Here is a 57,671-nt window from a genome sequence, read left to right as displayed (position 1 = left end):
ACCACCCAAAGAGATTACTAATTGAGCATCTAAACTCTCACATGCTTGGGCAATACAGCGAAAAATCTTCTCTACTTGATTTACTAAAGTTCCCATAGAAGCATAAATTAAAGGTTTTTCAGTCAGCTTTTCAAAAGGGAAATCAACAGCAGGCTCTGTTGTCAAGTCACGGAACGATCCAGTGAAATGGAACCAAGGTGGTAAATTTTGTCTGGGAAACTCTAACTCCATTGGTAGTTGATAGATGATAGCCAATTTGGAGTCAAGTTCATTGATACTAGAAAGTGGGGTCAACTTCCACTGTTTGCGATACTCGGATATAACTCTTCGGATTGGTTGGTTTATTTGCTCTATTAAATAATAAAAAGCTCGATTTCGCAGACGTGCCCACCATGCTGGATTGTAATTCCAAGCTGTGAAACACGGAGGAACACTGTCATCTGGATTTAGTATTAAGGCACAGCAGGCAGTTACAAAAGGGATGCCTAAGTATTCTGCCACTGTTCCTCCACCAAAGATAACTTGATTTATTATCAATGCATCTATACCAGCTTCACTGATTGCTGTTGGAGCATTTTGAAGAAATAAAGTCGTTAGCTCTTGCAGCATCCTGATGGTACTTTGTAGTGCAGCAATTCTGTTTAGTTCCGCAGATTGAACATTTGATTGCATCATCACTTCTGAAAAACGCTTAGATTCTGCAAGTGCCTTGAATTCCAACCCTGCTGATACAGCCATAGGTTGAGTATCTAAAGTTCCTAAAAGAGTCACACGATGACCACGTCGCTGTAGTTCACGTCCTATAGAAAACAACCCATTAAGATGACTAAATATAGGTGGACAAATGATGCCAAAATGAATCATATTATCTCCTTCAAATAATGAAATTATCAAAAGCACCCAGCAACCTGTAACTTTTCACTTGTATTAATTCCCTGAGTTCAACTAATGCGCCACTGTCCTAAATCCGCCGCCTCAAGGTCTACAACTTCTGTGAAAGCGATCGCTTTCCGAATCAAGTGTGCCAGACAGTGTTGGCGTTTCTGATAACTGCTCACAGTCATCGTCAATAAATTTTATAGTAGAGGCAGGCTCTCTTGGCTCAAACATAGTCCAGCAAAGAGTTTGCGGCACTTTACTTTATTATTGTCTCATGAGAGTAATTGGACTTTATTATTCTTTCATGAGAGTAATCGAAGAGCGCTAAATACGCACGCGCAAGTGTCCAATGCTGTAGCCGCTAGCAGCCCCGAAGAGCATGACTTCCTGTCCAGATCCCCAAGTTAACAACCCTTGCTCCATAGCTTTGTGTAAAGCTAAAGGAATTGCAGTGCTAGCTGTATTTCCAAAATATTCGACTGTAAGCATTGACTTAGATGGAGGAATTTCCAAAGCCTGACGGACTTCTTCAATAAAACCTTTAGAAATTTGGTGTCCCACCACTAAAGCCAAATGTTTGTAAAAGGGATCTTCTTGAAATTCTTGCTGACGGTAGGAGTTATATTCCTGGAAATAAGGAATGGTGTACTTGCGTATCAATTTACCTAACTCAGGTAAATCCAGATAAAATCGATAACAAAACGTTCCTTCAGGACTATGACGCCAATCTGTGTCTTCGGGAATGTGACATAAATGCCAGTATTCACCCATACTCATGAGGTTGAACTCCAGGAATCCCAACTTCCCATCTGATGGCTCAACAACGATAGCAACCCCAGCGTCCCCCAAAGTTAACCCGCCAAGCTTGGTGCGGAGTTCCTCCTTACTGGCAATTTTACGATTAACGGTATAACTCCCAACTTCACCACTGACAATCAAAATTCGGTGTGCGGCACCAGTGGCAATTAGGCTATTGGCAATATTCAGAGCTTGCAAAACACTATTACAAGCATTCTTAACATCAAAAGCGTTAATTCTTGAAATTCCCATCTTCGCTTGCACGATGTTGGCGGTAGCGGGTTCTATGATATCCGTATCCGTAGCTGCAAATATGAGGGTATCAATATCATTGACGCTTAAGTTAGCTGTCGAGAGAGCTCGCCAAGCCGCTTCTATTGCTAATTCAGATGGGGATGTGCCTTCTTTGACATAGTGCCGAGTTTTGATACCAGTGAGTCGTTCTATTAGTTTGGGTAAATTGTTTTTGAGCACGCTAGGTGCATCAATCATCGCAGCTAGTTCTTCATTGTCAACAATGCGTTCGGGGAGATAGACTCCCAATGACTTGATTTGAGAGACAGGGGTTTTGTAAACCTGCATTCTTTCTAGAAAAGAATAAGTGCTTAAATTCGTACTTAGGGAATGAACTAATAGCTGCATGTTTGTTCTGTGTCTAATTTTATTTACTAACTTTCTTTTATGACTTTGGATTCTGACAACACCTAACGCCTTGTTAACAACATTTTCATCCCATGTTTAGGACGTAGTGTTAAGGACGGGAGAATCTCAACGGGATGTCCTGGCACTAGCCTTAACTGGAAATTCTGGAAGATTGTGGCTATGAGAAGAACAAGTTCCATCATGCCGAAATCCTTGCCAAGACAAGTCCGCGCTCCCAGACTAAAGGGGAAATAAGCTCCCAAAGGTAGCCGTTTTGCTAAGCCATTCTCCCAGCGGCTAGGATTGAATTTTTCCGGCTCAGGAAAAAAGTCAGGGTTGCGGTGTGCAGCCCATGTGCTAGCAAAAACCAAAGTACCTTTTGACACTGGATACCCAGCAATTTCCGTATCCTCTAAAGCCATGCGCTCTAATAACCAGACTGGAGGATAGAGCCGTAAAGTTTCTAGGGCAATTGCTTCGGTATAGCGTAACTGAGGTAAGTCTGCCACAGTGGGGGTTCTTCGGCTCAGAACTGTCTGTAATTCCTCGATTAATTTTGCCTCCACTAATGGATGCTGTGAGAGGACAAAGGATATCCAAGTTAAGGCGATCGCTGTGGTTTCATGACCTGCAAGAAAGATATTGATCACCTCATCCCGCAATTGTTGTAATGTTATTTGGCTGCCTTCTTTTTGAGCGTATAGTACCAGGTCGAGGAAAGTGCCCTGGTTTTCTTCACTGGTACTGTGTTGATTAATAATGTTATAAACAATTTGATCTAACTGCTTAACTGCTCTGCGAAAGCGCAGATGACTAGGAGTGGGCAGCCAATTTGGCACCAAAAACAGAGCATTTCTGCGGTTTACCAAACGATTCGCAGTCGCATCTAGAGCAATAGTTACATTATTGGCAGCCACAGCGTCTAATTCAGTACCCAGCATAGTTTTGGCTATTATCGACATGGTTATGCTGACAAACTCCTGATAAACATCGCACTCTTGCCCATCCTGCCAATTAGCAATAACGTGGTTGGTCTCCTCAACCATCACTTCCCCATAAGAAGCAATCATCTGTTTATGGAAAGCAGGTTGAGCTAATTTGCGCTGTTGATGATAAAACTTTCCTTCACTAAGAAACAAGCCGTTACCTAGTAGTAATTTGGAGTTATTGCGAAAGATAGGACCTTTCCTCATAAACACCCTGTTTTGTTGAGAGAAAACCTCTTCAATGTAGTTTGGGTTATTAAGTAGCAATACTGGTGTCCACCATAAGCGTGAGGGAACGATATCACCGTATTCCCTAGCGTAGTTGAAGAAGCTCAGGGGATCTCGCACAACTTGCAACAGGTGATTAAAAAGCCAATGCCCTTTAGGAGGAGATGTGTCAGCTATCAGTAAATTTTCAGTAATGTTTTGGAAATTTCTAAACATTTAAGTCTCAAATTCAAGTAAAGTAAGCATTGTTCCTAAAAATAAAAATCAAACGCTTGCAAAGCGTATTCTGTCAAAACTTTAGTGGCGTGTAGCTTATGCAAGGGGGGAGTGGACTGTTACTAAAGTTTGGATATTGGGTATTAACTTGATGGGCTTTTTTAACAATCCAGTTAAATAAGAGATTGGCGAGCTTGAATTGCCTAAAAGTCTCCTGCGGATCGACAAGATGGGTTTCCCGCATCTGTTGTCCCATTTCTTTGAGGACCAAACCAATAGGCACATTGATTTCATCTTGGAGTTTGAGGAAACGGGTGAAGACAGGACCATAAGCTGAAATAAATGATCCAACCCCGCCTCGTATCTGTACCCAACCGATATAATAGATCCCTTTGTAATCTTCTATACACGAATCTCCATAACATTTGACCACTGCTCCTTCGACGCGCTGAAGTTCTGGGGGAAGGAAGGGATACGCGACAGAGTAACCAGTTGCACAAACGATTAAGTCAAATGCTTTTCGAGTGCCATCAATAAATTCAACTTCCCAACCATCCAAGCGAAGTACGGCGGGTTTGGGAATGATTCGTCCATGTTTTATGTAGTAGGGTACCTCATTGTTCAAGGTAGGATGCTTGTCGAAAACCCGATGATTGGGTTTGGGTAGACCATAATTGTCGTGCGTGCCGAACGTCAGGCGAATGATCGCGTAAGCTAAGATCTGCTGCAACCATTGGGGCATCCACCATTTCAATAGATCGGCAGCTGGGAATCCAGCAAATGACTTCGGGATAAACCACACTGATTCGCGCATGCTCAGAACGGACTTAGCTCCCACGCGAGCTGCTTCTGCTGCAATATCACAAGCTGAGTTTCCTCCACCAACAACCAGAACTTGTTTGCCACGAAGTTGATCAGGGTGCTTGTAATCTTTGGAATGGATAATCTCTGCGTTAAATTCTCCCTTAAATTTGGGAAAACGTTTGCACCAGTGATGACCGTTGCACATCAACACCCCTTTGTAGATTCGCTGTTCCCCGTTGGCAAAGGTTACTTCCCAGAAATTGTTCTCGACTGGGCGCACATAACTAACTGCATAATTAAGTTCGATATGCCGGCGCAAGTCAAAATGATTAGCAAAAGCGTTCAAATAATCCCACATGTTTTGAGCGCTGGGGAAGTCGGGGTAATTATCTGGCATTGGGAAATGGGTAAATTGAGTCGTCTTTCGTGACGAGATGATGTGTGCGCTTTCGTAAACGCCGTGATACCAATTTCCACCAATATCGTCACTAGCATCGACCTGATCGTAGGGAATATCAGCAGCCTTGAGTGCCTCAGCCATACCCAATCCGACAAAACCAGCCCCGATAATCAGATGTTTGTGAGTTGTATCGACCATAGACTTCTTGCATGAATCAACAAAAGAGGGAGAGTTCGCGCGTTGAGCAATCCAGCAATGAGATGAAATCGTAAACCAAATCCTTAATGACAAATTTCAAATACCCTACCTAAAGGATCTAAATAGCCCGATAGGGACTGATGGCAGTTGTCAATCGCAATGACTCCATTGCAACATTGCAACTGAGTAGATTTGCTACAAATCCAATGCTAAGAACATTTGTGTCCCGGTCTTGCTTGCCATAACCTAGTTCTTTAGAAAGATGGGTTTTTACCACATCGCCATCTAAGAGTTCAACCAGGCAGTTACGTGTTTTCAGCTCGCGCTCCACTCCGATGGAAATGGTCGTCTTACCAGAACCAATGAGTCCTGTGAGCCATAGAATACAACCTTTACCTTGTACGAGTCGCATCAGAACGAAGAATGTATGCTTGTATTTTGGAAGAGTTTGGTAGATGCGATGTAAGGTGCTTTTCAAAAAACCGATCTCATGCTCTAGCCTATGCACCCTAATTCTGAACTAGAACATTTTACTAAGTATTTTTACATTTATTATATAATCAATGTAACATATCAATGTATGTTTAATTACTATTTTTTTGCCTTAAATATTACAATATCTCATGAGTGTCTTGTGATTCAACTTGTTTGATGATTTATTTTTAGCAATTTTTATAAACATACGTACTTTGAGTTGAGTATATTAATGTTATTATTTTTTAGTAAAATTAATAACATAATAAAAAAAATAATAAAATCTATGCTAGAGTATCATTTTTTCTATTGCAGTAGCTCAAGGATAGCCACAGTACAGCTGTAGAACCAGAAGATAAAGTGTAAAAAATAAAACTAGTAGACAGAGGTGCGCTGCGACTGCGATCTTGGCATGGACGAAGCTGGATCTGGGAGGCGATTGCCCCAAGGGGCAGTGCCGTTCGGCGCAGCCGTGCCGCAGGCTCAGGCAATCGCGAATAACGAAGCTTGATTGTGAGAAGCTGAAAATAGAAGTTTTTGCACAACATGTTCGCAATTATGAAGCTAGGGGAAAGCATCAAGATTGAAAACATCGATCATCTTGGATTAGTCGCAGGAATAACTGGTGCCAGTCTGCTTCACCCAATGAATAACCGTATTATGAGAAACTCCAGTTCTTCTTTCAATCTCCCGAAAACCAACACCATCGCGATACAATTCCAAGCATTGCTGCTTCACTTCATCACCGTATCCTTGCAATGAGTACGCCTCAGGGAATTGCTTACCACAGTCTTTGCAAAGATAACGCTGCTTACCATGACGATGCCCATTTTTAGAAATGCGCTCTCCACCACAGTGCGGGCATTTCATTACTATCATTACTTTATTGTGCAAAACTTCATCCCCTATATGAGGCTGTAAGTATGCAATCAGCAGCACCTCGATTTGCTCAAAAATTTGCTGGCGATCAGTTTCATCGCTGCGTAGTGCCAGTAGTAGCAAAGTATTATAGGCATGGGTGCAGACTTGAGCCAGTAAATGGCAATGTTCGGGACTCAATGCTGGATTGCGCCCTCGCAGCAGTTTTGCCATAAAATTGATGGCTTCCTCGGTAAAGGTATCATCAATGTTTTGAAAGATGGTTCGGGATGTGAAGTACTGCACAAAGACCATCCGACAAGTGGGCTGCTCAAAAAGTTGCTGGAATGCTCCTCCCAAAGTTCGGATAAATCTCTCAAAAGGCAGTTGAATGATTTCTGGCTGACTCAGCTTTGCCCATACGGTGTGTACTCGCTCGACGTGACGCAATTCCAAAGCGTGGAAAATTGCCAATTTATCTGGAAAAAACTGGTAAAGCGAACCTATAGCTGTGTCAGCACGAGCGGCGATCGCATGAGTTGTCGCCGCCTCAAAACCCACTTCATCAAAGACCTCAGCTGCTGCATCTAGAATGCGTTCGATACGCTCTTGACTGCGCTTTTGCTTGGGCTGACGGCGCATGGATGCCTTTTTGTTTGAATTCACCCTTGCACCCCTTCGCTCGTCACCAATCCTCTTGACAAACATGAATTTTTACTCATAAATTATAATAAAAGCGAATAATTAGTCACATTTTCTTTTGCGAATCGCACCTGAGCCTAGTTGAGTTGCCCTAGCAGGCATTTCAACACAACTCAGATATATGCCACATCCATCGCAAGCATATTTTGCTTGCGTCAAATTTCGACCAGAAAGGCGTGGTTTGCAACTACGAACTTCTCAAATCAAAATTGACAGACTACTAGTAAATCAGGAGAGTAACACCGATGTCTATGCTTGCTGGTGCGCCCTGGCTATTAGCACACAAGTCTATGTTGGAAATCAACAAGCCAAAAAAAGTATCTCTTTACGGAACTGATTATGTACTTTGGCAAGATAAAACTGGCAAGGTGAATGCTCTACCCAATGCGTGTCCCCATATGGGAGCTATGTTGTCTGAAGGGTGGTGTCAAGAACGTGAAGATAAAACGAGTGTAGTAGTCTGTCCTTTTCATGCCCTTGAGTTTGATGGTGAAGGCTGCACGATTTTGCCAGGTTCCAAGAAGAAAACTTTACCGCAACTAGAGCCGCTAGAACTAATTATTCAAGATGATTTTATTTGGTCATATGGCGGCTTTGAACCCAAAATACCGATTTCCAATATTCTTAATGAAATTGCCTCGCAATACGAGTTTATCGGTCATACAGCTGATACTAGCGTGGAGACTGATTTGCTGAGTATGCTGCTCGTTATGCACGACTACAATCACCAAAACGGCACCCATCGACCTTTATTTAGGATTGAGGAAGTGCGTTTTGAGACATTTATTGATAATGGCTATCACTCCCATGCATTTTACAGTATGCCAACAGCAGCTAGTTTGTCTGAAAAACTGAAAAATCCAAGTTTGCTGCTGCTACCAAAAGTTCTTAAAGCTCATTTGGAAAATCACTTTCCATCTTTAGTTATACTTCATGCGGAAAACGGGCTGGGTAAAATTGCTCAAATTCATTTGTTTGTCCCAGAGTCTAAAACTCGGACACGAACCTACATACTGATGTATGGGTTAGTTAAAAACCCTGCATTTAAGGTTTTTGGGCAGACATTTCTCAACTTAGCCAAAGTTGTAGTTGAGCAAGATAGTGATATCCTAGGCAAGATTTATCCGAATACGCCCCAAAAAATTAAGCTCAACAACGAAATTGGTATGGATTGGGTTAGGCGCAATTTTGAAACCTGGCCTGAAATTGTAAAACCGAACCTCAGTTTACAGAAGTCACTGAAGGTGTAAAACTGATTTGGGTTGATTATTGTAGCACATAGAGAGCCATTTTAGGAAGTCACTTTAAGAAACTTCATTAATAAATGGTGCGATCGCCCCAACAAACTCAGCAGTTGATTCATACGGTAAAACATTCCGACCAGGCATTTTAATTCCACGTCCTTGAGGTAAACAGGCGAGATAATCAGCTAAGCGTTCATCTGGTGTTTCTTGTTTACCTTCTTGGCTAATACTTGATGCTGTTTCCCCCACAACTACCAAAGTAGGTTGTTTGATAGAAGCAATAGCTTGACTATAATCTTTGCGCCAAAAACCAGCCAAGAAAGAAAACACTGCATGACGACTTTCGGGATTTTCTGCACCTTGTTCCAAGGTCTTTAACCATTCAGCATCAACAGCTTCGGCTGAGTCAAACAATTGACGTGTTGAGAAATCACGCAAAAACTTTTCTCTTCGAGCATATCGATAAAAAGCATTACCCAAAGGCGAATCCAACAGATTCCAAATGAGTTTATCTTGCCATTGGGACGTTTCTTTTGTAATGATTGCCCAAGCTGGAGGACCAGCTAATATAAGCCCAGCGATTAAATTTTGTTCTTTTTTAACTAATTCTATTGCAACCGGAAATAAAGCACCTTGTACTACCAAAATGACAGGTTTCTGGACGACGGTTTGTAAAAAGTGTTGCAACTGTTGCGCCCAATCTTTGGGAGTGTAAGCCACATGAGGCATATCGCTTTCACCGCATCCCAACAAATCGGGGTTGTAAATTGAATTGCGGTGACCTTGTTGATACCATTCGCGGCAAAACCTCTGCCAAAATTGGCGCGATAACCCAACGCCAATGGGGTGAATTAAAAGCAGGGGAATACCCTCGGGGGCTGAATGGGTTGGGTTATGAACTTCGTAGGCGCAGCGATAATTTTTCCAGGTGTAAAACTGGGTTGGAGATGTTGCTTTATCTTGAGTAATCATATGTTTAAGAGTAAGGAACCGCTGAGGCGCTCTTGGCGCAGAGCAAGAACTCTTTTAAAATATCATCTGTGGATGAATCAATTTATATCCTGCGTCTTTTATCTTTTTATTAGACACCTTGGCGTTATATGGGCGCTTACTCTCTTGGGAAGAATCCCATTTAACTTTAGGTAGATTGTGTGTTTCACACAGACGGTCAAGTAATTCTCCAGTTGTGAGATGGGCATCATCAACTAAGTTATAGATGCCTTGCAGCCGATTCCGACGGGCAAACCTAATGCCACCAATAATGTCATCAAGGTGAATCCAATTTGTTGTATCCTTGCCATTGCCCGGTCGGGTTGTACCAGCATATCGACCAAATATTTTTACCAGTTCTCGACCTGGACCATAAATTCCTCCTAATCGCAAAATACAAACACGGAGGTTTTCACTTGATGCTGAGAGTAAAACTTGCTCGGTATCGCTAAGAATTTGCCCATTTTGGTGAGCGGGTGCAATCAGTGATTCTTCATCCACCCACGCTCCGTTTCTGTCACCATAAACAGCGTAACTCCCTGTATATATCAGTTGTCCCACACTGGGAATCTGCTTTAAGACAGAGACTAAAGTTTGAGCAGTGTGTAGATAAGTTTCTTCGTAAACATCGGCACTTTTTGCACCGACACTCAAAAGCACAACATCTTGATTTCTCAAGACTGATTTGAGCAAGTCTGAGTCGTTTCCTTGTACTACTACGACTTGTTGGGCTACTGTTTGTAATTCTGGGACACGTTCAGGAGTGGTTGTGGTGGCGGTGACTACAAAAGTCATTTCTTGTTGCCAGTATCGAGCAATTGCACAACCCACATATCCGCAACCAATAATCGCAACGTTCATTGTCGTAGTTATTCGTAAATTTTCCCATCGGGCATGATTGCCCCAACCAAGTTAGCTCCAATCAGTTTAACAAGAAGTCTGTCACCAGAACGAATACGCGCTCCTGTTAAATTTGCTCCCCGTAAATCTGCTCCGCTCAAATCTGCTCCAATTAAGTTAGCACCACGTAAATTGGCTTCTCTCAAGTCGGCTAAAAGTAGGTTAGCTCTAAATAAATTTGCCTCAGACAAATTTGCACCTGTAAGATTTGCTTTGTGCATAAACGTATCACTGAGGTTGGCACCACACAAGTTCGCATAACTCAGGTTTCTACCAGATAAATCTCTGCCTTGTAAGTTTGCCCGACTAAAATCTTTTCCACTTAAGTCTGGGTTTTGCTTTGGTGGTTGATGGGTTTTTTGGGTTGGCTGTTTGTGTACAGATGGCGCATGATGATGTAACGTTTGATACTTCATTTTTGAGAGGCGCAATTTTTCACGAGCCTCATTAATGTCTTGTAGCTTTTTTTGCGCTTTCTCTTGTAAGCGCGTATTGTCTTTTGGAAGGCGATCGGGATGCCATACAAAAGCCAAATCTTTATAAGCTTGGGTCACTTCGTCAAATGTTGCCCCAGGCTCTAATTCCAACACTCTATAATACTGCTCCAACTCGCTCATAAGACTTTCAGTGGAAATTATCTTAATTATGAGTGATGCAACCGATTAGCGGCTCAATTATTTGTCAAACTTTTTTGCTATTGGGTAATTTTAGCTAAAACCCGAGACTTCTCAGTATTATTTGCAAAGCTTGAGATTACACTTGAGCAACAGTAACTTTCTGTTTTACTACGCCATACGAGTATGCTAACAGATGCACTTTTTCCAAAAAAATACAACAAGCATCCTGTACCCACGTCTCATACTCTATACTTTACATAAGTTTGAATTGAATTTGCTTTTTAAAACTGTTAAAAATGACATACTCCTTAATATTGTGTAATTTATTTTTTTGTTTTGTAAAATTTATTAAGTTGCCGCAGTTTCTCGAATCTTTAGATAGCTGCTAACATTTCTAGGATAGAAACATCACCACGGCGCTTCAGCCTGGAAAATTAAGCAACGCCCGAGATTTTCCAATATCTATTGTTAAGTCATAAGCTTTAAGCCATTGAAGTGATTATGACCTGCGGCTTAACACCAAGTCTTTCTTAATTTTCAAAGACCTAGGAAACGCTGTTGTATGGCTCGCCAATATGCCATAAGTGGAATTTGATAAATTTCAATAAAAAGCCAAATAATAATTGTGAGATGCGACAACAGAGTTAATATCGTCCAGATATATGGTAACCAAGATAGGGGAGTTGCTGGATGGGGTGGGAAATTATAAGCCACTATCCCAATTAAAGTTGTTGGCAGGAGTACAAAAGCAGCAGCACCTATCACATAACCCCAACCAAATTCTACACCTTCTATTTGCGCTTCTGTCCAATTAAAGCCATTCCAATGCCAAATGAGGGGCGGTTGTCTCGATGGCATTTTAAGAAGCTGTTGTTCTACATTGACAGTAAAAATCTGTTGACAGAAGTCACAAGACATAGCCTCCATGAGTGGCATATGACTAATCTTACCCACACGACAGACCGGGCAGGGGTAAACTCCTTGATAATTGAAAGATGTGGTTAAAATTTTGGAACTGGACATAATAATACTTGGTCGTCTTCAAGTGTTAATACAGTCAATTGTGAGTTAAGAAGAACTCAGTTGTCAGAACGCAGAACACAGAACCGGACATCCCCATGAATAAATGCGCGGGTATTTAAAGTGCGGACGCTTTGTTTCTAAGAGAAAGCGGGCACACTGCGCGTTGGCGGAGATTGCGCTTTGCGCTTACGCACTACGTGTCTTGAAACAATTCTTTTTCTTCTTTCCATAACGGAGTTGGGAGCTTGCATCCTTTTACTTATTCCTCCAAGCTGACTACTGAGTTCTGAGTTCTGAGTTCTTTCTTCGGTCAAAATGATGAATGATGGATTATGAAATGAGCAGTCCACACTAATTTCTCATTCAGGATTCATACATTCATTCTTTCTCCATGCTCTGTGAAATAAAAGATTTTTAAAGTTCTGTAAATGAGATGATAGCCAGCCAGCAATAAGTTTTGATTGCCAGAATTGTACTGAGTTTAACCCTTTTTTTTTAGTTCTGGTGGTCTTGACGCGACTCGTTTCCTATGCTAACGTCAGAAAACATAAGTGTAAATTAAATTATTCAACTAAACGCCTGACAAATGATCAGCAGCAATTCCTATTTTTATTTTTGGTTTAGGGTGGTTCACCGGGAGTGAGTCAAGTTTCCTTATGGAAGCCGCCCGGTGAACCGCAGAGCGCACTCTGCGGTTTTTGTTTTTTAAGGAGTGAAATTTCATCGTGATGACTTATTTCAGTAGCTGGTTTTATGGCTTTTACTTTTACCCCAGAATAAGTTCCGGGTAAGTCGCGTCATGTCGATGAATCGTTAAAGCCCGGAACTGACAAAGGTTCTGGGCTTTTTTAGTGTCAACCTCTCATTTTTGTTTTTTAGGAGAATCCAACCATGAATAATGCTAAACTAGCGGCAAAATCTCATCCTCACCATCAGACAATCATCAACCTCTCCGAAAAAGTCGCTTTTGGTGGTACGGAACTGGTGATTATTGGCGGACCTTGCGCTGTTGAAAGCGCCCAACAAATGGAAACAGTCGCCCAAAACTTATCCGCTGCACCCGTACAAGCTTTGCGTGGCGGTGTCTACAAACCCCGCACTTCTCCCTACGCCTTCCAGGGAATGGGAGAGGAAGGACTAGAAATTTTGGCAGGGGTGCGATCGCACTACAATATCCCAGTCATCACCGAAGTTATGTCAATTTCGCAAATTGAAGTCGTCGCCGCTCATGTTGATATGCTGCAAGTGGGTAGCCGCAATATGCAAAACTTCGATTTGCTCAAAGCTTTAGGACAAGCAGGTAAGCCGATACTCCTTAAACGCGGCTTGTCGGCAACAATTGAAGAATTCGTGATGGCAGCCGAATATATCTTAAGCCACGGAAATCCTGATGTGGTGCTGTGCGAACGGGGTATCCGCAGCTTTGATAATTACACCCGTAATGTCCTGGATTTAGGAGCTGTGGCGGCTCTTAAGCAAATCACTCACTTGCCTGTGATTGTAGACCCTTCGCATGCTGTAGGTAAACGGGAACTCGTGGCACCTGTTGCAAAGGCGGCTGTTGCTTGTGGGGCAGATGGGTTAATTATTGAGTGTCACCCAGAACCAGAAAAATCTGTTTCTGATGCACGTCAAGCGCTGTCTTTGGAAGATATGGTGAATTTAGTTGATAGCTTAAGGCTTGTAGCAGCATCTGTTGGACGGAGTATATCGCAAAACATCGGGGCGGGTTTCAAACCTGCCCCTATTTGTTGTGCGGCTTAATTGATAACCAGAGGGAAGCGATCGCTCTTTTCTCTAGTAAATCTCTTGCAGTCGTCAATCTTTATGAAAATGAAACCACAGATGGACACAGATGGACACAGATGAATAACTCGTGTTTATCGGTGTGCATCTATGGTTCTGTTTATGCAACACGTGTATTACAGAGGGCGATCGGCCTTTTATGAGGGTTTTTGTGCAAAACATAACTCTTACGACTTACGCAGTAATAACGGAAAAACGAACCGCAAAGGACACGAAGGACACGAAGGAAAGAGGTTTTCAGAGAGATTTTGCGTAAGTCCTGACTCTAATTCACTCTGGTTGCTACACGCGATCGTCCATTTTGATGCACAATCACATGGGATGCCTTGCCTGTCTCATCCACTACGAATGTACGTTGAGTATCCATCACCTTCATAAAAAACTTTGTTGAGGACTCTGGAAAAATTTCAACTCGTTCTTCTCCAGCCCATTGCGTAAAAATGCGATCAGACTCTTTTGTAACTGTCATGATCCATTCAGGATCGAGTTCATATTGCCCGACGTAGGCATCATAAATAGCCGGATCTAGTTCAATCGCTTGCCGCCCTTTAGGCAGTTCGTACGGTTCACCAAACAAAATAGCCGCTAAAGCATTCGCAATAGAGACGACTGGTGCTGGTGCTGCTGGTGCATCAATGTTCGTGAGCACAATGATAGAGACTTGTTCATCTGGATATCGAGCAATGCGAGTGCTAAAGCCATTAATCCCGCCACCGTGGTACAAAAGCTTGCGATCATAGTGGGTACAGATAATTCCTCCATAGCCGTGGTAATATCCTTTGCCATCTTCTGCTTCCCGAATCGTGACCTTGGGGGTAAACATCATCCCCTCGACGCTTGTAATTTTACGTCTTTTGGGGGATGAAATAGCCCTGCTTTTATGAGGGGATGTACTTAGGACGCGGTGCTTTGCGCTCCGGGCACGGAGTGCCCGCCAAGGAGCGATCGCGTCTCTACACCTTCACAACAAGTTTGACCAAAAAAGACCACAGAATAGGAATCATTCGTCAGAATATTAAACGCGCTTTTCTCGCCGTGAATTAAGAGTTCTGGGGAGTGAGTATTGGTAGGCGTGCCCCCGGATAAATCCTTTGGAGACCAACAAACTTTTTCGGTACTTAAATCCCCCGGATTCACTCGTGCGTGGATATTCTGATTACTGTGTTCTGTGTTCTGCGTTCTTCTTAATTGTTCTATTAATTTTGTCTGGTAACGACACGGGACGATGTCAACGGGACTCAGTCAAAATAGAACTAAACACCCCCATAGCTTGTTTTAACTGCTTAGCTGTATCTGCCTGTTCTCGATAAGTTCGTATGTAGTCCAAACTCAATCCGAGAAACGGTACTAAGTAGGTAATAATCTTGAGAAAATGGGCGACGTGGAAATGGTCGTCAAACAACTCTTTTGAACCAAAAACCATATGCAGTTGAGTGGCTACTTGGGGAATAATGCTGATGACGAGGGCATGAGAGAACAGACTTGGATATTTGTAGTAAAAGCGAGGGAAAACAACAAGACCTGCAAAGATAAATAGTAACAGCGGAACGAGATCCCAAGGACGAGTCACTATAGAGTTAGGAAATATGGTTTTGGGCAGAGTAGCGCTGTGAGCGCAGATAGATACAATCCAAAAAGCAATTATTCCACAAACTAGACTCGCAAGCACTACCAAACCGATACCCCCCTTCCACTTTTTTGGCTGAACGATCAGAAAAAAGCTTGTACCACCAAGCAGAATGAGAGCATTGAAAAGTCGGCAGATTGCCCAAGTGAAGGGGATGAGATTCTGGTTATCTGCCACACCCTGAATTAATCTATCAGCTGCTAGAGTGTGAAATGCATCCATGCACCCGGCGCTAAAAAGTGCTACGCCAATGATCAGAGTGACGACATCACCCTTAAGGTAGAAATGTATTAAAGACAAAATTACTGTGAAGATTGCTGTACAGAAGGCACTCCACTCTAAAATGGTGTGTGTAAAGCTGCCTGAGAGAGTGTAGTGCATCACATCGATGATTTCGCCCTTAGTCGTATTCGCCAGTGGGGCATTTAAGGTTTGTGAGGGCGAACCAAAATCTACTCCCAGTAGATTCAGCAAGCTAGGCAACACACATATTCCGACCACTGCCCAAACCAATTGAACAGGAATCCTAGTTTTTTTCATAGAAATTTCTGAGGTATTTCGCTTAACTTATAAGTAGCTTATCTCAGTATATTCTGGGATATGTGAAGTAGTGGCAGTATGATTGGCAATTCCTCATACATCCCACTCGCTCAACAGCCTACGATTGTTTTTTCACTTAGGGACGCATTTTACCCAAAGCCCCAAATTTGTTCCCGTACCAAAGACTACGTGCTAGCTCAGTAAATTTTTGGAAAAAGCCAAAATTTCATAACTCATCTTTGGCAATTAACCAGACTTGAAAAGATTTATGAGCTATCAATTTCATCAGGATTCACAGGCTTCTCATCAAAAATCGTGCCCAAAAGATGAGAATACCACACTGCACCAACCGAGGACTGCTTCCACTGGTCATAGAAATCGAAGATTTGGTGTTCGACTGTTGCAGCCGCTAAGGTTAAAAACTAAAGTCACACTAGCTACTGCTATTGGCACACTCTCATTACTGGCAACTGGGACAACGGCTTATCCATTGGCTCAGCAATCAACTAGTCAGGAAATTAACCAAGCTCAACAAACCAGAGCCTCTGCTCTAGCAGATTTTGACAACATTGTCGTCAAAAGCAACAATCGATACCAGTTGGTAACCGACCTGGCTTGGAAAACACCAAATGGTTTGCCTTCTTTTAATAGGGAGGTAATTTTTGCAGTCAACAAAGCAACTGCATTTGCTCCCCAAGAAGATTTACTCCTGACTCTGGTGATTCGGACTGTGCTGACAGCGTTGGTGGTGATTGCGATCGCTGCTTTCTTGTATAAGTGGGGCATCCGTCCGATTCTAAATAAGACTAAAGCGGAAGGAAAACTGGGTCAAGGAGAAGTTGATAGCGACATTGATCAAGGAGAAGACGTCGCCGCGTTAGGGTCTAAAATCAATTTGATGGCAGACCAATTGAAGCTTTTAGTTACCGAACAAGCAGAACAATCCCGTCGCCTAGAAGCTGAAGCCAAGCGAACACAGATATTTACGGACATTACCCTGCACATTCGTCAATTTTTAAACCAGAAAGATATCCTCCAAACAACAGTTGATGCGATCCGAAACTCACTTGCAACCGAGCGAGTCGTTGTATATCGCTTTCATAAAGACGGTGGTGGAACTGTCATAGCAGAATCTGTTGCTGCTGATTTCCCAAGAACTATCGATAAACAAATAGATGACCCCTGTTTTAGGGAGCGTTATGTACAACAGTATAAAAATGGTCGGGTGCGTGCGATTGATAATATCTACCAGGCAAATCTTACAGATTGTCACATCAAAACTTTGGAACAATTTGCAGTCAAGGCAAATTTGGTCGCGCCAATTCTTCAAGAAAAACAGCTCGTCGGCTTACTGATTGCTCATCAGTGTAGCCAACCTCGTACTTTTAAGGAGTGGGAAATCAATTTATTCGCACAGTTAGCAATCCAAGTTGGATTTGCTCTAGACCAAGCAGCTCTTTTGGAACAGCTTGAAGTTGTTTCGCAAGAGCAACGTCAACAAAAAGAAGCGCTCCAGCAAAAACTGGTCGAATTGGTAAGTAGTATCGAGGCGGTATCCGAGGGCGATTTAACTGTGAAGGCTGAAGTGACAGCAGGTGAAATCGGTATAATTGCTGACTTTTTCAATTCCATCATTGAAAGCTTGCGACAAATTGTCACTGTTGTCAAAAAAGCTGCCCAGCAAGTAAATGTTGCCGTTGGGGAAAACTCAGGTGCAGTCCAGCTACTGGCTTTTGAAGCGCTCAAACAGACCGAACAGATTACCCGCACTCTTGAAGACGTCAATCAAATGACCCTTTCAATTCAAGCTGTAGCCGATAGCGCCCGCCAAGCGAAAGCAGTAGCCCGCACTGCCTTTGACATAGCCAGAGCAAGCGCCGAAGCAATGGATAGCACTGTCTCTAGTATCTTGAATTTGAAACAGACAGTGACAGAAACAGCTAACAAGGTGAACCGTTTAGGTGAATCTTCCCAAGAAATTTCCATGGTTGTGTCATTGATTAACAAAATCGCCCTGCAAACCAACTTGTTATCTATCAATGCCAGTCTGGAGATGACACGGATGGGTGATGAAGGTCGGGGCTTTGTTGTAGTGGTGGAAGAAATTGGTGAATTAGCCGCGCAGTCTGCCCAAGCGACGACAGAAATACAACAAATCTTGGAGAACATTCAATTGGGAACCAGCGACGTGGTTAAAGCTATGGAAACGGGAAGCGCCCAAGTGGTGGAGGGAGCTAATCTTGTCAAAAATGCCAAGCTCAGCCTAGAGCAAATTTTAGAGTTGTCTCGCCAGATTGACCAGTTAGTGCAGTCGATTTCAAGTGCGACAGTGTCTCAAGCTCAGACTTCTGGTACTGTTGCTGTTTTGATGAAGGAGATTGCCAAAGTTTCAGAACGCACTTCAGATTCCTCTGCCATTGTGTCTGGCTCTCTACAAAAAACTTTAGAGATAGCGCAGCAATTGCAAAAGTCTGTCGGTGTATTCAAAACTGGTGACCAAAATTGACCGACTCAGTTATCAGTTATCAGTTATCAGTTATCAGACAACAGGTTTGTTTGGTACAAGCCCACGCCAGGTCTCTCAACGGGACGCCACATCCTTCAAGTCGGCGAAGCCGCTACATTTTTCCGAGACTTAACCGGACAACCTTGGCAAAAAAGGCGGGTTTTTTTGTCAACAAGTACGAGTAATTGAGAATTACCGCCTTTTTTGCCCCCACCACAAATATCTGTGGGACCTTAAGGAGTACTCGTGGGGGAAGGAAGTCCTGTTTTGTCATGGTTTCACCCAACCCACCCCAAAAAAAGTGTATTCAATACAAATGAGAAACACTATAGACTTATAGAGCGCTTAAGCGCTCACTACAAACCTATCAAAGATCGCTCTTGTTGCAAAAAAAAGCGGGCTAGGCAATTTGCCCATCCCACCAAAGTAGTTCTATAAGAGCGATCGCCCAAGGGAGAGTTCCCTCTGGGAGCATCGCTCTAAAATTCGTTTGTTGTGCTTAAGTTCCAGAAGTCCAAGAGTTTGTGTACTCAATTTGGTCTGAGGTGAGGGTATCAATCTGAATTCCCATCGCCTCCAACTTCAGCCGTGCAATTTCTTGATCGACTTCAGTTGGAATTGAGTGGATACCGGGTTCGAGCTGACCCTTATTCTTCACGAGGTATTCGCAACCCAAAGCCTGGTTGGCGAAACTCATATCCATCACCGCACTGGGATGTCCTTCGGCTGCGGCTAGGTTAATCAAGCGTCCTTCACCAAGAACGACAACGGATTTGCCACTTTGCAGGCGATATTCTTGGGTGAAGGGACGTACTGTCTTGACTTCCTTCGCTTTAGCGCCCAAGGCGACGAGATCCAATTCAATGTCAAAGTGACCGGAGTTACAGACAATCGCGCCGTCTTTCATCACATCGAAATGCTCACCACGAATGACGTGCTTGTTACCTGTGACAGTCACAAACAAGTCGCCCAAAGGTGCAGCTTCCGCCATTGGAAGTACGCGGAAACCATCCATGACGGCTTCAATTGCTTTGATGGGGTCAATTTCGGTGACAATTACGTTAGCACCGAGTCCCCGCGCCCGTAATGCTGTACCTTTACCGCACCAGCCGTAACCAACAACAACTAAGGTTTTCCCAGCAAGCAGGATATTTGTAGCGCGGATAATGCCGTCGAGGGTGGATTGTCCGGTACCGTAGCGGTTATCAAAGAAATGTTTGGTGTCAGCGTCGTTGACGTTGACTGCGGGGAAGGTGAGAACGCCATCTCTAAACATGGCGCGTAACCGCACAATTCCTGTTGTGGTTTCTTCTGTGGTACCAATGATGTCAGTAAGTTGGTGCTGGCGTTGTTGTACCAGAGTCGCGACGACATCACAACCGTCATCGATGATGATGTTGGGGCGATGGTCTAAAGCGATTTGTACGTGGCGGCTGTAGGTTTCGTTATCTTCACCTTTGATGGCAAAGACAGGAATTTCATGATCGGCGACGAGGCTAGCAGCTACGTCGTCTTGAGTTGATAGGGGATTGCTGGCAATCAGCAGAGCGTCTGCACCACCTGCTTTCAGTGCAATTGCTAGGTGTGCTGTTTCTGTGGTCACATGGCAGCAAGCCACAAGGCGAATACCCGCAAAGGGTTTTTCTTGGGCGAAGCGATCGCGGATTTGCCGTAAAACTGGCATTTCGCGTCCAGCCCATTCAATGCGCTGTCTTCCCAAGGAAGCTAGGGCGAGGTCTTTAACCTCGTGCTTTAATCGGGGAGAAGTTGCGGTCATTAAATAGTTCCTCAATTAGAAAGAAATTGGCGTAAATTCTTACGCACACTACTAGATTATTCCACAATTAGCAAAATGCCTGCTTCAAGTGTGAAATATAATGTGTGATTAATTTGTTAATTTTATACTTTTGCCTAAAAACTTTATTTTTTCTTCTGTCATCTACCTAAAGATAGGGAAAAAGCAAAAAAAACCAGAAATTATGACCTTAAGATTTGTTAAAACTTGACTGAAGACGGATACAATTACACAGTTTGAGTTTGGAGTATGGCTCTAAGAGTACTGAACTGTACATTTTGCTCAAGGAGGTGTAAAAGTGCGCTTTCAATTTTTGGCGATAGCTCTTTCTTCCACAGTGATAACAGTAGGGGCAATGCCTCGAGTCACAGCGCAGATTCCTTTTTTGCCTACGGTGCAACTTCCCACCCATCGCACTCAAGAATCAGATACCAGAGTGGTTTCTCGGTGGGTGTATTTGGATGGTCGTCGGGTGATACAGATAGCGGCACCAAGGACAAACGTTTCAGAACGTTCACAACAAGTTCAACGAAATTTGAATCAAATTACCGAAGATTTCTTGAAAAAACCTGACTCAAAGCTTGATGTGCAGGTTGAGCGTTCAGCTGGTTCACCACCAGTCATTCGCGTCAATGGTTATTACCTGATGACCGTCACTTCCCAGGACGCGAACCAGCTACAGGTAAATACCCCCTCAGCGGCGGCAGATTTAATCGCCCAAACGTTGGACGACGAATTCAATGAGGCAAGAAACGAGCGACGATCCGAATCTTTAATCCGCCAGGGTGCAATTGCTGGCGCAACTGGTCTGGGGATGATTGTATTGAGTTGGGGAGTGTATAGCTGGCAGCGCCGCTCAAGAAAGTACCCACTACAGCCGCCGCCTCCAACCTCAGCAGAAGCTAAACCTATTACAACACAGCTGACTCAACAGGAACATCAACATCTCAAAGAAGTCAAGCGGCGACTTTCTCAGCTAGGGCAAGGAACGATTTGGGGCGGTGGAACTTTCTTCATACTCGGTCTGTTTCCCTACACGCGACCGCTTCAGATCCTCATTATCTCAGCGGCGCAAATTCCTTTGAGCTTGGGTGTTGTGGTACTGGGAACTTATGTGGCAGTACGTCTCTCCTATGCCCTGATTGACCGCTTTACCACTGCTTTGATCAACAGTAGTGCATTACTAACTCCTCAAACGTCGGAACGGCTACAGTTGCGAGTTTCTACAATTTCTGGCGTTTCCAAAGGTATTGTGACCGTTGTCTGGGTAGGGGTTGGCATCCTGCTATCCCTGACGACGCTGGGTATAAATATTGGTCCGTTGCTAGCTGGTGCCGGTTTGGTTGGTGTTGCCGTATCCCTCGCGTCGCAAAACCTGATTAAAGATGCGATCAACGGCTTTCTGATCATCGTCGAAGACCAGTACGCTTTGGGCGATGTCATTAACGTGGGAGATGTGGGAGGTTTGGTAGAAAATCTAAATCTGCGGATGACTCAACTGCGCGATGCGGAAGGACGGCTGATTACGATCCCCAACAGCGAAATCAAAATAGTTGCGAATCTTTCTAGTCGCTGGTCACGCGCTGACTTAACTATCCCAGTTGCCTATCAAACCAATATTGACCAAGCTTTAAAGTTGATTGAAACTGTCGCCTTAGAGATGGACCAAGACCCAAAATGGCAAAATCCAATTTTGGAAACCCCCCAAGTTTTAGGAATAGATAATTTTGGCGACAGAGGTTTGATTATCCGCGTCTGGATTAAGACACAGCCCCTAAAGCAATGGGAAGTCGCACGGGAGTATCGCCGTCGTCTGAAAGTCGCCTTCGACCACGCCGGAATTTCCATTCCTTTGCCTCAACAATCGATTTGGGTAAACGATTTTCAACTCCAGACACCTCCACTTGATGGCAACGGCAATTCGTCAATAGTTAAACAGACAGATCATAGGGCGTCTACACATTAAGGGATTTCCAACAAATAAATTATCCATTTTATGGAAGAGCCAGCGCCCTTCTCCGGCAGGAGAAGGGCGTTGTGCCGGACTGCTCGCCCTAAGCCAGTTGCCGACAAGATGTCTGCCTCCACAAGAGGTAGCTGGATACTTTTTTATTTGGAAGTCCTTAATTACTTTTAAGAAGAACACATAGGTTAGAACGGCTGCATTTAAGGCGATCGCCACAATACGATGAGCAGCACCAGAGTTACTGACAATCATACAAGAGCGGCGATTCCAACGGTCTACCAACCCACCAGCCAACGGGGAGATGGCGATTGCCATGCGCGGGCACGCAAGAGAGCGCAATCGCACTGTACCAGTTGCGTAAGTCCTGTGAGGCTAAGTCAGTGGCTGATCCAGTGCGCTGATATACCCAGATACTCAAGGCAAAGCTAGTGAGAAAAGAGCCGATGAGAGAGATGATCTGTCCAAACCAAATGACGATGAACAGACGCATTCCTATAGTTGTTGGATGTTGCTTTATCTGCTGATTCCTCAATCATCTGCCTGTGACCGCTCAATGCAGATTGATAGTTGTTGTGCTAAAACCTGAACGTGAGGTTCACTGAGCATTGTGAAATGGTTACCTGGAACAAGGTGGATATCCAGAGGTTGAGCAGAAAACTTGTCCCAGCCCATTCCTAGTTCATCTAAAGTTTCAGAGTTTGCATGACTAACAGCATCAATCTCGCTAGCCCTGAAAAACGTAATCTGATCTGGATAGACTGCTTGTGGCATATAAACAGAAGCTGTTTGAAAGTTAGTTTTGAAAACCTGGATTAAACCGCGAGCTTGCTTAATTCCTATATGGGGAGGCAGGAAATTGACCATTTGTAACTGCGCTCTAGAGAGACTTAATTAACGGGAAAAGTCAGATGGAACAAAAGGGGCAACATGGTGTTTACATCATGTACACTGTTCTCATGGTGAAAATTAAATGGGAATGAACGGTGGGCAAGGCTTCTAGAAAATGTTTCGGTAAAGCTGAATGTGGGTAACCACATTACTTGACAGTAGCAAGACAGCCGCTCAACCGTTCTGCCAGAACTTGGACATGAGGTTTGCTGAACATTGTTAAATGATTGCCTGGAACGTCAATAATTTCTATTGGTTTGAAAGAAATTTTTTCCCAGCCCGCAGCCATATCATCCCGATCTAATTCAGTGTCTCGGAAATCTTCTGGAAGCATCTCGCTAGCGCGGAAAAAGATGATTTGGTTTGCATAGATATCTGGTGTGTAACTTTGGAAGGCCTGAATATTGTTCTTAGAAATCTCTAAAAGATCGTGAATCTGCTCAAATTCCATATTTGATAACCAGAAGTTGCTCAGTTTGATCTTTTCCACCATATAGCTGACCTGTTCTTGTGCTTTCATCTTTTGAAGCTCCTCGTAGGAAACCGATAAATTCTGATGGTGAAAAATTTCTATGTATTTTGCAAGGCGCATAAATACTTTAGCATTCAAGTTCTCATTCACAGTTTTATCTACAGGAATTGGCATTGGGGAATCTAACATAGCAAGTAAGGCTACCTCTAGACCTTGTTTTTGCATCTGCTGGGCCATCTCTAAAGCCACAATTCCTCCTAAGCACCAGCCTCCTATATAGTACGGTCCTTGCGGTTGAACAACACGCAACGCTTTGATGTAATGCGCTGCCAAATTTTCGATTCCGTAGTTAAGAGTTAGTTCTTTATCAAGTCCAAGTGGTTCTAACCCATAAAATGGTTGATTTGAACCTAAATAAGATGCCAAATCTAGGTAGGAAAGAATATTACCACTAGCCGGATATACACAGAAGAAGGGAGGATTTGAACCGAGTGGTTGAATTGGTACGAGGGGAGATTTAGGTAAAAGATTAGATTCCTGGCGTAAAATACTAGCCAAATGTTCAATAGTCGCTTTTTGGAAGATAGTAGATAGTGCAATCTCCTTGCCAAAGGACTTCTGAATTTGAGCTGTTAAGCGCAAAGCTAATACAGAATGACCGCCAAGGCTAAAAAAGTTGTCTGTGACTCCAACAGAACGGATATCTAAGAGTTCTTCCCATATTTGAGCCAACTGAGATTCTAAAGCGTCACGGGGTGCCACAAAGTCTTTTTTACGCCCTGAAGATGCCCAATTCGGTGCTGGAAGTTCGCAGTAGTCTATTTTCCCATCAGCAGTTAGCGGCATTTCTTGGATCTGCAGAAACTGACAATTGCTTTGCGTTTGGAAGCGATCGCAAACTACTAACTCCTGTAGTCTAGTAACCGGTATTTGCTCAGCTTTAGTAGTATAATACGCAAACAATTTTTGTGTTTGAGAAGATGTTGTCTCCGTGTATTCTTGGATATGCTGGTTGCTGCCATCTAACCCTACAAGCAAGTGTGCCTGGTCATGGTATAGTCCTGCAAGCAAAGAATACAATCCCTGTTCAATTGTCATGGTATGATAACCGCGAGCACGGAATAATTCTTTGTCTTTGTTGTTGCGGCTCATTCCCACTTCATTCCAAGCACTCCACCCGAAGCAATAGCTGCGTAACGAGTTTTGATATCGCTGATAGTAGGAGAAGCAGTCTAAGAAACTGTTAGCAGCAGCATAAGCACCCACAGTAGCATCTCCAAAAAAGCCGTTCACGGAAGAGAAGGAGATGAAGATGCTATTTGCTTGTTCTTTAACGAGTTGGTGTAGCGCCCATGTCCCTAACAGCTTTGGACGAAGCATTGCTGCAAATTCGTCCTGAGTTTCTTCTACCAGCAAGCGCGCATGGAAAATGCCTGCAAGATGAATCACCCCATCTAGTTCACATTGCCAGTGAGATTTCGCTTGCTCAACCACTTGTTGCAGCTGGACAAAATCACAGACATCAACAGCCTGATAAAGAATTTCTCCTTCAAGCTGCTCTAACGTTAAGAGAGTTTTGATGCTTTGAGATATAGTATCATCCGTTTTTTGTAAATGAGCCTCCCACGTATTTCTCTGTGGTAGGGATGTCCTACCTACTAACAACAGCCGGACTTGATAATGTGTAAGTAGATACTTAGCAATCTCGACACCAATGCCCCCCAGTCCTCCAGTTAGCAGATACATCCCGCCGTGCTTTAAGGGAATCTCGTGCTTTTTCTCTTGAGTTAGGTTAACTTTACTCAGGCGAGGAATTAAACGCTGTCCATTGCGGTAAGCAACTTCTTTGTCGCTTTGCATTACTCGCATCTCTTGCAAAATACGAGTTGCATTCACTTCAACTAAATCAATGGGTAAATCGATATGACGGCATTTCAACCAGGGGTTTTCCTGGGAAATCGTTTTAATTAAGCCTAAAATAGGCGTTTTTTCGTAGGCTATTTTATCACTTGGGGAAGTAGCCTGTGTATGACTAGCAATGACATACAACTGAGTTGGAATATCTTTTTGTACCTGTGAGAGAGCTTGAATCAAAAACAGTAAGCTGTAAGTTCCTTGGTACTGGGCTTGCTCTAGTTGATCTAAGCTAGATATTTCTCCCGCATACTGATCATAAGTCCACAGGTGCAAAATCAAATCAATTTGCAAGCCATCTTTTAACAAAGATTCCAGCAGTTGCAAATAGTGGCTGGGTTCTTTAGGATTAATGCGGTAGTAGTTAGAGTTGAGCTTGGCAAAATCTGCCCCTGCTTCTACACGTACACAGTCGGGATTTAACTGGCTGAGTTCTGTACATAAGTAAGTACTCAGACCCAAGGAATCCAGGAAAACCAGAGATTGCCCTACCCTTAACAGACGTTGCAAAGACACTACTTCCTTCGGTCGCCAGATTTTGCTGTAGAACCAATCTGGTAGCGTATTGGCATTGCCACTTAAGATGTCAAGTCGTTTGAGAATGTCTTTGAATTCGCCTGCTTCAAAGCGTTGTTTGAGTTGGGAACGTTGAATTTTTCCGATCGCAGTTTTAGGGATAATCTGTTTTTCAACGGGAACCAAATAGCTTGGATTAATGTTAATCTTTTGAACAACTTGGTTGCGAATTTCCTGAGTCAGCTTGATCACATCTTTCTCATCCAATTCAGCCGGACTGAAAAAGATCGCCAATTTATCGGTATGGTGAGAAGCACCCCGCACAGCAACGGCAGCGGTGTATGAAACTTCCACACCAGAAAGTTCTTCAACTACCGATTCGATTTCATGACTGTAATAGTTGAGACCGTTAATGATTATGACATCTTTCTGCCGACCAGTAATGGTCAGACGCCCAGAGTGTAGAAACCCTAAGTCTCCAGTATTAAACCAACCGTCCTGGGTAAAAACTTCTCGGTTGAATTCTTGATTGTGATAGTAACCAGAGGTCACCGTCAGTCCTTTGACTTGCAGAAAACCAATCGTGTTTTCTTCAACTACCTGGTTTTTGGTATCGACAATCCGTAGAGAAACCCCAGGAATTGCAGATCCCACTTCCACAAACTTTTGATCATCTGTCGTTGACAACAGCGAAAAGTTCTGGTCAAAAGTTACGGCTGAACTGGTCTCGGACATTCCCCATGCTGGGTGCATGGCAGTTGCAGGCAGTCCTTTTGGAGCTAGCAACTCTAAAAACTTTCTGGCATGTTTGGCAACAATTGCCTCGCCCGCATTCAAAATAAATCGCATCTGTGACAGATCCCAACAACGCAAGCTGACCTCGGATGCCCGGTCGTTAATTAACCCATAAGCAAAGTTAGGTGCCCAGGTAATTGTGGCTCGATAGCGCTCAATCCAATCTAACCATAACAGTGGATCTTGCAAAACCAGTTCAGTTGGAGCATGAATCTGTTGGCAACCGAGATAGATATCCCGAACATGGAACATCACGATTCCGCCAACATGGTCTAGTGGAAACCAATTCAACGAGACATCATTGCTTGTAAAATTATTGACTTGCGCGGTAGCAGCTGAACGGCTTAAAAGAGCGAGATGGTTCTGCATCACCGCTTTGGGAATGCCTGTGCTGCCTGAAGTCAAAAGCAAAATTGCTAAATCTTCCGGCTGGCTTACGTGCCAATTCTGGTCTGGTTCAGATTGACGCAACTCATCAATTGTTTCAACTTGAAAATTCTCTAAATTCAAAAGCTGGGAGAGAGAACAAACTGCCAAAGCGAGCTGTTTGCTAGTCAGGACTATAGGGCGATCCAACATTTGCCAACCATTATGCAGCCTCTTGACAGTACTGTTGGCTTCTTGGTAAGTGGCAGGAACTGATATCGGTACCGGGATAAAGCCTCCTAGTACACATCCCCAAAAGGCGGGAATGAAATCTTCATTGCAATCTAGTTGGAAGATTACTTTATCTTTTGGCTTTAAACCCAAGCGCCTCAAGCCAGCCAGAATTTGCTCTGATTCTTCCAACAAAGCTTTATAAGAGCGAAAAACTTCTGAACCGTCTGCCTTGAGATAGACAATACCTTTATCTGGCGCTTGCAAAGCAGCTCGTTTCAGTGCTTCTGGTAAAGTGCTTGTAGCATCAGGTGGCAATTGTAATGCTCCACCATCACTGATAGCTAATTGCTTGACTACTGGTCTGTCCTGCACAGTAGTTGAGTTTGATGTTGCTGATGACTCATCAACTTGACGTAGAGAAACAGTTTTACTGTCAGGAAACAGGTCTGATAAATGTAGCGGGGGTAGAAGTTCAATTTGCTTGTGTACTGCTACCGCTACCTCCTTAACTTGCGGTAGCGATCGCAGTGACTTTTCCCATCGCTGTATTAAATTAGAATCAATCACTTCCAAGGAAGTTAGGGCTTGTTCATCTATTTGCCCTGTGGCTGTGAGTGGTAACTTAGTAACTGGGACAAATGTACAGAACTGCGAGTCAAAAGGTAAAACGGCTTGCAGTTGAAGTTGTAACTGTTCTGGTGAAAAAGGCCCTGACAAAACCACATAAGCTACTAACTCTTGCCTAAAGGTTTCTGTACTTCTCGCTAGTACTACACAATCATTGACAGAAATATTCTGCAATATTGTTGCTTCCACCTCATTTAAATCGATGCGGAAATTATTAATCCAAACTTGGCGATCGCTAGCGCCTAAAATCTCCAGCTTGCCATCATTGAGATAACGACCTAAATAACCTGTTTTGAGCAGTTGGTCATTATCAAGTTCTTCAGAAAAAGGATTATTAACAAAGCGTTGGGCTGTCTCTTCTCGATGGTTTAAATATCCACGGAATAGTTTATTTGCGGAAACATATATTTCACCAGTTACTCCTATGGGAACTAGTTGCATATATTTATTCAACACATACATCGAGAGGTGATTTTTGACATAATTAATCAACAATTCATTTGAGGTATGCGTATAGTTGTAAACTTGTGCAGTTAATTCCGTAGCCGCTTCGGGAAGACTGCACAAATTGTATAATTCACACCTAAAATGCTGGAAGAATGTTTCTATTACCTTATTGTGTAATGGTTCTCCACTACACAACACAGAACGTAAACAACTCAATGAAGATGCTGCATCTTGTGATAAAGATTCAACAAAAGCAAACAGCACATAAGGTACAAAGTGGATAAGGCTAATTTTTTGTTCAGCAATCACACGCTGCAAATATTCAGGGTTGTCTTCACCTTGAGTCGCTGCAATTACTAACCGCCCTCCATGAATTAACGGCCAAAAGATTTCCCAGACTGCTGTATCCTGAGTTAACGGGGCTTTATGCAACAAGGCATCAGACTCAGACAAGACAAAAGTTTTTTGCAACCAATCCAGACGTTCAATAACCCCACGATGCTCAACTAAAACCCCACATTCTGAAGAGTAAATAATGTAAGCCAGGTTTTCAGGTGTTGCTTTAGTTTTAAGGTTTTCATTACTGTGTTGTGTAATTACTTCCCAATCTGAATCCAAGCAAATTACTTGCGCTTGTTGATTTGGCAGACGCTCAATTAAAAGCTGTTGGCTTAATAACACTGATGGCTGAGTTTCTGCCAACATCATTTGTAATCGCTCAGGAGTATCATTAGAGTCTAAAGGTAAATAAGCTGCACCAGCTTTGAGAATACCTAATAACCCTATTACCATCTCCAAAGAACGCTCTACGTAAATGCCTACTATGTCCTCTGGTCTTACTCCAAGAGTTTGTAGATAATGTGCTATTTTGTTGGCTTTGCTGTTCAATTGTGAGTAAGTCAATTGTTTATCTTCAAACACAACTGCTACAGCATTCGGTGTCTTTAAAGATTGCGCTTCAATTAGCTGATGTATACACAAATGTTGAGGATCATCTGCTGGAGTATGATTCCATTCCACAAGCATCTGGTGTCGTTGGGCTGCACTAAACAGCGGTAACTCTGATAACTTTTGATGGGGATTAGCAACAATTCCTGATAGCAGAGTTTGAAAATGTTCCGCCATGCGAGTAATTGTTGCCTGTTCAAACAAATCAGTGCTGTATATTAAAAAACCACGAATACCCTCGGAAGTTTCGCATAGGTGACACTCCAAATCTAATCTTGTTGCTTGTTCATTAAATGCCTCCACAAGATTAAACGTCAAATTCGAGACGGTCAATGACTCTGGTTTATTCTGTAGAGCAAATAACACCTGGTACAACGGGTTATAGCTTAAAGAACGTTCTGGTTCTAGTGCTTCCACTAACCGTTCAAAGGGGAAATCCTGATGAGCATAAGCCTCTAAAGCGACTTTTTGCACTCGCAGCAATAACTCTCTAAACGTAGGATTCCCTGATAGGTCAGTCCGCAACGCCAAAGCATTAGCGAAAAACCCAATCAATCCTTCTACCTCAGTTTGGTTGCGGTTGGCAATGGCAGACCCTACGACAATATCTTGTTGACTCGTGTAGCAATACAACAAAACCTTAAAGGCTGTCAAGAGAGTCATAAACAAACTGACTCCTTGCTGCTGACTCAAGTTCTTGAGCGCTTCACTCAAGCTTTTGGGTAGTTGTATAAATTGTTTAGCGCCCCGAAAACTTTGAACTGGTGGTCGTGGATGGTCTAAAGGCAGTTTTAATAAAGGTGGAGCGCCTTGGAGTTGTTGCTTCCAGTAGGTTAATAATGTTTTTTCCCTCTCTTCCTGCAACCATTGACGCTGCCAAGAAGCGAAGTCAGCATACTGAACAGGTAACTCAGGTAATGGTGATGGTTTGTTTGTACAAAAGGCTTGATAGTTCGCTGCTAACTCCCGAATAAAAACGCCCATTGACCAACCATCAAAGATAATATGATGTGTCGTTACCACCAAGAGATATTCAGCTGCTTCTAAATGTATCAAAAGGACACGCAATAACGGCCCAGTAGCTAAATCGAAGCAGTGCTGAGCTTCTTTTGCAGTTATTCGTTGGGCTTCAATCTCCCGCTCACTATCAGGAAGATGACGCAGATCTACCACTGGCATAGTCATATTTAACTTTGCAGCGATCATCTGAATCGGTTTTCCATCAATTTGTCTGAAAGTAGTCCGTAAAACTTCGTGGCGTTGAATAATTTCGTTTATGCTTTGCAAGAGCGCAACGTTATTAACAGAACCATCAAGAGCCAAACATAGTTGTAAGTTGTAAAAAGGATTATTTGGCTGCAACTGGTCAAAGAACCACATTTGTTGCTGAGGGAAAGACAGAGGTAAAGCTTGCTCTCGTGAAACTTTGACAAGTGCCAGGTTTGTATCACTTGTGCCTTTATTCTCATCTCGCAGTAGCTTCAACAATTCTGTCTTTTGCTTAGCTATTGCGTCACGTATCTGTGGTGTCAGTACTCCCTTGGCAGCACGAACACGTAATTGGTCACCATCAGCACTTAACTTCACACCTGCAAGAGAAAGTTCAGCTATTAATTGATTTAAGTTCATAGAGTGATTTCCTCCATTTCTTCATCTTCACTAGATTCTTCTGTCGATGGTGACTCTGATAGCTTTATACTCGCTAACGCCAATTGTTCAAGGGAAATTTCTGCTAGCTGGGAAATGCTCAAACCTTGCATAATTTTCATTGTGGGTATGTTCACTCCCATCTCGCTTTTGAAGCGATTGCTTAGTTCAACTGCCATTAGAGAATCAAGCCCTAGTTGCAGTAGCGATCGCGTAATGTCCAGTTTGGCTACAGCAATTCCCATTATTTTTGCTACTTGTTCTCTAATGCGAGACACTAAAAATTGCTCTCGCTCTGCTGGTGTTACCGATAATAAATCGCCGTAGCTGGAATTTTCTTCACTATCCTCACCATCTGTCTGTTCTGTTGCTGCTGCCTTATTCAGGTAAGAAAACCGTGGCGAACCACCAGCACCAGAGAAGTGAATTTGGCACCACCGATGCCAATCTACATCTACTACCGCCGTCTGAGCAACGTCTGGTTGAAGTAGTAACTCTCCCATTTTCTTCAGCACTTGCTTCAGTGGCAAAGGTTGAGTTCCCAGGCGCTTGAGATGTTCAGCTACGTCAGCGTTGCGGGCAACATAACCAACATCAGCAACAACACCCCAATTGATGGTCAGGGCTGGCAACCCGATCGCATGGCGGTGATGAGCCAGGGCATCAATAAAACTACTAGCAGCTACGTAATTTCCCTGACCTGGATTTCCGACAAGTGAGGTGAAAGAAGAAAATAACACGAAGAAATCTAACGGTGTATTCAATGTCTGAGTATGCAAATTCCAGGCTCCTAGCATCTTGGGAGCCATGACTTTATGCATCCGTTCCGAGTTGAGTTGCAGCACCAGAGCATCATCCAGAACCATAGCACCGTGGATAATACCTCGTAACGGTGGCATCGATTCACTAATGTCAGCGAGAACAGTTTGAACTTGCTGTGGTTGAGTTACATCTGCTTGAGCAACCACAACTTCAGCACCTAACTTTTTCATCGCTTCTATGGCTGTTGAGGCTGCTGTTGAAAGCACATTGCTGCGTCCCATCAGCACTAAGTGTCGCGCCCCGCGTTCCACTAACCACTGAGCCACCGCTAAACCAAAACCTCCGAGTCCACCAGTCAGCAGGTAAGTTGCATCACTGCCAAACGTGATTGTTTCCTTAGATGAAGGAGCCACCTTCACCTTGGGATCTCGCAAATCTACGACAATTTTGCCGATATGTTTAGCTTGTGCCATGTAACGGAAAGCACTAACTACACGCGAGATGGGAAATACGCGATGAGGAAGTGGGTGAAAGCTGCCATCATGAAAGTGTTGCATCAATTCGCGCAACAAAGAACGGCAATAATCTGGACGTTCATATGCAAAGCGGTCAAAATCCAGAGCAAAAAACGACAAATTCTTTTGAAAAGGTCGTAATCCTAACTTGCTGTTTTTGTCAATATCACGCTTGCCTATTTCTATAAAACGTCCATAAGCTCCTAAAACTGAGAAACTTTTAGAGATAGCTTCTCCTGCCAAAGAGTTGAGGACGATATCAACGCCTTTACCATTTGTAAGCTGCATGATTTCATCAGCAAAGGCTAGCGATCGCGAGTCCATAACATGCTTCACACCCAAGTTCTTCAGAAACTCCCGTTTTTGCGAACTACCAGCTGTTGCAAAGATTTCTGCGCCAGCTGCAAGGGCAATTTGGATGGCAGCAATACCCACACCCCCAGCACCGGCATGGATTAGAACTCGTTCTCCCTTACGGATTCGACCCAAGTAATGCAAGGCGTAGTAAGCAGTGAGGAAAACTAAAGGAATTGTGGCAGCTTCCTCAAAACTCAAAGACGCAGGCTTGTGTACCACTAAACAAGCATCTGTAGTGACATAATTGGCAAAGCTGTTAGGGGCAACAGCTATAACTTCATCTCCTATTTGAAATTCTTCAATTTCAGAGCCAATTGCAGTAATAATTCCGGCACATTCTAGACCAATAGCTTGTCCTGAAAAATTATTCTCTAAATTCACATCAGCCAACAAGTCCATTGCTTTAGCTACGTCTTTGAAGTTAAGACCCGTAGCATAAACCTGAATTTCCACCTCTTTGGGGCCAGGTTTTTGGCGCGTAGTTGCCCGCAGAATCAGGTTATCTAAAATTCCAGGTGTGGTAATTTCTAAACGAAAAGCTTGATTAGCCTCTGTTACAGCGTTTGTGGATGATATCCGCACCAATCGATTAACATAACGTGCTTTACCTCGCAGGGCGATTTCATCTTCTCGGTCATCTAAACATAACTCGTCAAACAAAGATTGAATTTCTGATGCAGAGGTGGTGGAACTAAGATCAACCATCGTGCAACGCAAATCTGCATGTTCATTGACGATCACCCGACCTAAGCCCCACAAGGGAGACTGAGCAATTGAGAGAGATTTAACTTTCTCTCCCACACTTTGAAGACCACGAGTTACTAAAAATAGACGCGGTGAATCATTCCAATTAACTTTCACCAATGCCTGAACCAAGTTTAGTGCGCTCAAAACGCCTATTGTCTGGGTTGATTCTAGGGAAGAAATTGTAGTCTCTTCTATGGGAGGTGTGTCTAGACTCCAAAGATGGACTATACCACGACAAGGAGATTGAGCGGTGTTAACTGTTTCCAGAACTTGCTGTATATCTTCCAAATGTTCCGTTCTGATTTGGAAGTGATTGTCATCAAGCTGAGAAAAAGCTGTTCCAGGCGAGATGAGAATGGGGTTTTTGAAGTCTTGTTTCAGCAAGTTTGCTAGCTGCTGACTAACGCCAAAGTTGTCTGCAAAAATTAACCAAGTTTCTTGTTTGTCTGGTTGATGAGAATTTTTGATCCTCGAAGCAGATTCTTGTTCAATATCAATATTAGGAGCAGTAGCTAAAATCACAGTGTGCAGAGATTCCTCATTTGCCTCTGTATCCCGAATTCCAGCAATTTCGGCAAACCCGACTTCTTGGAGCAAATTGTGCCATTTTTTGAAACTAAGCAGCGCATGTGATGGTCGTAATTCCAAATCAGAAAATAACCACCAGCCTTTGAGTAACCCAAATACTAAGTCGTTCCAACGTGGGGGCTTAGTCAACTCCAACAACACTAGCAAGCCTTGGGATGCCAAAAGCTGTTTGACATTCTCTAATGTTTGACGCAAATCAGTTGTTGCGTGCAGTGCATCTGAAGCCAGAATTAAATCAAACGAATGCGGCGAAAATCCTTGAGCTATGGGGTCTTTTTCAATATCTAATAATTGATATTCTACAAACGGATAATCCTGAAATTTCTGCTGAGCTTGAACAGTGAAGACTTGAGAGACATCAGTAAAAACATATTGTGAGCGGTTGCTGGGAAGTATGGGAAGCAGATAAGAAGCTAGAGAACCTGTGCCTGCACCAATCTCTAAAATCCGTACTGTTCTCTCTTTGGGTAAACTGGAGACTAATGTAGCGATCGCATTTTGCACCAGCAGGTTATAGATGCGAGTACCGGGGGAATCTTGGTATAAATGCTCAGATGTTGCCAAAGATCCTTCTGGGAAAATCAGCCCTAGAGGATCAACATCACCCCGTAGAACGCTTGCTAATTGTGGCCCACAGCGTCCCAGCATTGTCAATTCTGCTAAATAGCTAGGATGCTGGGTTATCAGCTCTTGCCAAATTTGCTCTGACTGTTTTAATTCTAGTATTTGACGCACTGACCATTGGTTGTTTACCTGACTCAAGACACCATCTTCTTGCAATATTTCGAGTATTCGACCTAAAAGACGTTTGTGTTGATCAGCCACTCCTAACTTTGCTGCTAGAGTTTCCAAATCAACCTGCTGGTCTAGTTCAGGCTGCCAACCGAGTTGTTCTAAAGCTTCGAGAATATAAGCTGTACACAAAACATCCAACTTCGGCTCTACTACAGAGTAGTAATCTTTCATTCTCAGATATTTACTCAATCGAGCTGCTTCTGGTTGAACAAGTTCAGCAATTTCCTTTGGAGAGGGCAAATAATCAAGTTGCAAATCAACTAACTCTTGATCTGGGCGTAGCTTTAATTGCCATTGGTATTCATGAAGACAATTATCAATTTTTGCTGGAGTGACCTGTTGCCTTCTTTCTAAAGACTGGCAGCGAAATCCTTGAATTTCTACTAACACTTTTCCCGCTTCATCCAGCAGTCGAATATCTCCCTTAAAACTGGTGGCGGTTTGCTCAACTATCCGAGTGTAGCTCCAAAGTTGAACCCCAGAACGAGCATAAACTTGAAATCGGCTAATTTCAATCGGTAAATAAACTTTGTCTGTTTTATCATCTAAGAACAAAGCGCCTAAGAGAGTCTGAAAACAGGCATCAAGAATCGCTGGATGTAGCTGATAATCTTCAACTTCTGTCAGTAGATCAGGATGAACTTTTATCTTGGCTAGTGATTGTTTGTTGCCACAAAAAAGCTGCTCAATTCCTTGAAAAGTTGGGCCATATTCTAATCCCATTTCTTGAAATTGTTGATAGCAATCTTGAGGACGAATTTCTTTTGAACAAAGGCTTTTGTACTCATCCAGCACAACTAAATTTGGCAGGAAATGATGTGAAGTACGGCTGAATTTTCCTGTGGCATGTCTTGTCCAAGAATCTTCAGTGTCTTTGGTTTTGCCGTAAATATCAAAAGATGTTTGACTGGAATCGAGGATCAGTTGCAGCGAGTGTGTCTGATTATCAGGTAAAGGCAGTGCTTGTAGAAACTCAATTTCTTCTAAAACATAAGGTTCGTTACCGAAAGTTTGTGTTGCAGCAGCCAAAGCCATTTCTACATAAGCTGCTCCTGGGTAAACTGCGACTCCTTGAATGCGATGATCTTCAAGATAAGTGAGTTGTTGTTTATCTATTAATACATCCCACACTGGTTGCGCCGATTTTAATTGGCATCCCAGCAAAGGATGGACTTGTGTTGAGAACATTGCTCGTAAAGCAGTTTGTCCTAACCTAGCTTGCTGCGATTCTAAAGATTCGCTCCAATAACGCTCTCTTTGCCAAGGATAGGATGGTAGCCGTACAAATTGACCTTTTTGGGGGTAAAACCGATGCCAATCAATTGGGTATCCTAATGTGTAAAGCTTACCAACAGACGCCAGCATCATCGCTTGTTCAGCTTCTTTGCGTCGTAGTGAAGCAAGCACAGTTGTTGTTTTATTAGCTATAGCAAAGCACTCAGAAATGTAACTTGCTAGGACTGGATGAGCGCCGATTTCTAAAAAGATGTCATATCCTGCTTGCATGAGTCCGTCTATGGCTTTTGCAAACAGAACTGGTTCCCTCATGTTTTCTCCCCAGTAGACACCATCTACCTCTGGGCCATTAATTTGTTGTCCTGTAACGGTAGAGAAAAGGGGAATGGTTGCTGGTTGTGGGTTAATTCCTTGGAGTGACTCGGCTAATTCTGCCTTCAAAGGTTCCATCAAGATACTATGATAAGGAACTTCCACCTTTAGGAATCGGCAAAAAATTTCCTTTTGCTCTAAAGATTTAGCAATTTCTTCTAAAGCTTGAGCATCCCCAGATAAAGTTAGACCTTGGGGGCTATTGATAGCGGCAATAGAAACTTTGTCTTCGTAGCCTGCGATCGCAGTTTCAGCTTCTTGTTGTGTCAGAGCGATCGCTAACATCTTACCAAGTCCAGCTGCGGTTGCTTGCAAGCGGCTGCGATGGAAAATCACCCGGATAGCGTCTTCTAAACTCAAAACTCCAGCAACATGAGCAGCTGCCACTTCGCCTACACTATGACCAACAATTGCTTCTGGAATCATGCCCCAGCTGCGCCATAAAGCAGATAACGCAACTTGCACAGCAAAGATAGAACACTGAGCCACAACGGTTTCATTGATCCGAGAATGCTCTTCATTAGCTCTTAGTTCATCCCACAATGACCAATCAGTATACTGCTTCAGGAGTTGATCACATTGTTTAATGGTTTCTTGGAATACGGGTTCAGACTCCAATAATTCACGCCCCATTGCCCACCATTGCTGTCCCATACCGGAGAATACGAAAGCGAGTTTGGGCGAGGAGCCTGAAGCTAGACAACCAGAAGACATCGCTAGACGGGTTTCTCCCGCTAAAAACGCTTCTAACTGTTCTGTCATCTCTTCAAAGGAATCAGACACCAGCGCCAACCGATGGTCGTGATGTCCACGACGCAGACTAGCAGTGTAGCAGATATCCGATAGTGAAACGCCGGAGCTGGAAGCCGTGGTTAAAAAGTTATGGGTTAGTTTTGCAACCGCAGCAAGTGCTTCTGGACTCTTTGCAGAAAGGGGCAATAGCAGTGCGCGCCCTTCTAATGACGCAGTGTGTTGTGGCTGGGTCTCCCTATGCTGTGGTAACCTCTCAACACCTTCGAGGACTACGTGGGCGTTAGTACCGCCAAACCCAAAGGAATTCACACCAGCTATTCTTGGTTCCTGACCGTTTTCGGGCCATGATTCTAAGGTTTTTGGTACTCTTAAGCGCAGCTGTTCTAAAGGAATTTTGGGATTTGGCGAGAGGAAATGCAGATTTGGCGGAATTTGGCGATACTTTAAAGCCAGTGCTGCCTTGATTAAACCAGCAATACCTGCTGCTGATTCTAAATGTCCGATATTGGTTTTGACTGAGCCAATAATGCAGTGATTGTTTGGTTGACGATTCTTACCAAGCACATTGCCTATGGCATTTGCTTCTATTGGATCACCTACGGAGGTTCCTGTGCCGTGCGCCTCTACATATTGTACTTGCTCAGGTGATATCCTAGCTTGCCTATAAGCTTCGTGTAGCGCTGCTTCTTGTGCCTCTTTGGAGGGGACTGTCATACCATTGGTATGGCCATCTGAATTGACGGCAGTGCCTCGAATTACGGCATAAATCGCATCTTGATCAGCTAAAGCTTGGGCTAATGGCTTTAAGATTACAATACCTGCACCTTCGCTGCGAACAAAACCGTTTGCTCCCGCATCAAAGCTCTTGCATTTTCCATCGGGAGAGAGCATTGATGCTTTACTGAAACCTATGCTTCCTTCCGGCTTGAGTACGGCATTGACGCCTCCTGCTAAAGTGAGCGTGGACTCTCCATTCCAAATACTTTGACAGGCGAGGTGAACTGCAACTAGTGCGCTAGAGCAGGCTGTATCAACGGACATACTCGGTCCGTGAAAGTTGAACACATAGGAAATACGATTGGCGGCAATGCTCATAGCTCCGCCCTGATTGGTGTAAGCGTTGATTAAATTGCGATCGCTTACGCTCGTCTGGATATCAATATAATCGTGAGACGATATACCAATAAATACTCCAGTCTTGGTGCCAGATAGCTGTTCTGGCACTTGTCCAGCATCCTCTAAAGCTTGATGCGCTACTTCCAAGAGTATCCGCTGTTGGGGATCGATACGCTCTGTCTCTTTTGGAGAAATCCCAAAAAATTGCGCATCAAATTGGTCAATATTCTCAATAAATCCGCCCCTACGGGTATATATTTTCCCTGGTTTTTCCCGATCTGGGTCGTAGAAAGTGCGCAAGTTCCAGCGATCTGCTGGAACCTCAGTAATGGCATCTATGCCGTTACTCAGTAGATTCCAGAAAGCTTCTGGACTATTAACACCGCCAGGAAAGCGGCAACCAATGCCAATGATAGCAATTGGTTCTTTTTCACAGGTGTGTAGTTTTTCGTACTTAGTGTTCTCTGTCATAAAGCTATTTTCCAACATTCTAATACCCACATAATATAAGACGAAAATTCAGTACCACAAGTAAATTAAATACTTTATCTGTGACTCCTTTTACCGTATATTTTCTAATTGACAAAAGAAATCTTATCTTAACCTACCACCAATGGATTAGCAGAATCTGGTTGCAATTCTTCGCGCTGGACGTTCGCGTAACGTCTTGGAGAGAAGTCCCGCCGTAGACACACCTGCGTACAGACACCTGAAAAAAGCAGCAATGAATTCGAGTCCTGGCGGGTATAAAAGCAGCGCTCTTTCTCCAGTAGCTTTCATGCTCTGTAAGAAAGCAGCAAGCGATAAGCCGGAGGCTTGACGCAGAGCGTATCGCGCTTTTTGGTCTAATGCTTGATAAGTTAAGCTAACTTCTTGTGCTTCTCCATCTACCAAAAAGGTATATGCCACTTGCCTTGGTTGCTGTAGCGCTCTTTTGCGTAACAGGTCAACTAAAGTCGCTTCACTGAAAGTGGCTACTGAAAATAAATTGTTGTCCATTCGTTCCCCTATCTCGTTATAACTAAGCATCACTAAACTGAGGATATTTGTATAAGAGCCGGCTTTTTGTCGGCACTCTTGAAATTCCTACAGATAAGTTAGTCAATATGTATGCAAATAAAGAGTTTTTCTAGTTGTTAATCACAAAAAAAATTCTCTAGCTTTCACAGGTTTGGCAAAACCTAATTGAAATGCAAAATTTGAGAATTCAAGCTAGAAAAACTGGTAGCCTCGCAGTTTGTCTTTGGCAAGAGTCGAAATCAGCAATACGAATACTGCTCAACAATCATCTCTATGCAAAGCGAGGAAAATCTCGCTAACTTAGTACAACTCATCATTAATAGGGGTCGCAAATCAAAATCTTGACAACACTGGAATATGTGGTATAAATAACTTTACATTTTCCTAATGACAATACTAAGTTAATCAAGCAATTTGTCAAAGACTTTCACCTGCATCATAAGATTTTTGATTACTATTTGTATTTTAAATAACAAATAGTAATACTTAGACCCGAGAAAAGTTTGAGAACCAGTCCTTTCAAGGTGTGTTATTTCAGTGTTATTTGTGAGCAGTGTCCTGCGCCTGTCCTGCCTACTCCTCATCCTCCCAAACAAGGTACATATGTACTATAATAGAGATAGCGTTCACGAAGCCTAAGTTAGTGCAAAACGGGTGCGTGACAGCGTTCCGGAGATGGGTTTTACGGTTTGTCCTATGATTAAGCACTATATTCTCAGCCTCAATCCGACTGCCAAGCATGAATGGGATCGGTGTATCTTACGTGACCCACTGACCGCTAAACGCCCAGAGATTGCCAAATTAGTTGCTGAAGCGGTTGGTGCGGATACAGGCAGTTATTTAGTCAGTGTAAATATTGAAGTCCAAGTGTTGGAAGAAGCTGCGGTACCACACGCCGAACAGCTTTCCTTAAATATTGAGGAGGTGACGATCCAACCTGCTCAACTGAGGGAAGTGGCGTAGAAGAAGACAAGGAGGACAAGGGAGAATTTTCACCTCTTCCTCATCCTCCTCATCTCCCTCATCTCCCTCATCTTCCCCTACTTGATATGTCAATTTTTTTAGAGGAATAACTTATTTTGATGACGCAACTCAATCATTATCCAGCTGCGATCGCTCAAGCTGCCCAAAGAGTAAACGAAATAGACTCCCAGTTAATGGCAGTTCAGTACCAGATTAACCGATTTGAAGGCAATGCGGATCGCAGCGCCGCCTTTGATATGGATTTGAAAAATGATGCTCAACGCAAAGCTCGTCGCTTTGAAGTGTTACTTGTCAATCAAGAATACCAAAAAGCGATGGACACCCTGATACAATTAACTACCGAAAAGGCAAATGCTGTTGCTCATGTAGAATATCTGCGTAACCAGTTTAGTGTGGCTAAGCTGCAAGCAAGACTAGCAATAGCTCAACAACTCACAGATTTTGAATCGCGTGAATTAGTCGGTTTGTAATCAGCGCTAAGTGCGTAGACACAGATCTTGCACCCAACAAGAGCCAGAGGCTCTAATATCTCGTTACCAGGTTGAACCTGGTAACGAGGGTTTGGAGGCTGAGCCGACTCACTGTTGCAACTCTTGCAAGATCTCAGTAGACACATTTTATATTTCGTAGTGAGGAATGCGCGTCCTCTTCCACCAAAGCAAGGACTAAAGTCCTTACTACAAACAAAGTCATAGCTTGTCTAAGAGTTCAGCAATTTGCTGATTAATAGCTGTGACATCAAAACGCTGGCGGGCGATCGCCTGTGCATTCTCAGCTATATTTGCTGTTTTTTCTGGTTCTTCGAGACAGGTGGTAATCACTTGCGCCAATTCATCAGGCTTTGCTGGTGTCACTAAAAAACCATTGACACCATGTTCTACTAATTCGATCGCACCGCCAGCTTTCGCCGCAACCACAGGTGTTCCGCAAAGCATACCCTCTACAATCACCCTACCAAACGGCTCTGGAGCAGTTGAGGTATGTGCAACTAAGTCACAAGCTGACATCAGCAATGGAATATCTGAACGAAACCCTAAAAATTTGACTCGATTTTCCAGTCCCAGCGCTGTCACTTGTTGGTGTAATTGCTGCACATATTCTTTTTCTCCAAAAAGCGCATCACCAACTAAGATTGCTGTGACATCAACAGGAGATTTTGCCAGTGCTTCTATAAGTATGTGCTGTCCTTTCCAAGGTGCGAGACGGCTAAAATGTCCGACAACAAATTGTCCGTCTATCCCCAGTTGTTGTCTAATTTGCCTGACATCGGACTCTTGGCTTTGATAATTTTTCGCATCAAAGCCGTTGTAAACCACTTTCGTGATGTCTGGGCGTCCTCCCGCTGCTACGAAGGCTGCTTGACTTGCTTGGGAATTGGCAATGACTAATGATGCAAAGCGATTGGCGCAAGTTACGGCAATCGAACGGTTGGTTTTGCTAAAGTGTTCTGGGGAAAGAATATCATGCAAATGATAGACCAAAGGACGACGGCTAAAAAAACTCGCCAGTGCGCCAACAACTAATGCTTTTTGCGTGTTGGCGTAAATTAAATCGAATTCTCTTGCTTGTTGCACAACTTTAGCAATTAAAGGTATAAGTTGACCTAAACTGCCTAATCCTTGTGCCAAGCTGCTTTCTTTGCGAACTTCTATTGATTGAGTGGTGAGAACTTGAACTGGAATGTGGTTCTGTTGTAGTAAATTTCTAAAAGAACCTTCAGCAAATAATCCCACTAAACACCTATCTTTGTAGGGTTTGGCGATATCTATTAAACATAGTTCAGCCCCGCCTGGTTTACCGCTTTGATCTAGGAAGAAAATTTTCATAAGGGCTTAAGACGTTTCAGATAATAATTAATACTAAGTACATGATTGCATAAGAAGCCTGCAATTAGCTTTCATCCCCGGTCAAAGACACGGGGCTTTCAGCTTTTTTTCTTGTAATTCGGAATCAAAATTTCAATTACGAATTACGAGACAGGAATTAGACAGGGAAATATCTGTATTTAATACAACCCTGGATTTGACCGATATGCCATGCTAGATGTCTTAAGCTTCCAGCTAAGCTTGCTTTGTCACAGATTTTCAAACGCAAAACATCCAAACACAAGTTTAAAGGTGTTTTGACCCAGATCTTCCATGACATAAGTTTAGGTAAACCGAATGACCTATGCTTTTGATACAGTAATGGTTCGTAAAAACCAACACTCCACGAGCGGCTGCATCCGCCCATTATATTTGTGCGAAATCGGTAATGAAGGATCGCGTCAGGGACTTCATGCAGCTTTGCTCCTGTTTGTTGAACCCTCCAGCAGTAATCAATGTCTTCAATCGCTAGAAAGGTTTCATCAAAGCCACCTACTGCTTCATGCAGTGAACGTTTGATGCCGATGTTATTACCACCTACCACTGGCAAATATGGGTGATCGAAAGCAATTCCATCACCGTTTTCAACTCTGTAGCTTTTGACCAACCAAGGTTCATTTAGTTTCCAGTGTTGATTGCGACCAGCAACGAAGTCATACTTGGAGAGCGCCTCACCCATTGCTGCTACCCAACCAGGGGCAACTTCGTCGTCGGCGTCGCAAAAAGCCAAGGCTTCACCTTTGGCAACACTTGCACCAACATTACGGGCGTGAGCGGCTCCTTTCTTATCAGACGCATCAATCACGCGAAGTGATGGTATTTTTGTACTATAAGCTTGGGCGATAAGCCGGAGGCTTGACGCTTTGCGTATCGCCACTGTTTCATCACTAGAACCATTGTCGGCAACAATCACCTCCCAAGGCTGGTTCCACTGCTGATTTGCCAGTGCTTCCAGTTGCCGGGAGATTGTATCGGCTGCATTAAAAGAGGGAACAATCACACTTAACTTCATGGTCGCTAAACCAGCATTACAACAATATTATAGTTAGGCAAATAAAACACTCCGTACATCCTGCGCTATTTTGTTCCAATCGAAGTTGGCGACAGCATACTCACGACAGGCTTGTTGTGTAGGTGCTGGAATTTTTCCCAGTAGCACCTGTTGTAATCTTTCTGCAATGGCTGGGACTTCTATTGAGGACGTAATTAAACCCGGTGAGAATGGTTCTAAAATTTCTGGCATTCCTCCAACGGGAGTACACACAACAGGAGTCCCGCAAGCTAAGGATTCTACTATTGCCAATCCAAATCCTTCAAAAGACTGACTGGGCATAACACTCAAGTCAGCCGCTTGGTAAGCAACAGGTAACAAATCGTCTGGTAGGAACCCTAAAAATTTAACATGATTGCTGAGTCCTAATTCAGTTGCCTGCTGTTGTAGTGTAGCTTGTAGTCGTCCGCGTCCTGCAATCATAAGCAAAACATCCGGAATGTTCGGTTTAATGATAGCTAAGGCTGACAACAATTGGTCAAGTCCCACTCGATTCACCAAGCGGCGGGCTGTGAATAAAATTGGACGGTCTTGGGGCCAATCTAGTTTTGCACGAGCCTCGTGAGGTGATAAATTAGGTTGAAACTGAGTAATATCAACTCCACCTGGAATTATGTGAATTTTGTTCCAAGGAATCTGATACTGTTCATGCAATACATTCCCGAATGCTTTGCTCAGAACAATCAAGCGATCGCAGCGGTTATATGTTCTTTGTTCTATCAGCTTAGCTTTGAGCCAAACACTTAGTTTCCTCTCAACGACTTCCTCTTGACTCTCAAATGCCCAAGGACCATGAAAGTTAAAGGTAATAGGCACTCCTTTTGGCAAAAGATCCAAAATTGGAAAGCTGTATAATGCAAAATGTAAATTAATGGCATCAGGTTTGGCACCTCTTGTTTTCTGAAAGTTAGTGCGGATGTCCCACAACCGTTTCCAAATAGCACTATCTGGTGATGCCAAGTTAGTCAGTTTTATCGGCAAATTTGGTTCAGCTTCTGGTAAACCAACTCCACATAATTCAACTTGGTCTTGATTTGCTGCCAATTTCTGCGTCAGTTCATAAATATACCGTTCCAATCCTCCAGGGGTTTTAGGAAACCAGCCTAGTCCCAAACAGAGAATAGACGCAGATTTTGAAGCAGCATTTTTTGTGTTCCCTTCCACTTATGTTTCTCCAAGTAATGCTTGTCTGTGTGTCTCGTTGTAATTTACTTTTTAACGCCTTTTTTTGATTTCAGCACGATTATTTATTGATGCCGACAATAGATATATTCTGTGAATAAATATATAATCAGAACTTTTTACTATAACTATAGATAGTTATTTATAATATTCTTCTATCTAAAGGTAAATAAATTATGATATAAAGATATAAGTTTGGTATTTTTATAAAATACTTAATCATACATTTTTTAAAACAAAACATTTGAAGGGCAATTTGTAAAGTCAGTATAAAGTTGTAAATACACAAAAATATTTTTTACACTCAGAAGCTATCACCGAAAAAGTACTCTGCTGCTAGAAACGCTCTTGTACACAAAGGTTTTGTAAAAGTTTTTTTAAATGGCGTCGGTAAAACCCCTGCTATTTACGTTGGAATAGACAAGATTGCATAAATATTATTTTGTCTCGCACAGAGGCGCAAAAACGAGCCAGCGAGCAGTTCTCTTGGAGGGAAACCCTTTAACAGTTACCAGTTATCAGTTATCAGTTATCAGTTTCATCCGCAGCGGGAAACACCACACCAAGAGCACCGAAAGCGTTGGTGGCGGGTTTAAATCCCCCACCATAGCAGGCGTTACTGCGTAGGTAGCTGTTCACTGTTTTAAGAGAACTGCGGTGCGAATGACGGTGAGTCCAGTCCTGTTGGCGTAGCCTGCCCGTACGTAGGGCATAGGCGGGTCTCCCAACAAGCGGGAACTGGCGTAAGCGCAAAGCGCAGGCTGAGGCTTCGCCACGCCAAGGGCGAACGCCAACGCGCAGCGTCTCCGTGCCTCCTCCGGAGGTCGCACGGTACAGGCGCAGCCGTGCCGCACCGCGAGGGAGATACCCGAAGGGCGTAAGGGCAAAGCGTGCCGCAGCGCCTCCGCGTAGCGTGTCCGTGCTTCCTACGGAGGTCGCACGGTACAGGCGTAGCCGTGCCGCACCGCGAGGGACTCACCCGATAGCCGTAAGGCGTGGCCGTTCCCACTAGGGCTTTCCCGCGCCTAGGTTACTGGCGTCGCAAAGGAGAACACGAACAAAACGAATGAGTGCAAGAAGTTTAATGAAAGACTCCTCGACACCGCTGACTGTTAAGTGTGACTATTAGCTATAATTTCCTTCAACTATCAACAATCAATCTTCCGTAGTTTAGGAATGCTGATGAAATAAAAAAATAGTTGGACAAAGATTATTCGGTATGATTTTTTACTGCTTATTTAAAATAGAGGTTGCAAATATAATCTAGAATATGTGTTACCAAAAGTAACTGTGTAAAAGTAAAATTTTAGTGTTTTGCTGATAAAGTTTTTGTAAAAAAATAGATGAAAGCCGTAGATTGTAGCTATTGTATAGCAATCCGGTTTTCTTTTTGAAAACATTTCAGTATCTTTCGGGTGGGCAATGCTCACCGAAACCCAAACATAAGCCAGATATAGTAGTCATTGCCCAACGCCAGATGCTTATAAAATGCAGAGACGCTGCGCGTGAACAAGCCGGGAAACCCGAGCCTGTGCACTGGCTCCCCTAGGTGTATTTCAAAAATCAAATAGGAATCCTATATCAAGATTAAGTAAAAAATTTGAATGAAATAGTTTTTCTCATTAAAAATAATGTTGGAGAAGCAATCAACAATTTTGTCAATTTATGAAAAATCGATTAATTTCCAAGTTGGGTAAGTTCTACCAGAAGCAACGAAATAGTGGTCATTTACGACGAGGAAAAACTGCAAAATTTGTCCTCGTTATCATTGCTGTAATAACTATTGCATTGTATGCGATGAGATCTGCACCTGCCACAAACGCCTACACAACATCTTGGATAGGCAATACTTATGGTGGTGGTAGCAAATGGGTGCAGAATTATGTAGAGGCAATGTATGTTGGTCCTGATGGTACGGTCTACACCAACAGCACTTGGGATGAAGCAGGAAGAGAAGCAGGAATATATAAAAACGGTGATGTTGTTGGTCCTGACTTTCAGCTTCATGGTTGGAGCCGTGTGGGTGGCAAAGCCATAACAGCAAATAGTAAGTACATTTACCTGGCTATGTTCCAGGGATCAATGGGCAAGATAAAAGAGGATTACCCGCCAGAAGGAACATCTTGGTACTGTGTAAGACGCTATACTTTGTCTGGAAAGGCTGCGGGTTTTGCTGGAGGACGTGGCTATGACAAAAGTATGTTGATTGTCAGCACGAAAAACCCAGTGACGGGATTAGCAACTGTAGGAAATCAGTTGTATGTGAGTATTGCTAAGGCAAACCGCGTTAGTGTCTACAACACTGACACAATGAGGGAAGTACGCAATTTTTCTGTTTCCAACCCAGGGCAGATAACAATTGATAAACAGGGAAATCTATGGATAATACAAGCCAAAGCTGGCAGTACTCCTCCTCAGATTTTGCATTATTCAGCAGAAGGTAAGCGTCTTTTTAAGGTGATTGCAGATGTTGTTGACCCGAGTGCGATCGCGATCGATAATCAAGGCAGACTTCTGGTAGCAGAAAATGGATCTCGTCAGCAAGTACTAATTTACAACATTGCAGGCAAACCGAAACAGGTGGGAACATTCGGTATTGAGCGTGGCATTTTTGCGGGTGTTCCTGGTGAAGTTGGAGATTTGAAATTTTACGGCATAAGCGGCGTGGGTACAGATGCAGCAGGTAATATCTATGTGAATAGTAATGGTTTTCATAATGCTGGAACCGACTTAAGAAAGTTTTCGCCATCAGGAAAGCTGCAGTGGCGGTTACTAGGTTTGCATTTTGTGGATAACGCTGATACAGATCCTCAAAGTGATGGAGTGGACGTATACACTAAGCACGAATACTTCCACATGGATTACAAAAAAGCAGCTGGTAAGCAATGGAATTACAAGGCGTACACTGTAAATCCTTTTAAATACCCTCAAGATCCACGCCTGCATACAGCGCCGACTTCAGTGTTCTTCCGGCGCATCCAGGGGAAACCCTTCATGTATCTCACAGATATGTATCAAAGCTTTATGCAAATTTATCGTTTCAATCCAACCACGGACGGTAAAGTTGCTATACCATCTGCAATGTTTTTTGGCACAGTGCTCAAGGATGGTAAAGTTGGAAGTTGGCCGCCGAATCAACCGCAGGAACAAAAGGATTGGATCTGGCGGGATAGCAACGGCAACGGTACCTTTGATAAGGGTGAGTATAACATCAGGGATACAGATGATTATCCCTACCTTGGGGGATGGTGGGTAGATAGCAAAGGCGATTTATGGAAAACTTTGCGAACTCAAGAAGGTATCCGGCATTTTCCTTTACAGGGACTAGATGCTAAGGGCAACCCCATTTACTCCTACAGTTCCATGAAAAAGGATAAAACTCCTAGCCTATTTACGGATGTGCGACGGATTGAGTATTTCCCCAAAACAGACACCATGTATTTATCAGGCTTTACCAAAGATCATCCTGCGCCTGACGATGATGCTGGGGCAGCAGGGTCTGAAATTGTACGTTTTGACAACTGGAGTCAAGGAAATCGCACTCCCCGTTGGCGCACTGTCATTCCTCATGACACCACTGGAAAGCGTGAAGTGGTTACAATAGCGATGAGTGTGGCGGGAGATTATGTATTCTCTGTAACAGTGAAAAAGCCAGAGATCTCTGTTTATAACGCCGCAACAGGAAAGCAAGTACAAAAGTTAAAACCTGGTCCAGAAGTGGCTGGTGAAAGTGGGTGGATTGATATACCCTACGGTATCCGTGCTTTTCGCCGCTCAAATGGAGAGTACCTGGTATTTGTTGAGGAAGATTGGAAAGGAAAGGTGATTGTGTATCAGTTACCCAGATAAGCGCATATAGTTTTTTACAGTCATTCCCAGACTAAGTCTGGGAAGCAATAGAGAACGAATTATGACAGGCAAAGCCTGTTTTTTTTAAGTAATATTTTATACAAATTAACATGTAATTATTAATACTAATTTGTATTGAAAGAGGTTACAAAGAACGTTGACATCTGACGGTTGACCATTGATTCTCAACTGTCACGGGGTTCTACTCGCCGAAAAATGAGCACTCTGGTATTTAACCCGTCTGTCTACCGAACACGAGAAATCGTGGGGTTAGCAACTGTGACTTAATTTATCGACAAAGCTACCCATATCTACTCATTTTTGGGTAGCTTTTCTCGCGCCATACGTTCAATGACATCACTTAAACTGCTTGCTTGCATTTCATTTTGCTTTTGCTCTAACCACTGGATTGCTGTCTGTGTCAAAGTCATTGTAAATCTTCGTTTTGCTTCCAAATAAATCTTTTTCCTTGCCATATTGTCAAACCTTAATATACTCATATATAATATGAGTATATTACCATTGAAAGGTCGAGTCAATGCTATTAGGGTTCAAAACAGAATTGAAGCTAAATAATCAACAGCGCATAACAATGCGGAAGCATTGTGGTGTAGCTCGCCATGCTTGGAACTGGGGACTTGCTTTAACTAAGCAGATATTAGACTATAACAAAATCAACCCTGATTCTAAGATTAAATTTCCTACTGCCATCGATCTACATAAATGGTTAGTAGCATTGGTGAAGCCTGAAAATGAATGGTACTATGAATGCTCTAAATCTACACCACAACAAGCGGTCTTTGCTTTGCGCGAAGCGTGGAAGCGTTGTTTCAATAAGACTGCTGGATCTCCTAAATTTAAGAGAAAAGGTAGGCATGACTCTTTCACACTGGAGGGAACAGTCAAAATCCTTGGCAACAATAAGATTCAAGTACCATGTATCGGCGTCTTGAAAACCTATGAACGACTGCCACAGGTATTAATTAAGTCTGCGACAATTAGTCGCCAAGCCGATAGATGGTTTATCAGTTTTCGGTTCGACGTAGAAACTCAAGAATTAAAATACACAGACGTTGTGGGTGTTGATCTAGGCGTCAAGAACCTTGTCACACTCTCTACTGGTGAGGTGATTGCAGGTGCAAAATCCTACAAAAAATATGAAGCCAAGCTTTCCAGAATGCAATGGTTGAACCGTCATAAAATCATTGGCTCAGCTAATTGGAAAAAAGCACAGTTACAAATTGCTAGACTGCACAGGAAAATTGCCAACATCCGGAAAGACACACTACACAAGCTCACCACGCTACTTGCTAAGAACCACGGCGTAGTAGTCATTGAGGATTTGAACGTGTCTGGGATGATGGCTAATCATAATTTGGCAAAGGCAATTCAAGATATGGGATTTTACGAGTTTCGGCGTCAGTTAACTTACAAGTGTCAGTTGTACGGCTCTAGGTTGGTAGTAGTTGACCAATGGTTTCCAAGTTCTAAGACTTGTTCTAACTGTGGAGAAAAGAAAGAGACACTCGCCTTAAATGAGAGAGTATTTGAGTGTAGTCACTGTGGATTCAGCTTAGACAGAGACTTGAATGCTGCAATCAATTTGTCCAAAACCGTCAGTTAGACGGAGCTAGCCTGTGGACTGGTTGAAGCCGACTTCTCCAGAATGAAGCAGGAAGTAAACGAAACCCAATTTCTCTGACTAGTACCAGTCATCTTGTTGTATAGAAAAGTCTAGTTATGGATAGTTTTGGGTAGGTTTTATGTAACGGCTTGTTCAAAGCAGCGTCCCCGTGCCTCCTAAGCGAGGAGCTGAGCGCAATCATGCGCACGCTGCGCGTTGGCGCAGCCTGTCCGCAGGACTTACGCTAACGCCGCAGATGTGCTGTAGGCATAGGGGTACGCTCGTGCTCATTTTTTAAGGGACAATGCGTCAACAAATCCATCAGTTAATGATATGTCTGGTGGATGCTAGTTTGTATAATCTTGCATAAAACCGCTGCAAGAGTCAAAGGCTTAAACCTAAATTTTCAGTTTTCATACCAAAAAACCGGATTTTTTAAAGTTATTGTAAAAAATATATATTGATAGTTGTTATCAACTTATAGACAGTGTAGTATCATGCCAGAATTTTTTAAAGTTTAGAAATTTATGAGCAAGGGAGGTAAACAGAGTTTAAATAAACGATATTGGTTGAATGTTTTTTTCAATTAATGATATTGTAAAATCTGTATAATAACAAAATTTCAAGAATGATTTGGTTCACATCTTATACTTCTTATTGAACTAAATTTCGTTAAGTTGCAGCCAAATCATTGCGTTGAAATGAACCGAAATCATTTGACAGTGAAATAAAGAAAGACCAGGAGATCCATTCAGAACTCAGGAGCGTTCTTATAGAGTACGCCAAGTGCTGAGTGGAGCTATTTTGTGTCTCTACAAGCCTGGAAGTTCGTTGACTGGTAAATAATAAGGCTAGGAAAAGATGTAATTTGAAAAACTTATTTCACTTTTGAGTTAGGTCATGATGTTATGTAATGACACAAGATTCGCATGGCAAAAATTGTCTTGATTCAATTTATTAAGTAGGAGAGTAAAAGAATCATGATATTTTGTAATTTTCATGACATTGTTAGCTAGAAAAATATATATTTTTAACAAAAGATAAATTTTTCTTAAATAAGAAGGTGGAAAATATCAAAGATAATGACACTAAAAATTGATTTGTATTTTTATGAATAAAAAAAGAAAAATATGAATATCAAATAAATTCTCAAAATCTTACAAAAAAGAGAAACCCTGTTTATTATGCTCAAGATGCAAAATATTGCGGGTGCTTACCGACTCTCAATTGAATCGGTTCAAGACAAAAAAAACAGAGCGATCGTCCGAAGGACGCGGCAACGTCTATAGCCTCCTAATATTCTCAACTTGAAAGCCTGCTCCGTAGCTTTCTCAAGCTATTTTTGGGGTCTTATGAAATCCTTTTTAAAGCAGAATCCTAATAACTACCTCTAGTTTAAGATCCTGCATTTATCAGGAGTTGCTTCTATCGGTACTGAATGAAGATCAACAATTTGCAACAAGCGACCACTGTGGAGATCATTAAATGCGTATACTACATCTGACAAACCACGTACAAGAGATTGGTAACGGTATCGTTAATGTAGCGGTAGACCTCGCCTGTATGCAAGCAAAAGATGGTCACGATGTCGCTGTAGCCTCCTCTGGAGGAGAATATGAGGCATTACTAGAATCTTATGGAATCAGACATTTTGATCTAGACCAGTCAAGAACACTGCTAAATATTATTAAAGCGGTATGGCGATATCGGAAAATCGTGGATGAGTTTAAACCAGATATCGTCCACGTACATATGATGACGGGAGTTGTGCTGGCAGCGACTCTCAGGTTCGGCTATAAATATGGTTTAATTGCTACGGTACACAACGAATTCCAGCGCAGTGCCACATTGATGGGCTTGGGTGAGCGAGTGATTGTCGTCAGTCAAGCAGTGGGAGAATCTATGGCACGGCGTGGTATCCCAAAAGAAAAAATGCGGGTTGTATCCAACGGCACATTAGGGAGTCCCCGCCAGCGCAGCATCAAAGAGTACCAACCGCTCCCCCTACACCACCCTGCGATTGCAACAGTATCGGGGATGTATCGGCGTAAGGGAATCGGGGAATTAATAGATGCTTTTGTTGAAATTGCCGGCGATTTTCCCGATGCCCATTTGTACTTGGTAGGTAACGGGCCTGATCGCGAGTCATTGGAAGAACAAGCGCGAAATACTCCTTTTGCTTCGCGCATTCATTTTGAAGGTTTCCAACCTGAACCAAAGAGATATCTATTAGCTACTGATATATTCGTACTTGTTTCTCACAAAGATTCCTCACCCCTTGTGATTCCAGAAGCACGAGAAGCTGGTTGCGCGATCATTGGCTCAAACGTAGATGGTATACCTGAAGCCTTGGACGCTGGGAAAGCAGGCATTCTCGTACCAGCAAAAGACAGCCACACCTTAGCCGTAAATTTAAGGCAGTTGTTGAGCGATCGCGATCGCCTGCAATGGTGGAGGACTCAAGCATCTCAGAACCTAGAAAGGCTCAGTGCTACTCGTGTTCATAAAGAAACACTAGCTGTCTATAAAGAGTTAATGCCAGATAATACGTCCAATAATTCTGAATATGCTAAAGCCAAGCTAATTCATAATTAACAAATTGAGCTAGAGATTAATTTATTCTTGATGACTCGTAATTCGTAATTGAAATTATAATTGTAAATTACGAATTGTGAATGAAAACCACACTGTTTTTCCCAAATTAAATTTATGCATTTTATTGTCACTGGCGGAGCAGGGTTTATTGGTTCTCATTTGACTGAGCAGTTGTTATCAGAAGGTCACTCTGTGACTGTAATTGACAATTTGACGACAGGTAACTTACAAAACTTGCCTGAACATTCTGGGTTAAATTTTCTGCATAAAAACATATTAGACTGTCACCCAGAAGATTTTTCCAGACAGATTGATGGCATTGCTCATTTAGCAGCTACCCCATCCGTTACTGAATCATGGCTCAAGCCACTGGAAGCGCACGATAATAATCTGTCTGCAACTGTAGCTGTGATTAAACTGTGTCAGGCTTTAAAGATTCCCAAGCTAGTCTTTGCTAGCTCTGCTGCTGTATATGGTAACAAAACACCTCTATCAATTTCAGAAGAGCAGCCTCCCGATCCCATCTCTCCTTATGGTTTACAAAAATTGGTAAGCGAGCAATACGCTGCCCTTTTTACCAAACAATTTAACTTTTCATTTATTGGCTTACGTTTATTCAATGTATTTGGACCTCGACAAGTACCTGGATCTCAATACTCTGGAGTTATTTCGATATTTGTTGATGCCATGCTCAAAGGTTTACCTATCAAAATTTATGGCGATGGTAGTCAGACAAGAGATTTTGTGTTTGTGAAAGACGTAGCGGCTGCCTTTGCTAAAGCCTTAACGACTCCACTACCTCCTGGTTCAGCATTGAGTTGTAACATTGGCACAAGTAAATCAACTTCGATTCTTCAGCTTGTAAATATTATGAAAACTTATTTCCCCAAATGGGAATTAGAACCTGGCTTTGCACCTTCTCGTCCTGGAGATATTCAAGACTCCCAAGCGGATATATCCAAAGCATCATCAGTTTTAAATTTTGTACCTCAATGGTCTGTAGAATCTGGTTTAAAAGTTTTAGTAGAATATTGTCAAGAACATAAATCATAGGATTATTTATAGATTTTTCACAATTGCTTCTGATGAATTACCTCAAAAAAATTGTAAAAGAACTACATTTTTCTGTAGTGAATAGTTTCCCAGTTCCTATAGCTAATAAGCTGCCATTAGGTGCGCTGACAAAAAAGGAAAGATGGTCTATTGGAATCTATACTGGCAAATCCCCTGTTGATTTCGATGCTCCTAAAGAGATAAAAAATCCTGTCTTGACACGCCGGAATGTATCAGATGTCAGGGCTGGGTTTGTTGCAGATCCTTTTATGATTAAAGTTGATAGCACCTGGTTCATGTTCTTTGAAGTGTTGAATCAACAGACACGTAGAGGAGAAATTGGGCTAGCAACGAGTGAGGATACAGTGAATTGGAAGTACGAACAAATTGTACTTGCTGAAGCATTTCACTTATCTTATCCCTACGTTTTTGAGTGGATGAATGAATATTACATGATTCCGGAGAGCCATCAGGCAAACTCGATTCGATTGTACAAAGCATCCAAGTTTCCTACAAAATGGAGTTTTGTTGGAAATATCAAAAGCGGTGCGTCATTTTTAGACGCTTCTATTTTCCGTCACGCTGATAAATGGTGGTTATTTACGGAAACAAATCCTCAGCATCATTTTGACACTCTCCGTCTCTATTATGCTGATGAGTTGCTTGGTTCTTGGATAGAACACCCAAAAAGTCCAATTATTAGTGGTAATGCACATATTGCCAGACCAGGCGGTAGAGTTTTAGTGATGAATGATAAGATTATTCGCTACACTCAAGACTGTCAGCCTGACTACGGCACACAGTTAAGAGCATTTGAAATTACTGAGTTGACAACGACAAGTTATCAAGAACGAGAAATTGACCAAAACTTAGTGCTTAAACCCAGTGGTGTTGGTTGGAACGGTGCTGGTATGCACCATATCGATCCTCACTTTATCTATGAAGAGCGATGGATTGCTTGTGTTGATGGGAGAGGGTGAATTTTAATATTTTATTAAAATTTAAAGACCTGCACCTTGTCGCCTACAGGCACCGATTCTTGGGTGACAAAAAAAGCCTGTACAAACAGGCTTTTTTTGTATCCACAGCATATATGCTCAACCAAAAAATCAATGCTTGTCTGTATTTGCCTAGACCAGATTCAATTTTTACAATTTACATAAATTCGTAAAAATTCATTCTATAATCTGAGCAAATACCTTTGCCAAATTGGCAAAAACTATCCGGATTGTTGGAACTGTTGTTTGATTTATTATCTATAAAAATAAATTAGTAGAAAATTAAAGCTAGATGCGAATTCTACATATTTTGAACCACGTCCAAGAAGTTGGTAATGGTATTGTCAATGTAGCCGTGGATTTAGCTTGTCTGCAAGCTCAAAATGGTCATAATGTGAGCGTAGCATCCGCTGGTGGACAATATGAGGCATTACTTACCACATACAATGTAAAGCACTTCAATTTGGATCAAACAAGAACACCAATTAATATCATTAAAGCCGCTTGGCGTTATTGGAAAATCATTGAAGAGTTTCAACCAGACATCGTCCATGCCCATATGATGACTGGGATTGTGCTGGCAAAGATTTGGAAGGCTTTCTCTACATATGGTCTCGTTTCCACAGTACACAACGAATTTCAGCGCAGTGCAGTGCTGATGGGTTTAGGCGATCGCGTTATAGCAGTCAGCCATGCGGTTGCTGAGTCTATGGCACGGCGTGGTATTGCACAAAACAAGTTAAGGGTGGTATCTAACGGGACTCTGGGGAGCCTTCGTATGCGAAAACTTCAAGAGTACGTAGCGATGGAACTGCAAAGACCGGCAATTGCTACTGTAGCTGGAATGTACAAGCGCAAGGGTATTAGAGAGTTAATCGATGCTTTCGCACAAATTGCTGCTGATTTTCCAAACGCGCATCTCTACTTAGTGGGAGACGGTCCTGACCGAACTTTGTTTGAACAGCAGGCGCAAACTACACTCTTTGCTGACAGGATTCATTTTCTAGGCTTTCAAAAAGAGCCACAATCTTATATGCTGGGGTGTGACATATTTGTGCTGGCTTCGCACCGTGACCCCTCTCCGCTTGTGATTCCAGAAGCCCGTGAAGCTGGCTGCGCGATCATAGCTTGCAATGTGGATGGCATACCAGAAGCTTTAGATGGTGGACAGGCGGGTATCCTGGTACCCCCGGCAAATAGCCAAGCCTTAGCAAACGCTCTCAGGCAATTGCTAAGTAGCCGCAAGCTGATGCACCAGTGGCAGTACTTAGCACAACAAAACTTAGACCGATTGAGTGTTATGCGTGTCCATGAGCAAACCCTTTCCGTGTATCAAGAGTTAACTACCAACTTAGTTGAACGTACAAAACAGTTAGCAGCGCACAGCAAACCAAATTAGCAGTGTTCAAGTTGGCAAAATTTCGCCTGGTGTTGTGTTCTTCGCTCATATAACTTTTTATAGCGCAATTCAATTGAGTGAAGTACAAATATATCTGTGTTCATCTGTGTCCATCTGTGGTTCATTATTTCTTTATGTACCTTACCCAATTGCAAACCGCTATAGATGAAATAACAGCTTATTCTTAACTGATAACTGTTAACTGATAACTGTTAACTGATAACTGACTCGTCAAGTGAGAGGTAGTTTTTGGGTGGGAAAGGGGTAGCCGTTGATGATTGCAGCAGAAAGACGTTGATGTTGATAATACTTTTTAGCTGCCATAGCCACACCAAGGAAGCCCCACATAACGACACCACCAAGCGAAATCATCAAGCTACTAAAAATTAACTGGAAGACGATCGCAAGACTAATCGAACGGGCAGCATTGGCAAAGGGATCGCTGCGAGCCTCAGAAGTTTGGTATACGTCATACAACAGCAGTAATAATCCTCCTAAATAAGGAAGAGCTCCAAACCAACCGAGAGCGAAAAACGTATCTAGGATGCCGCTGTCAAGAACAATTTGTATAAGTTTGCCGTCTTTATCAACAACCCACGTACCGCCGATCCCGTTGCCTAAAACATTAGAAAGTGCGATACCCATGTTTCTATCGTAATTTGCTGAACGGTCTTGATAGCTTTGGTCATTCTCTAAATTTGAGATACTTCCAAAACGCTCGCTGAGCATACTGCCGAATGGCTCAATGGTCGCGAGTGGCACAACACATACTGCCATGATCAGTATGGTCAATATTAAGCGCATCTGTAGCTTTGGTTTGAGGTTAGTGAGCAAGCTGAGCAATCCCACCACCCAGCCTCCCCAAGCTCCGCGTGCCATACTTAGTAAGAATGCTAAGTAGCCTGCTACAGAAGCAGGGATACGGAATGGATTTTTGCTACTAAATAACAACAATAGCCCCGCCATCATAGTCACTGCAAATGGTCCGGGCGAGTGCATCGTACTCCACACCCGAATCTGCATTGGTGCAGGTTCTCCAAAGCTTGTCAATTTTGTTTGGGTTAACCAATACCTATCCCACTCCGGTGCTATGAGGTATTGCACTACCCCATAAACACCTGTTAAGAGGACAGACCAAACAAATACAGTCTCCATGTTTTTGCGATATTGTGGATAGTATCGCCAGTTAACAAGTATGTGGAACCCAAAAAATAGGGGAGAAATCCAGTCCAGCATTGTACGGAAGACGACAACTGGTTGGTAGTTAACGCTCCCTATCAAAAAGCCGTACAATACAGCAAAAATCGCCATGACAAACGGTAAGCCGCCCATGCGCGATGCTTTGGGTAGGTAGCGCAAGAATGTAGCAGCAGTAATCAGTGTTACTAAGAACGGCGCTAGTAAGATTGGACTTGGCTCTACCCAACCGCTCCTAAAATCTATAAGACGGCGGATCAGCGCAATCAGAAACCATATCCACCAAGTGTAACCAATGTAAAGCACCGGATATCGCACATAGAGGAACACCCCTACCAAAAAAGACCCTGCTGGAAATGCTAGACGCACTATAGCTCCAGCACCTGCCACATAGCAGGCGAGAGTAAACAGTATGAGCGCACCGATCGCTAGCCAAGCTAGAGTTGTTGGTTGTTCTTTTTCTGATTCTTCTGGCGTCGGAACTTGATGAAATTGCCTGTAGGTCACTCAACCTCTCCCTGTCTAACAGTCGTGGTTTTTTCAAATTATCTATCAAGGCT

The 57,671-nt window shown here is 42.9% G+C and carries 37 protein-coding genes (2 of these 37 cut by a window edge); 12 read left to right on the top strand and 25 right to left on the bottom strand.

The window, feature by feature from the left end; genetic code table 11:
* From ACM0OZ_RS11220 to ACM0OZ_RS11190, 7 genes are all read right to left on the bottom strand, one after another.
* Nucleotides 1-864 carry the 5' portion of a glycosyltransferase gene (locus ACM0OZ_RS11220; RefSeq protein ID WP_414582916.1) on the bottom strand. Its footprint begins 396 nt before the window's first position, so the window shows 864 of its 1,260 coding nt (coding positions 1-864); it begins with the start codon at nucleotides 862-864; its stop codon lies off the left edge, out of view.
* 77 nt (nucleotides 865-941) lie between these two features.
* Nucleotides 942-1,064 carry a hypothetical protein gene (locus ACM0OZ_RS11215; protein ID WP_414582915.1) on the bottom strand — a complete coding sequence of 41 codons (123 nt, stop codon included), beginning with the start codon at nucleotides 1,062-1,064 and terminating at the stop codon, nucleotides 942-944.
* A gap of 139 nt (nucleotides 1,065-1,203) precedes the next feature.
* Nucleotides 1,204-2,319 carry a 3-oxoacyl-ACP synthase III family protein gene (locus tag ACM0OZ_RS11210; RefSeq protein WP_414582914.1) on the bottom strand — a complete coding sequence of 372 codons (1,116 nt, stop codon included), beginning with the start codon at nucleotides 2,317-2,319 and terminating at the stop codon, nucleotides 1,204-1,206.
* 62 nt (nucleotides 2,320-2,381) lie between these two features.
* Nucleotides 2,382-3,749 carry a cytochrome P450 gene (locus ACM0OZ_RS11205; protein WP_414582913.1) on the bottom strand — a complete coding sequence of 456 codons (1,368 nt, stop codon included), beginning with the start codon at nucleotides 3,747-3,749 and terminating at the stop codon, nucleotides 2,382-2,384.
* A gap of 73 nt (nucleotides 3,750-3,822) precedes the next feature.
* Complete coding sequence (locus ACM0OZ_RS11200) at nucleotides 3,823-5,151, bottom strand: flavin-containing monooxygenase (RefSeq protein WP_414582912.1); 1,329 nt, start codon at nucleotides 5,149-5,151, stop codon at nucleotides 3,823-3,825.
* 118 nt (nucleotides 5,152-5,269) lie between these two features.
* Nucleotides 5,270-5,629: an adenylyl-sulfate kinase gene (locus tag ACM0OZ_RS11195; RefSeq protein WP_414582911.1), complete on the bottom strand. Its 360-nt coding sequence runs from the start codon at nucleotides 5,627-5,629 to the stop codon at nucleotides 5,270-5,272.
* A gap of 602 nt (nucleotides 5,630-6,231) precedes the next feature.
* A complete protein-coding gene (locus tag ACM0OZ_RS11190) occupies nucleotides 6,232-7,149 on the bottom strand; it encodes a TetR family transcriptional regulator (RefSeq protein WP_414582910.1) in 918 nt (305 codons plus the stop codon).
* A gap of 287 nt (nucleotides 7,150-7,436) precedes the next feature.
* On the opposite strand from ACM0OZ_RS11190, the gene ACM0OZ_RS11185 reads away from it, so the two are divergent.
* Complete coding sequence (locus tag ACM0OZ_RS11185) at nucleotides 7,437-8,435, top strand: Rieske 2Fe-2S domain-containing protein (protein ID WP_414582941.1); 999 nt, start codon at nucleotides 7,437-7,439, stop codon at nucleotides 8,433-8,435.
* Between the two features lie 54 nt (nucleotides 8,436-8,489).
* Here the strand turns inward: ACM0OZ_RS11185 and ACM0OZ_RS11180 are convergent, their stop codons facing one another.
* The 4 genes from ACM0OZ_RS11180 to ACM0OZ_RS11165 all read right to left on the bottom strand — a co-directional run bounded on the left by ACM0OZ_RS11180 (nucleotide 8,490) and on the right by ACM0OZ_RS11165 (nucleotide 11,959).
* Complete coding sequence (locus ACM0OZ_RS11180; protein ID WP_414582909.1) at nucleotides 8,490-9,401, bottom strand: alpha/beta fold hydrolase; 912 nt, start codon at nucleotides 9,399-9,401, stop codon at nucleotides 8,490-8,492.
* Between the two features lie 54 nt (nucleotides 9,402-9,455).
* Nucleotides 9,456-10,280, bottom strand: a complete 825-nt coding sequence (locus tag ACM0OZ_RS11175; RefSeq protein WP_414582908.1) for an SDR family oxidoreductase — start codon at nucleotides 10,278-10,280, stop codon at nucleotides 9,456-9,458.
* A gap of 8 nt (nucleotides 10,281-10,288) precedes the next feature.
* The gene (locus ACM0OZ_RS11170; protein ID WP_414582907.1) at nucleotides 10,289-10,936 is read right to left on the bottom strand and encodes a pentapeptide repeat-containing protein; all 648 of its coding nucleotides are present in this window, start codon (nucleotides 10,934-10,936) and stop codon (nucleotides 10,289-10,291) included.
* A 537-nt stretch (nucleotides 10,937-11,473) separates the two neighbouring features.
* Complete coding sequence (locus ACM0OZ_RS11165) at nucleotides 11,474-11,959, bottom strand: hypothetical protein (RefSeq protein ID WP_414582905.1); 486 nt, start codon at nucleotides 11,957-11,959, stop codon at nucleotides 11,474-11,476.
* 891 nt (nucleotides 11,960-12,850) lie between these two features.
* Between ACM0OZ_RS11165 and aroF the strand changes: the two genes are divergently transcribed.
* Nucleotides 12,851-13,723: a 3-deoxy-7-phosphoheptulonate synthase gene (gene aroF, locus ACM0OZ_RS11160; protein ID WP_414582904.1), complete on the top strand. Its 873-nt coding sequence runs from the start codon at nucleotides 12,851-12,853 to the stop codon at nucleotides 13,721-13,723.
* Between the two features lie 307 nt (nucleotides 13,724-14,030).
* Here aroF and ACM0OZ_RS11155 read toward each other — a convergent pair whose 3' ends face one another.
* Nucleotides 14,031-14,591, bottom strand: a complete 561-nt coding sequence (locus ACM0OZ_RS11155) for a DUF3471 domain-containing protein (protein ID WP_414582903.1) — start codon at nucleotides 14,589-14,591, stop codon at nucleotides 14,031-14,033.
* Between the two features lie 402 nt (nucleotides 14,592-14,993).
* Nucleotides 14,994-15,932: an MASE3 domain-containing protein gene (locus tag ACM0OZ_RS11150; RefSeq protein ID WP_414582902.1), complete on the bottom strand. Its 939-nt coding sequence runs from the start codon at nucleotides 15,930-15,932 to the stop codon at nucleotides 14,994-14,996.
* Nucleotides 15,933-16,200: 268 nt separating this feature from the next.
* Between ACM0OZ_RS11150 and ACM0OZ_RS11145 the strand changes: the two genes are divergently transcribed.
* Complete coding sequence (locus ACM0OZ_RS11145; RefSeq protein WP_414582901.1) at nucleotides 16,201-18,438, top strand: methyl-accepting chemotaxis protein; 2,238 nt, start codon at nucleotides 16,201-16,203, stop codon at nucleotides 18,436-18,438.
* Between the two features lie 499 nt (nucleotides 18,439-18,937).
* Here the strand turns inward: ACM0OZ_RS11145 and ahcY are convergent, their stop codons facing one another.
* Entirely contained in the window at nucleotides 18,938-20,215 is a 1,278-nt protein-coding gene (gene ahcY / locus ACM0OZ_RS11140) for an adenosylhomocysteinase (RefSeq protein WP_414582900.1), read from the bottom strand.
* Between the two features lie 316 nt (nucleotides 20,216-20,531).
* Between ahcY and ACM0OZ_RS11135 the strand changes: the two genes are divergently transcribed.
* Complete coding sequence (locus tag ACM0OZ_RS11135; RefSeq protein ID WP_414582898.1) at nucleotides 20,532-22,199, top strand: mechanosensitive ion channel family protein; 1,668 nt, start codon at nucleotides 20,532-20,534, stop codon at nucleotides 22,197-22,199.
* On the opposite strand, the gene ACM0OZ_RS11130 is transcribed toward ACM0OZ_RS11135, so the two are convergent.
* From ACM0OZ_RS11130 to ACM0OZ_RS11110, 5 genes are all read right to left on the bottom strand, one after another.
* Entirely contained in the window at nucleotides 22,158-22,514 is a 357-nt protein-coding gene (locus tag ACM0OZ_RS11130; protein WP_414582896.1) for a hypothetical protein, read from the bottom strand. The two genes, ACM0OZ_RS11135 and ACM0OZ_RS11130, sit on opposite strands and share 42 nt — an antisense overlap.
* Nucleotides 22,515-22,727: 213 nt before the next feature.
* The gene (locus ACM0OZ_RS11125; RefSeq protein ID WP_414582894.1) at nucleotides 22,728-23,063 is read right to left on the bottom strand and encodes a hypothetical protein; all 336 of its coding nucleotides are present in this window, start codon (nucleotides 23,061-23,063) and stop codon (nucleotides 22,728-22,730) included.
* 172 nt (nucleotides 23,064-23,235) lie between these two features.
* Nucleotides 23,236-31,035 carry an SDR family NAD(P)-dependent oxidoreductase gene (locus ACM0OZ_RS11120; RefSeq protein ID WP_414582892.1) on the bottom strand — a complete coding sequence of 2,600 codons (7,800 nt, stop codon included), beginning with the start codon at nucleotides 31,033-31,035 and terminating at the stop codon, nucleotides 23,236-23,238.
* The gene (locus ACM0OZ_RS11115; RefSeq protein WP_414582890.1) at nucleotides 31,032-38,765 is read right to left on the bottom strand and encodes an SDR family NAD(P)-dependent oxidoreductase; all 7,734 of its coding nucleotides are present in this window, start codon (nucleotides 38,763-38,765) and stop codon (nucleotides 31,032-31,034) included. The genes ACM0OZ_RS11120 and ACM0OZ_RS11115 overlap by 4 nt, the downstream gene beginning before the upstream one ends.
* Before the next feature lie 147 nt (nucleotides 38,766-38,912).
* Entirely contained in the window at nucleotides 38,913-39,293 is a 381-nt protein-coding gene (locus ACM0OZ_RS11110) for a hypothetical protein (protein ID WP_414582888.1), read from the bottom strand.
* Nucleotides 39,294-40,010: 717 nt separating this feature from the next.
* Between ACM0OZ_RS11110 and ACM0OZ_RS11105 the strand changes: the two genes are divergently transcribed.
* Nucleotides 40,011-40,277, top strand: coding sequence for a hypothetical protein (locus ACM0OZ_RS11105; RefSeq protein WP_414582886.1), 267 nt, complete (start codon nucleotides 40,011-40,013; stop codon nucleotides 40,275-40,277).
* 119 nt (nucleotides 40,278-40,396) lie between these two features.
* Nucleotides 40,397-40,768, top strand: coding sequence for a hypothetical protein (locus tag ACM0OZ_RS11100; RefSeq protein ID WP_414582885.1), 372 nt, complete (start codon nucleotides 40,397-40,399; stop codon nucleotides 40,766-40,768).
* A 219-nt stretch (nucleotides 40,769-40,987) separates the two neighbouring features.
* Here the strand turns inward: ACM0OZ_RS11100 and ACM0OZ_RS11095 are convergent, their stop codons facing one another.
* The 3 genes from ACM0OZ_RS11095 to ACM0OZ_RS11085 all read right to left on the bottom strand — a co-directional run bounded on the left by ACM0OZ_RS11095 (nucleotide 40,988) and on the right by ACM0OZ_RS11085 (nucleotide 44,378).
* Nucleotides 40,988-42,124 carry a glycosyltransferase family 4 protein gene (locus ACM0OZ_RS11095; RefSeq protein ID WP_414582884.1) on the bottom strand — a complete coding sequence of 379 codons (1,137 nt, stop codon included), beginning with the start codon at nucleotides 42,122-42,124 and terminating at the stop codon, nucleotides 40,988-40,990.
* Nucleotides 42,125-42,281: 157 nt separating this feature from the next.
* A complete protein-coding gene (locus ACM0OZ_RS11090; RefSeq protein ID WP_414582883.1) occupies nucleotides 42,282-43,175 on the bottom strand; it encodes a glycosyltransferase family 2 protein in 894 nt (297 codons plus the stop codon).
* A 33-nt stretch (nucleotides 43,176-43,208) separates the two neighbouring features.
* A complete protein-coding gene (locus tag ACM0OZ_RS11085) occupies nucleotides 43,209-44,378 on the bottom strand; it encodes a glycosyltransferase family 4 protein (protein WP_414582882.1) in 1,170 nt (389 codons plus the stop codon).
* Between the two features lie 1,683 nt (nucleotides 44,379-46,061).
* Between ACM0OZ_RS11085 and ACM0OZ_RS11080 the strand changes: the two genes are divergently transcribed.
* Nucleotides 46,062-48,245 carry a hypothetical protein gene (locus ACM0OZ_RS11080; RefSeq protein ID WP_414582881.1) on the top strand — a complete coding sequence of 728 codons (2,184 nt, stop codon included), beginning with the start codon at nucleotides 46,062-46,064 and terminating at the stop codon, nucleotides 48,243-48,245.
* Nucleotides 48,246-48,556: 311 nt separating this feature from the next.
* Here the strand turns inward: ACM0OZ_RS11080 and ACM0OZ_RS11075 are convergent, their stop codons facing one another.
* Nucleotides 48,557-48,721: a hypothetical protein gene (locus tag ACM0OZ_RS11075; RefSeq protein ID WP_414582880.1), complete on the bottom strand. Its 165-nt coding sequence runs from the start codon at nucleotides 48,719-48,721 to the stop codon at nucleotides 48,557-48,559.
* Nucleotides 48,722-48,783: 62 nt separating this feature from the next.
* On the opposite strand from ACM0OZ_RS11075, the gene ACM0OZ_RS11070 reads away from it, so the two are divergent.
* From ACM0OZ_RS11070 to ACM0OZ_RS11050, 5 genes are all read left to right on the top strand, one after another.
* Nucleotides 48,784-49,869 carry an RNA-guided endonuclease InsQ/TnpB family protein gene (locus ACM0OZ_RS11070; RefSeq protein WP_414582879.1) on the top strand — a complete coding sequence of 362 codons (1,086 nt, stop codon included), beginning with the start codon at nucleotides 48,784-48,786 and terminating at the stop codon, nucleotides 49,867-49,869.
* A 1,485-nt stretch (nucleotides 49,870-51,354) separates the two neighbouring features.
* Nucleotides 51,355-52,464, top strand: coding sequence for a glycosyltransferase family 4 protein (locus ACM0OZ_RS11065; protein ID WP_414582878.1), 1,110 nt, complete (start codon nucleotides 51,355-51,357; stop codon nucleotides 52,462-52,464).
* A gap of 114 nt (nucleotides 52,465-52,578) precedes the next feature.
* The gene (locus tag ACM0OZ_RS11060; protein WP_414582877.1) at nucleotides 52,579-53,517 is read left to right on the top strand and encodes an NAD-dependent epimerase/dehydratase family protein; all 939 of its coding nucleotides are present in this window, start codon (nucleotides 52,579-52,581) and stop codon (nucleotides 53,515-53,517) included.
* A gap of 32 nt (nucleotides 53,518-53,549) precedes the next feature.
* On the top strand, nucleotides 53,550-54,497 hold the full coding sequence (locus tag ACM0OZ_RS11055) for a hypothetical protein (protein WP_414582876.1): 948 nt from the start codon (nucleotides 53,550-53,552) through the stop codon (nucleotides 54,495-54,497).
* Nucleotides 54,498-54,807: 310 nt separating this feature from the next.
* The gene (locus ACM0OZ_RS11050; protein WP_414582875.1) at nucleotides 54,808-55,914 is read left to right on the top strand and encodes a glycosyltransferase family 4 protein; all 1,107 of its coding nucleotides are present in this window, start codon (nucleotides 54,808-54,810) and stop codon (nucleotides 55,912-55,914) included.
* Between the two features lie 231 nt (nucleotides 55,915-56,145).
* Here ACM0OZ_RS11050 and ACM0OZ_RS11045 read toward each other — a convergent pair whose 3' ends face one another.
* Nucleotides 56,146-57,618 (bottom strand): O-antigen ligase domain-containing protein, encoded by a 1,473-nt coding sequence (locus tag ACM0OZ_RS11045; protein ID WP_414582874.1) that lies wholly within the window; start codon nucleotides 57,616-57,618, stop codon nucleotides 56,146-56,148.
* 51 nt (nucleotides 57,619-57,669) lie between these two features.
* On the bottom strand, nucleotides 57,670-57,671 hold a 2-nt sliver of the coding sequence (locus tag ACM0OZ_RS11040) for a glycosyltransferase family 2 protein (RefSeq protein WP_414582873.1). The gene runs 997 nt beyond the window's last position; a 2-nt sliver of its 999-nt coding sequence is all that appears in the window; the start codon falls outside the window, past its right edge; the stop codon is cut by the window's right edge — 2 of its three bases fall inside, at nucleotides 57,670-57,671.

Origin of the sequence: Scytonema sp. PCC 10023 (assembly GCF_963920835.1) — a bacterium.
Lineage (GTDB): Bacteria > Cyanobacteriota > Cyanobacteriia > Cyanobacteriales > Nostocaceae > Kalymmatonema.
The sequence above is the reverse complement of the archived record's forward strand: the minus strand, read 5'-3'. Positions and strand labels throughout refer to the sequence as shown.

Bases quoted from the DNA above. Each gene is read 5' to 3' on its own strand.
- ACM0OZ_RS11215 (WP_414582915.1), bottom strand. From the start codon at position 1,064: ATGACTGTGAGCAGTTATCAGAAACGCCAACACTGTCTGGCACACTTG.
- ACM0OZ_RS11210 (WP_414582914.1), bottom strand. From the start codon at position 2,319: ATGCAGCTATTAGTTCATTCCCTAAGTACGAATTTAAGCACTTATTCT.
- ACM0OZ_RS11205 (WP_414582913.1), bottom strand. From the start codon at position 3,749: ATGTTTAGAAATTTCCAAAACATTACTGAAAATTTACTGATAGCTGAC.
- ACM0OZ_RS11200 (WP_414582912.1), bottom strand. From the start codon at position 5,151: ATGGTCGATACAACTCACAAACATCTGATTATCGGGGCTGGTTTTGTC.
- ACM0OZ_RS11185 (WP_414582941.1), top strand. From the start codon at position 7,437: ATGCTTGCTGGTGCGCCCTGGCTATTAGCACACAAGTCTATGTTGGAA.
- ACM0OZ_RS11180 (WP_414582909.1), bottom strand. From the start codon at position 9,401: ATGATTACTCAAGATAAAGCAACATCTCCAACCCAGTTTTACACCTGG.
- ACM0OZ_RS11175 (WP_414582908.1), bottom strand. From the start codon at position 10,280: ATGAACGTTGCGATTATTGGTTGCGGATATGTGGGTTGTGCAATTGCT.
- ACM0OZ_RS11170 (WP_414582907.1), bottom strand. From the start codon at position 10,936: ATGAGCGAGTTGGAGCAGTATTATAGAGTGTTGGAATTAGAGCCTGGG.
- ACM0OZ_RS11165 (WP_414582905.1), bottom strand. From the start codon at position 11,959: ATGTCCAGTTCCAAAATTTTAACCACATCTTTCAATTATCAAGGAGTT.
- aroF (WP_414582904.1), top strand. From the start codon at position 12,851: ATGAATAATGCTAAACTAGCGGCAAAATCTCATCCTCACCATCAGACA.
- ACM0OZ_RS11155 (WP_414582903.1), bottom strand. From the start codon at position 14,591: ATGATGTTTACCCCCAAGGTCACGATTCGGGAAGCAGAAGATGGCAAA.
- ACM0OZ_RS11150 (WP_414582902.1), bottom strand. From the start codon at position 15,932: ATGAAAAAAACTAGGATTCCTGTTCAATTGGTTTGGGCAGTGGTCGGA.
- ACM0OZ_RS11145 (WP_414582901.1), top strand. From the start codon at position 16,201: ATGAGCTATCAATTTCATCAGGATTCACAGGCTTCTCATCAAAAATCG.
- ahcY (WP_414582900.1), bottom strand. From the start codon at position 20,215: ATGACCGCAACTTCTCCCCGATTAAAGCACGAGGTTAAAGACCTCGCC.
- ACM0OZ_RS11130 (WP_414582896.1), bottom strand. From the start codon at position 22,514: ATGGCAATCGCCATCTCCCCGTTGGCTGGTGGGTTGGTAGACCGTTGG.
- ACM0OZ_RS11125 (WP_414582894.1), bottom strand. From the start codon at position 23,063: ATGGTCAATTTCCTGCCTCCCCATATAGGAATTAAGCAAGCTCGCGGT.
- ACM0OZ_RS11120 (WP_414582892.1), bottom strand. From the start codon at position 31,035: ATGAACTTAAATCAATTAATAGCTGAACTTTCTCTTGCAGGTGTGAAG.
- ACM0OZ_RS11115 (WP_414582890.1), bottom strand. From the start codon at position 38,765: ATGACAGAGAACACTAAGTACGAAAAACTACACACCTGTGAAAAAGAA.
- ACM0OZ_RS11110 (WP_414582888.1), bottom strand. From the start codon at position 39,293: ATGGACAACAATTTATTTTCAGTAGCCACTTTCAGTGAAGCGACTTTA.
- ACM0OZ_RS11105 (WP_414582886.1), top strand. From the start codon at position 40,011: ATGATTAAGCACTATATTCTCAGCCTCAATCCGACTGCCAAGCATGAA.
- ACM0OZ_RS11100 (WP_414582885.1), top strand. From the start codon at position 40,397: ATGACGCAACTCAATCATTATCCAGCTGCGATCGCTCAAGCTGCCCAA.
- ACM0OZ_RS11095 (WP_414582884.1), bottom strand. From the start codon at position 42,124: ATGAAAATTTTCTTCCTAGATCAAAGCGGTAAACCAGGCGGGGCTGAA.
- ACM0OZ_RS11090 (WP_414582883.1), bottom strand. From the start codon at position 43,175: ATGAAGTTAAGTGTGATTGTTCCCTCTTTTAATGCAGCCGATACAATC.
- ACM0OZ_RS11080 (WP_414582881.1), top strand. From the start codon at position 46,062: ATGAAAAATCGATTAATTTCCAAGTTGGGTAAGTTCTACCAGAAGCAA.
- ACM0OZ_RS11075 (WP_414582880.1), bottom strand. From the start codon at position 48,721: ATGGCAAGGAAAAAGATTTATTTGGAAGCAAAACGAAGATTTACAATG.
- ACM0OZ_RS11070 (WP_414582879.1), top strand. From the start codon at position 48,784: ATGCTATTAGGGTTCAAAACAGAATTGAAGCTAAATAATCAACAGCGC.
- ACM0OZ_RS11065 (WP_414582878.1), top strand. From the start codon at position 51,355: ATGCGTATACTACATCTGACAAACCACGTACAAGAGATTGGTAACGGT.
- ACM0OZ_RS11060 (WP_414582877.1), top strand. From the start codon at position 52,579: ATGCATTTTATTGTCACTGGCGGAGCAGGGTTTATTGGTTCTCATTTG.
- ACM0OZ_RS11055 (WP_414582876.1), top strand. From the start codon at position 53,550: ATGAATTACCTCAAAAAAATTGTAAAAGAACTACATTTTTCTGTAGTG.
- ACM0OZ_RS11050 (WP_414582875.1), top strand. From the start codon at position 54,808: ATGCGAATTCTACATATTTTGAACCACGTCCAAGAAGTTGGTAATGGT.